Origin of the sequence: Kitasatospora sp. NPDC058478, from assembly GCF_042720345.1 — a bacterium.
GTDB lineage: Bacteria > Actinomycetota > Actinomycetes > Streptomycetales > Streptomycetaceae > Kitasatospora.
In genome coordinates this window covers 1-55358 of record NZ_JBHXML010000021.1, presented here as the reverse complement: position 1 = coordinate 55358, position 55358 = coordinate 1, and the positions used below count along the sequence as shown (strand labels likewise).

Below are 55358 nucleotides of genomic sequence, written 5' to 3'. Positions count from 1 at the left end.
GCCACGTACTCGTCGATCTCGAAGGTGGTGAGGATCAGCACCCGGGTGCCGGCCAGGTCCTCGTCGCCGCAGATGGCGGCCGTCGCACCGAGGCCGTCGGCGCCGGGCATGCGGATGTCCATCAGGACGATGTCGGGGCGGGTGGCGCGGGCGAGTTCGACGGCCTGGTGGCCGTCGGCGGCCTCGCCGACCACCTCCATGTCGTCCTCGGCGTCGATCAGCACCCGGAACGCACCGCGCAGCAGCGCCTGGTCGTCCGCGAGCAGTACCCGGATGGTCATGCGTGGTCCTTGTCTACTCGAACGGCACGGTCTTCCCGGCCGGCACGGTCTACTCGAACGGCACGGTCTTCCCGGCCCGCACGGTCCGCCCGTACGGCGCTGTCACCGCGACCGGCACAGCCACCGCGACCGGCGCTGTCGTCCCGGGCGCCGGTGCGCAGCGGAAGTTCGGCGGTGACCAGGAAGCCGCCGTCGGGCCGGCTGTCGGCGGTGAGGCGGCCGCCGACCGCGCCGGCCCGTTCGCGCATGCCGATCAGTCCGAAGCCGCCCTCGCCGGGGGCCGGATGGGGCAGCAGGGCCTGCCGGGGGCGGGCGCTGGTCGGCGGGCGGCCGTTGGCGACGCTGACGGCGACCCGGCTGCCGCTGTAGGCGAGGGTGATCTCGGCGCCGGCGCCCTGGGCGTGCTTGGCGACGTTGGTCAGGGACTCCTGGACGATCCGGTAGGCGGTGAGGTCCACGCCGGGCGAGAGCGCGCGGGCCTCACCCTCGACGGTGAGCCGCACCGGCAGGCCGGTGCGTTCGAAGGCGTTGATCAGCTCGGGGAGCCGGTCGAGGCCGGGAGCCGGTTCGAGCGGGGCGGGCTCCTCGGCGCGGCGCAGCAGGCCGACGGTGGCGCGCAGTTCCTGGAGCGCGGAGCCGGTGGCGTCGGTGATGTGGCTGAGCACCTCGCGGGCCTGGGTGGGGTGGCGGTCCATGAGGTAGACGGCGATGCCGGCCTGGGCGTTGGCGAGGGCAATGTGGTGGGCGACGACGTCGTGCAGGTCGCGGGCGATCCGGATCCGCTCGTCGGCGACCCGGCGGCGGGCCTCCTCCTCGCGGGTACGTTCGGCGCGTTCGGCGCGTTCCTCGATGGCGGCGAGGTGGGCGCGGCGGTTGCGGATGGAGTCGCCGAGGGCGCCGGGCAGCAGGGCCCAGGCGAGGACGCCGAGCCGTTGGCCGATCGGGCCGCCGCCGTCGCCGATCAGCGAGGTGCCGGTGAGCAGGACGGCGGAGGCGATCGAGGCGCGCAGGGCGGTGGCGCGGTCGGTGCGGACGGCGAGGAAGTAGAGGGCGAGCAGCAGCGGGGTGGCCAGCCCGGGGGTGAGGCGGGGGGTGGTGAGGATGAGGGCCATCGTGCAGATCAGCGTGATGACGACCACGGTCCGCGGGTGCCGGCGGTGGGCGAACACGGTGACGGCGGAGGCCAGCGCGATGGTGGCGCTGAGCGGCCTGAAGGAGATGACGTGGCCGGTCTGGTCGACGGTGACGCCGAGGCCGGTCATCGCGATCAGCACGGCGCCGCCGACGGCGTCGAGCAGCCGGGGGTGGTCGCGGCGCAGCCGCTGCCAGGTGTCGCTCATCGTGGTGCTCTCCGGGTCGGGGGTGCCCTGGCGGCACCCTCGCCGGGTTCTGCCAGTTCGTGCCGAACCGCGCCCTGCCGGGCGGGGTGGGCCGGGTCGGGGGCCGCCGTGTGCGTGGCGGACCCCGACAGCAACGGTAACGGTAGGGATCGAACCATTGTCCGGGCCGGGGCCCGCCCCGTGGATCGGGACGGGCCCCGGCTGGTCCGCAGGGGGGTCGACGGGGGCTTGAAGACACGCCCTAGACGCCGACGGACTCCCGGACCGGGGCCGGTTCGGGGGCGGCGGTCTGCAGCTTGCTGCCCTCGACGTCGATGTCCGGTATCAGCCGGTCCAGCCAGCGCGGCAGCCACCAGGCGCGGCGGCCGAGCAGGGCCAGGACGGCCGGGACGATGGCCATCCGGACCACGAAGGCATCGAAGGCGACGGCCGCGGCGAGGCCCAGGCCCATCATCTTGATCATCGGTTCGCCCATGCCGATGAAGCCCGCGAAGACGGCGATCATGATGAACGCGGCGGCGGTGACCACCCGGGCGTTGTGCCGGAAGCCGGTGACGATGGCCTCGTCGGGCTGCTCGCCGTGGACGAAGCCCTCGCGGATCCGGGTGACCAGGAACACCTCGTAGTCCATGGCGAGGCCGAAGACCACGCCGACCATGAAGATCGGCATCATGCTCATCACCGGGCCGGTCTGTTCGACGCCGATCAGGTTGGCCAGCCAGCCCCACTGGAAGACCGCGACGACCGCGCCGAGCGCGGCGGCCACCGAGAGCAGGAAGCCGAGCGCCGCCTTCAGCGGGACGAGCACCGAGCGGAACACCACCAGCAGCAGGACGACGGCGAGGCCGACGACCACCGCGAGGTAGGGCACCAGCGCGTCGGTGAGCTTCTGCGAGACGTCGATGTTCATCGCCGTCGTGCCGCTGACCAGGACCGTCGCCCCGGTGCTCGTCTTGAGGCCGGCGGCGTGGCCGCGGATCGCCTGGACCAGGTCCTTGGTCTCCGCAGCGCTCGGACCGGTGGACGGGACGGCGTTCAGCAGGGCGGTGTCCCCCGCCTTGTTGAACATCGGCGGGGTGACGGAGACCACGCCGGGCAGCCCGGAGACCGTCTTGGCGACCTCGCTCGCGGCGGCCTTCGGATCGGGCGTGCCCTTGACGTCCACCATGACGGTCAGCGGCCCGTTGAAGCCGGGGCCGAAGCCCTCGGACAGCAGGTCGTAGGCGCGGCGCTGGGTCGTGGAGGTCGGCTTGGACTCGTCCCCGGGCAGGCCGAGCCGCAGGTCGAGCGCGGGGGCGGCGAGCACCCCGAGGCCGATCACGCCGCCGAGCAGCACCGCGAGCGGGCGGCGCAGCACGAACTTGGCCCAGCGGGAGCCGCCGTTCTCCTTCTTCGGCTGGACGGCGCCCTTGCGGGCCTTGCGGGGCAGCACCCGGCGGCCGATGAAGCCGAGCAGCGCGGGGACCAGGGTGAGCGCGACCAGGACGGCGATGACCACCGTGCCGGCCGCGGCCATGCCCATCTTGGCGAGCATCGGGATGCCGACCACCGAGAGCCCGGCCAGGGCGATCACCACGGTGAGCCCGGCGAACACCACGGCGGAGCCTGCTGTGCCGACGGCCCGGCCGGCCGCCTCCTGCGGGGTGTGGCCCTCGGCGAGCTCGGCCCGGAAGCGGGAGACGATGAACACGGCGTAGTCGATGCCGACCGCGAGGCCCAGCATCATCGCGAGCGTGCTGGTGGTGGAGGACAGGCCGAGCGTGCTGCCCAGCCCGGTGATCAGGGCCATGCCTAGGCCGACCCCGATCACGGCGGTGAGCAGCGGCAGGCCCGCGGCCACGAGTGAGCCGAAGGTGATCACCAGGACGACCGCGGACAGCGCCATGCCGATCATCTCGCTGCTGCCGCCGGCCTCGGGCTTGGCCATCAGCGCGTTGCCGCCGACCTCGACCTTGAGCCCGGCGTCCCGCCCGTGCTGGGCGGCCTGTTCGAGGGCGTCGGTGGCGCCCTTGGACAGCTCGCCCGCCTTGACGGAGTAGCTGACGGTCGCGTACGCGGTGGTGCCGTCCTTGGAGACGGTGTTGGCCTTGAACGGGCTGACCGCGCCGGTGACCTCGTCGGCGTGGGCGAGCTCGGCGACCGTCCGCTCCACCGCCTGCTGGTTGGGCTCGGCGGTGATCTTCTGCCCGGACGGGGCGACGAACACCAGGCGGGCCGAGGCGCCGTCGGCGTGGCCGCCGGGGAAGCGCTCGTTCATCAGGTCGAAGGCCTTCTGCGCCTCCGTACCGGGCATCGCGAAGCCGTCGTCGGGTGCGGCGGGCGCCTTGGCCGCCAGGACTCCGCAGACCGCCAGCACGGCGACCCAGAGCAGGGTCACCAACCGGCGTCGGACGAAGGCCCAGCGGCCCAGGCGGTACAGGAACGTGGCCACGGAAGAGTGGACTCCTTCGGATCTCGGTCAGCGTGCGCACCACGGCCGCCCCGGCGCCTTTCGGCGCGGACCGCCCGCAGCATGACCCATCCTTGATCGCCGACCCCTCCTCCGTCGTCGTCCCTGCGCAGGCCGTTTGCGTACTGCGGACGCAGTACGGACTCTCCCCGGACGGCGGAAGCGCATCAGCTGTGGCGGGAGAAGTCGGGCGCACTCCCGGCGACGGCGGGACGGTGACGGGGGCAGTGACAGGGCGGCGACGGGGCCGGGCGCCGTCACCCGGGCGGGCGGCGACGCCGGGCCGCGGCCCGGCGGGCGAAGTAGCGTGATGTGCCAGGCCCGACCCTTTTCCTGTGGTTCGGACCCATCTGACCCGATCGGTGCTGACCCCAGCCCGCCGCCGGAGGTGCCCATGGGCGTTCCAGCCGCCCGCATCGTGTTCGACGAATCCGACCGCGCGGCCGTCGCCGAGGCGGTGATGGAGATGCTCACCACCGGCGCCCTCACCCTGGGCCCGTGGACCGAGCGCTTCGAGCAGGCCTTCGCCGCCGAGCACGGCGCCTCGCACGCCGTCGCGGTGAGCAGCGGCACCGCGGCGCTGGAGGTGATCCTGCGCACGGTCGACGTCCGGGGCCGCGACGTCGTCGTGCCGGCCGTCACCTTCTACGCGACCGCCGGCGCCGTCCTGCACGCCGGCGGGCGTCCGGTGATCGCCGACGTCGACCCGGCCACCCTGGCGCTCTCCCCCGAGACGCTGGAGCCGGCCCTCACCCCCGATACCGCAGCCGTCGTACTCGTCCACATCGGCGGACTGATCACCCCGCGGGTCGAGGAGCTGCGCGCGCTCTGCGACCGGCACGGCGTCCCGCTGGTCGAGGACGCCGCACACGCCCACGGCAGCAGCCTCGACGGGCGCAGCGCCGGGACGTTCGGCCTGGCCGGGGCCTTCTCGTTCTACCCGACCAAGGTCACCACCAGCGGCGAGGGCGGCCTGGTCCTCACCGAGTCGCCCGAGCTGCGCGACGAGGCCCGCACCTACCGCGACCAGGGCAAGGGCTCCTTCACCACCAACCACCACGTCCGGCTCGGCCACGCCTGGCGGATGAGCGAGCTCAGCGCGGCCGTCGGCGCCGTGCACCTGCGCCGGCTCAAGGAGTTCATCGAGACCCGCCGGGCCGTCGCCCGCCGCTACGACGAGGCGCTGGCCGGGCTCGACGGCCTGGAGCCGGTGCTCGAACCGCCCGGCTGCCGCGGCAACTACTACAAGTACGTGGCGCTGCTGCCGCCCGGGGTGGAGCGCGCCGCGTTCAAGCGGGCGGTCGCCGAGGAGTACGGCGTGCGGCTGTCCGGCGAGGTGTACGACCTGCCGCTGCACCTGCAGCCCGTCCTCGCCCCCTACCGGCGCGGGCCGCTGCCGGTCGCCGAGGACGTCTGCGCGCGGCAGGTGTGCCTGCCGGTGCACTCCGACATGACCGGGGACGAGACGGAGCAGGTCATCGAGGCCGTCTCGGCGGTGCACCGGAGACTCGCCGGATAGCCGGGGCGGGGTCGACCCGACCAGGCGGGCGCGCCGAGGCGCTCGACACGGAGTTCGAGAAGGCGCTCGACACGGAGCCCGACAAGGAGAGAGATCGTGCGGATAGCCGTCACCGGGGGATGTGGATTCATCGGGTCACACGTCGTGGACCACCTGCTCGCGGCCGGCCACGACGTCCTCGCGGTGGACACCACCGACAAGTACCTCAACCCCGACGCCGAACACGCCCGGCTCGACATCCTCGACCTCGCGGCCCTCACCTCCGCGCTGGCCGGCAGTGAAGTGGTGTACCACCTCGCCGCGATGGCCGACGTCGAACAGGTCTCCGCCGACCCGGTGCGGGCCGTGCGGACCAACATCGACGGCACCGAGGCCGTCCTGGAGGCCGCCCGGCGCAGCGGGCTGAGCCGCACCGTGCTGGCGAGCACCGTCTGGGTCTACGGCGCCGCTCTCACCGACGATCAACTCGACGGCGGGGAGCAGGAGTTGGACGAACACGTGCCGATCGAGCTGGAACACAGCGGCCACCTCTACGTGGCCACCAAGCTCGCCGCCGAGATGCTGGTGCACAGCTACCGCGAGCTGTACGGGCAGCACTTCACCATCCTGCGCTACGGCATCCCGTACGGGCCCCGGATGCGCGACGAACTGGTCGTCGCCCGGTTCGTCCAGGCCGCGCTCACCGGGCGACCGATCACCATCGCCGGCGACGGGCGGCAGAGCCGCAACTTCGTCTACGTCGAGGACCTCGCCGACGCCCACGTCCGGGCCCTGTCCCCCGCCGCCGAGGACCAGACCTTCGCCCTGGAGGGCTCCACCGCCGTCTCGGTGCGCGACATCGCCGACACCGTCGACGACCTGCTGGGGCCGGTCTCGATCGAGCACATCGACGGCCGCAAGGCCGACTACACCGGGCGGCGGATCTCCTGCGCCCAGGCCAAGCGCCTGCTCGGCTGGTCTCCGCACACCAACTTCGCGGACGGCGTGCGGAGTTACGCCGACTGGTACCGGGCCGCCGCAGCCGCCTCCGCCGCCTCCTGAGCGGGCCGCCCGATGCCGCACGCCCTGCTCGTCTCCGGCTCCCTCGGCCAGGGCCACGACGTGATGGCCCAGGCCTGCGCCGACACCCTGCGGGCCCGCGGCTGGACCACCCACACGGTCGACGCGATGGCCCTGCTCGGGGAGCGCTCCGGCGCCGCCGGGGAGGCCGTGTTCCGGCGGCTGCTCGACCTGCCCGGCGTGTACGACGCCTTCCACTTCTCGGCGTTGCGGCCCGGCGCCCGGCTCGCGCTGCTCGCCGACGCGGCCGCCCGCAGCCGGCTCGTCCCGGCCCTGCGCCAACTGGTCGCAGTGCAAAGGCCGCAGCTGGTGGTCTCCGTGTTCGCCACCGCCACCTCGGCCGTCAACCGGCTGCCGCAACGGGACTTCCGGCACTTCGTGTTCTGCACCGACGTGACACCGCACCGGCTCTGGGTGCAGGAGGGCACCGACCTGTTCCTGGTCACCTCCGAGGTCGCCGCCTGCGCCGTCCGCCGCTACCGGCCGGACGCCGCCGTCACCGTCCTGCCCGCTCCGCTGCGGGAACCGTTCTACCGGCCGCCCGGCCGGGCCGAGGCGCGTGCCGAACTGGGCGTCCCGGCGGGCGGGCGGTGCGTGCTGCTGATGTCCGGCGCCTGGGGGCTCGGACCGCTCGCCCGCACCGCCGCCTCGCTCGCCGCCGCCGGTCCGCACGTGCTCGCCGTCGCCGGGCGCAACCGGGAACTGGAACGGCGGCTGCGGGCCGCCGCCCGCCGGGAGCCGCGCCTGCACCCCTTCGGCTACACCGACCGGATCCCCGCCCTGATGGCCGCCGCCGACCTCGTCGTCACCAGCTCCGGCGACACCTGTAGCGAGGCCCGCGCCCTCGGACGGCGACTGCTGCTGCTCGACGTCGTCCAGGGCCACGGCCGCGACAACCTCCAACACGAGCTGGAACTCGGCCACGCCGACGTCGCCTCCGCGCACCCCGCCGAGGTGGTCCGCAACGCCCTCGCCGCCCTCGCCCGCCCAGCGCCCACCCCCTCCCCCGGCGCCACCCCGGAGCGCTGGCGCACCGGGTTCACCGCGGCCCTGGCACAGGTGGGGCTGGCGTAGCCGAGCGCCGGGGCGAGCCATACGGGAGTCCCGGCCGGGGTGGAGCCGTGCACCCGGGCGGGGGCCGGGGCCGGAGTTCGCTACCTGGCGCATACCTGTTCCATACGAGTCCTTTACACTCTCCGAAGCCTCCGGACGGCCCCGGACAGCGGCCTCGCCCGCCGGCAGCGGCGGCCGTCCAGCCCAGGCCGGAGCACCCACCCCGGGGTGCCGCTCTCCCCGGGGACACACTCCTGCTCGAAGGAACCCCCTCGTGACCCCCGACCCGCACCGGCCGCCCGGGCCCCAGGCCGTACCGCCCCGCACCACGGCCAACCGGCTCGTCCGAGCCGCCACCCTGCTGTTCGTACCGCCGCTCGCCGCGATCTGGCTGTGGCGCTCCCGCCGCCTGCACGTCGCCGCCAAGGTGGCGCTGACCTTCTGCTGCCTGATCGGCTCGCTCTTCTGGTTGGGCGTCATCACGGGGCCGAAGCCGGAGAAGGCGCAGCCGGTCGCGGCCCCGGCGACGACCGCCGCTCCGGCTCCGGCCGCTACGGCTACGGCTACGACGGCGGCCACCCCGGCCGACGCCGGGTCCCCGACGCCGACCCTGAGCGCGACTCCGACTCCGAGCGCGACTCCCACTCCCACTCCGACTCCGAGCGCCGTGTCGGGTGTCATGCCCGACGTCGCCCAGCACACCGCCGGGGAGGCGCGTGCCCTACTGGTGGCGGCCGGTGTCGCAGCCGACCGGATCCAGGAGCACAGCCGCTACCTGGACCTAGCGCTACCCGCCGACCACGACGCCTGGGTGGTGTGCGCGAACGTGCTCCAGCCCGGGAGCAAGCTGTACCCGGCGGCCTCTCCCGCGCTCCAGCTGGTGAAGCCGGGGGCTTCGTGCCCGGCGGACCGGTACGCGGCGCTCTACGCGGACGAACGCAACGACCCGTCCAGCCCGAACCACCAGGGCAACGCCGGCGGCAGTTCCACTGGCGGGTCGTCGGGCGGAACGTCGGGCGGAACGTCAGGCGGAACGTCAGGCGGGGGCTCGGACGCGAACTCGGACGGGGCGTCGGGTGGCGGTTCCCAGGGCGGTGCCGGCGGCAGCGCCTACTACAAGAACTGCGACGCGGTGAAGGCCGCCGGCAAGGCCCCCCTGCACCGGGGCGATCCCGGGTACCGGTCCGGCCTGGACCGCGACAACGACGGCGTCGCCTGCGAACGCTAGAAGACGCCGAGCAACGCCACACGGCGAAGCCCCGCCTCGGTCGAGGCGGGGCTTCGCCGTCCGCCCGGCGCTCGGCGGCGGGCGCGATGCCGTCAGCCGCGGGCGGCCCCCGGGACGGCGTGGTCGCGGAGCGGGCCGAGGGTGAGGGAGTGGGCGCGGCAGTGGGCGGCGATCAGCGGAAGGGCGGCGAGGGTGGCCCGCCAGGAGTCGGGGGCGGAGGTGCAGTCGGAGTCGTGCAGGAGGAGGGTCGCGCCGCCGGTGAGGCCGGGGCGGGCGGCCGCGTAGACGGAGGCCCCGGTCGCCTCCGCCGTCCAGTCCCGGCCCCAGGCCGTCCACAGCACCGGGCGCAGGCCCAGCCGCCGGGCGACCAGGGCCGGGCCCGCCGTCAGCACCCCGTACGGCGGGCGGTACCAGTGCGGGCGCACCCCGCACAGCGCGGTCACCGCCTCGGTCGCGCGGCGCAGTTCGCGCAGGTCACGGGCCGGGGCCGGGTACCACTGCGGCCGGTGGTGCCAGCCGTGGACGGCCACCTCGTGGCCGCGCAGCACCAGCTCCCGGCCGAGGGCGGGGGCGCGCTCCAGCATCGAGCCCAGCAGGAAGAAGGTGGCCCGGACACCGCCCAGCGCGTCCAGCGCGTCCAGGATCTCCGGGGTGCTGCGCGGGTCGGGGCCGTCGTCGAAGGTCAGGGCGACGTGGTGCGGGTCGGCGCCGAGGCCGGCGGTTCGACGGGCCAGCGTGCGGCGCAGCGCCGGGAGGCGCACCGCCGCCGGGGCCAGGTGCGCGAACTCCGCCGCGGCCGCCGCCGCGGCCGCCGTCGCGAGCACCCGGGTCGCGGTGTTCACCGGGCTCACCCGAAGCGGGAGGCCATGCGCCGGAACACGCCCGGCGCCACGCCGTGGATCCGGGCCGGGAAGCCGAGCCAGTGCGGCACGAAGAGCCGGTCACGCCCGGTGGTGATGGTCGCGACCACGGTGTCGGCGACCCGCTCCGCCGGCACGGGCCGTGGCCGCTCCCGCTGGTAGGGCGTGCCGCGCCGGTCGAAGAACGGGGTGTCCACCGGGCCCGGCAGCACCAGGCGCACCCCCACCCCGGTGCCGCGCAGCTCGTACCAGAGGCTCTCCGCGAACATCGCCAGCCCGCCCTTGGTCGCCGCGTACCCCGACTCGTCGCGCACGCCGACCTGGCCGGCCATCGAGCCGAGCAGCACGATCCGGCCCCGGCGGCGCTCCAGCATGCCCGGCAGGAGCAGGCGGACCAGCCGCAGCGGGGCGGCGAAGTTGACCTCGATCATCCGGTCCAGGACGTCCGAGGGGGTGTCCGCGAACGGTCCGCGCCACCCCAGGCCCGCACTGGCGACCAGCGCGTCCACCCGGCCGGCCTCCGCGAGGGCCGCCTCCGCGAGCCGGCTCGGGCCGTCCGGTTTGCTCAGGTCCTCGGGCAGGACGCGGCCACCGGTCCGGGCGGCGACCTCGTCCAGGCGGGCGCCGTCCGTACCGGACAGCAGGGTCCGCCAGCCGGCGTCGGCCAGGCGGACGGCCGTGGCCAGGCCGATGCCGGAGGAGGCGCCGGTGACGAGCACGACCGGAGGGTCGGCGGGCCCCGGCCGTCGGGGGCCGGGCTGGGCTTCGTCCGCCATCGCGCACCTGCCGCTCCGTGGGCGTTCAACCGTCCGATTTGTCCGGCAAGTCACCTTCGCACGGCGGCGCCGCCCGGGCTACCGGGGCGGGACGGCCGGCTCGGACTCCGCCTCCGGACCCGGACCGGGTTCAGGGTCCCGGTCCGCCGCGCCCGGCCGCGCACCGGCCACCTCCGCGGACTGCCCCTCCAACTCCCCGAACCTGGACAGCAGGAAGGTGCCGCCCACCGCCACCGCGAAGCCCGCCAGCGCGCACCACTCGAACCCCGGACGCGCCGCGTCGCCCAGCGCCGCCACGCCCACCAGCGCCGGACCGAACGTCTCGGCGACCGTCCCGGCGGCGGTCGCGGCCGTGACCGTGCCGCGCTGCAGAGCCAGCGCGTACGCCAGGTAGCCGCCGAGGCCGCCCACCGCGAGCGCGTACGCCGCCGGGTCGGTGAGGACGGCGACCAGGCTCGACGCGTCCATCACCCGCACCGCCAGGCTCGTCACCCCGAACCCCACCCCCGCCAGCAGCCCCAGCCCGGCCGCCGCCACGGTGCCGGCCCGGCGCACCAGGACGAGGGTCAGCAGCAGCATCACGGCCGTCGTCGCGAGCAGCGCCCAGTGGAACAGCGGCGGGGCGTGCTCCCGGCCCTCCCGGCCCGACCCCGACGCCAGCAGCGTCAGGCCGACCACCACGGCGACGATTCCCACCGCGTCCCCCCGGCGCAGCCGTGCCCCGAGCAGCCGGACGGCGGCGAGCGCCGTCACGGCCAGGCTCGCATTGGTGACGGCCTGCACGAGGAACAGCGGCAGGCTGCGCAGCGCCACGATGCTCAGCGCGAAACCGACGATGTCCAGCACGGTGCCGAGCAGGAACTCCCACGAGCGCGCCAGCGCGGCCAGCAGCCCCGCCCGCACCCGGTCCGCCTGCGGCGCCGACCGCGCCCCACGCGCCTGGAACACCGCCCCGAACCCGAAGCACACGGTCGCGACCAAGGCGGTGGTGAGTCCCAGCAGCATGCCTCTCCCAGCCTCACGGGCAGCATCGATCCACCACCAGTCTGTCCCCGGGGCGGCGAGGCCGCACGGGTGGGGCGGGTGGGGGCGGCGCGGCCGGCGGGGTCAGGGTTTGAGGGCCACGGCCGCGTAGGCGGCGGCTTCGGGGGCGGTGGCCGGCGGGTCGGTGGGGGTGGGACGCCAGTGGGGGGTGGGGACGATGCCGGGGGCGATGAGGTTCCAGCCGTCGAAGAAGCGGGTGAACTCGGGGAGCGTGCGGGCCTGGGCGGCGGTGCCGGCGGATTCGTAGATCCGGACCAGGCCGGCGATCTCGGCCGGGGCGAAGTCGGGGGTGACGTGGGTCATCACCAGGGCGCTGCCGGGGGCGAGGGCCGCTTTGAGGTGCTCGACGAGCTCGTGGGCGCCGTGGGTGTCGGGGACGAAGTGCAGGAGGGCGTTGAGGGAGAGCGCGACGGGCCTGGTGAGGTCGATGGTGTCGCGCAGGCCGGGCGAGGCGAGGAGCCGGGCGGGGTCGGTGACGTCGGCCTCGACGTAGGCGGTGCGGCCTTCGGGGGTGCCGGTGAGCAGGGCCTGGGCGTGTGAGAGCACGATCGGGTCGTTGTCGGCGTAGACGACGCGGGCGCACGGCTCCACGCTCTGGGCGACCTCGTGGAGGTTGGGCGGGGTGGGGATGCCGGTGCCGATGTCGAGGAACTGGTCGAGGCCGGCCCGGGCGAGGGCACGGGTGGAGCGGTGGACGAAGGACCGGTTGGCGCGGGCGGCGACGCGCAGCCAGGGTCCGAGGGCGAGGGCGTGCCCGGCGGCCTCGCGGTCGGCGGCGAAGTTGGTGAAGCCGCCGAGGTAGTAGTCGTACATCCGGGCCGAGTGCGGCATGTTGAGCCGCAGGTCGACTCCGTCGTAGAGGCTCATCGCGTTCCCCTTGGCGTCGCGGACACCTGTCGATTGGTGCCCACCGTATCCGGAGGTCAGGCGCGGTCCGCCGCATTCCAACCGGTCAGCTGATCCCATGGGATGACAATCCGTATTCGGGATGCGGCCTGGAGTGACGAGCCGGATGGACTGAGGATGGGCGCAGACAGCCCGACCCTCGAGTGGACCGCCGAGCTGCCGGCGGCCACGGAAAGCAGGCTCGATGACGATCGACAGGGGCGCCCCCGTGCGCGGGTACCGGGGAGGGCCCACGCTGGAGCGCGCCGACGGCCCGGAGTCGGACCGGGAGGCCGGTGGCGACCTCGGCCTGCGGCTGGACCTCACCTACGCGTCGTTCTGCGAGACCCATGAACCCGCCTGGCACGCCCTCGCGTTGACCAGGATAGGCGGCCAGGCGGACGCCGCGCTGGTGGTCGAGGCCGTGAAGGCGGACCTGGCCCGCTGCTGGCCGCAGGTGCTGCGGTTCGAGGAGCCGGCCGCGTACGCCTGGCGGTTGGCGAACCGGCACGTCTCGGACTGGATGTCCGCCGAGGAGCCGGTGGCGGTGGAGGCCGTCACCTTCGCCGCGGTGATCGGCGCGTTCAAGCAGGTCGCGAACGGGCTGCTGCACAGCGAGGCTGACGAGGTGCGGCTGTACGCGGCGATCCTCGAACTCCCGGACCGGCAGCGGGATGTGATCATCCTGCGGTACCTGCTGGGCCTGCACGTCAAGGTGATCGCGGCCTACCTGGGGCGGCCGGTGGCGACGGTGCACTCCAACCTCCGGCACGCGCGGGAACGGCTGGCGCGCCGGCTCGGGGTGGGCGAACTGCCGGACAGCTCGGGCGAACCGGCCGACCGCGCGGGTGAACTGCCGGACCGCGCGGGTCAGCTGTGACGCCCGGACCGGAAGCCGACCCGCCCGGCGGGGCGGGCGCGAGCGGTGGGGGGCGTGCGGTGGTTCACGTGCCCCGGCCGGAACGCGCGCACGCCGAGCGCATCGCAGCACTGCGCCAGGCCCGGCTCACGGCCGCGCCGACACACCTGCCGTCGGAGTTCGAGCAGGCCGCCTTCGAACTGGGCCTGGTGGTGGCCCTGGTGCTGGGCGCGCCGGACGCCTCCCGGGGGCTCGACCTCCTGGTGAACGCCCGCCGGATCCAGCCCGAGGGGGCGGAGGTGTTCGCCGCGCTGCTGTACGCGACCGGGCGGGAGGAGGGCGCCGAGTTCTGGTGGCGCTTCGCCGCCGGATCGGGCTGCGGCACAGCGGCGTACTGCCTGCACCTGCACCATCTGAAGCTCGGCGAGAACGACGACGCCGACTACTGGCGGGCCTGGTCGGACCAGCTGGCGGCGGCCGGACGCCCCTCCGGGCCGATGCCGTTGCGGATGACCAGGCCGCTGCTGCCGGACGACGTGCGGCGCGACATCCTGTCCCGGGTCCACCACGGGCTGGCGCCGCAACTGCCGCCGCGGCTGGTCGCGGTGATCGACCGGCTGCCGGTGCAGGGCGACGAGGACGAGGAGGAGGTGCCGAGCCCGTGGGGGCTCACCTCGGGGGCGACCTCGGTGTGTTCGTGGGACGTCCGGTGGGACGGCGAGGACCCGTTGGAGTGAGCCGACCGCGTCTGCCCGTCCTCCCCCCGTTCAGGTGAGCGCCGCCTGCCGGGCGGCGATGTCCGGGTCGCGGCCGCCGCCGGCGGTGACGGCCTCCGCCCCGGAGCCGGTGTGCCGGACGACGTAGTGGTGCGGCGCCATCGCCGTGTCGCGGCCGGGCAGGGCGGCGACCACCGCGTGGTGGGCGACGGCCGGGGTGAGTGCGTGGTCCGCGCTGGTCAGCCTGGCGGTCAGCCTTCCCTCGTCCAGCGCCAGTTCGATGTCCGCCCGCGCGCCGAGGGCGGCCTCCAGCAGGGCGCGGACGGCGGCCAGGTCGACCCAGGAACCGTCGACCAGGTGCCACTCCCCGCTCCGACCGGGGGTCGGCACGCCGCCGACGCCGGGCAGGGCGTCGAGCGGCACGGGCCCGCGGGCGGCGGCGGCGAGGACGGCGAGCAGCGCCCGCGCGAACCGGTCGGTCTCGTCCGGGTCCAGCACCTGCGGGCAGCTGATCAGGGCGAAGTCGAGGCTGCCGCTGATCCGCAGGATGGTGAACATCAGCCGGACCGGCAGCGGCGGGGCGGGCACCCGGGTCAGTTCGGGGTCGGCGGCCGCGGCGGGTTGGGCGTCGGCGACGGCCGCGGGGATGGTCAGGCTCAGGTCGTTGACCACGACATGCCGGGGGAAGCGGCTGCCGCGCAGGTGGGCGCAGTCCTCGATGAGCCGCCAGACCTGTTCGGCGTCCAGGGTGCTGTGCCAGTAGGCGCTCAGCGAGGCCGCCTTGGCCCGGCCGATCAGCTGGTCGAGGTCGGCCGCCCCGGTGTCGAGCCGGATCAGGGCGTCCTGCGCCAGGGTGCCGACGTGGTCGACCAGGGCGGCGCGCTGGCGGTTCGCGGAGAGCGCCGAGAGCGCCAGCTCGGTACGGCCGGACCGGTGCGTGACGAGCGCGGCGAAGGCGGCGAGCAGGACGACGGACGGGCTCGCGCCGGTGCGGCGGCAGACGGCGGCGAGGTCCTCGGCGGCGGTGCGGGAGCGGACCAGGACGGCCGAGTGGTCGCGCGGGGGGCCGGTGATCCGCGCGTCGGCGAACACCACCTGCGGGCCGGTGGCGAGGCTGCGGGCCCAGTACCGCAGGGCGGCGGCCGACTTGCGGCGGCCCTGCGCGCTCCGTTCCGCGTCCGCGATCCGCAGCGGGGTCGGGGCGGTGACCGGCGGGAGGTCCTTGCCGGCGGCGAGGTCCAGCCAGTCCTGGATCAGCAGCACGGTGGCGGCGCCGTCGGCGCCCGCGTGGCAGATCACCGCGACCAGCCGCAGCAGTCGCTCCCCGTCGGCGACGAGGGTGACGCGCAGCCGCGGGGCGGCGGCCAGGTCGAACGGAACGGCGACGTCGGCTCGGCCCAACTCCGCTGCGAACGCGTCCAGTTGGGCGCCGTCGCGATCGCCCGCCTCGATCACGGTGACGGTGAACCGGCCTTCCGGGTGCACCACTTGGCGCTCCGGGAAGCCGTCCGCGCCGGGGCCGGCGGGGAAGGAGGTGCGCAGCGACTCGTGCCGTTCGACGAGCCGGCGCAGGGCGGTCAGCCCGGCCGACACCGAGGTGCCGTCCGGGACGGGCCAGAGCGAATCCTTGTTGATCTGCTCGGGGGCGTCGCGCCCGATGCACCGGATCATGTTGTCCTGGCCGAGCGTGAGCGGCCCCGAACCGCCGGCCGCACCGCCGGCCGAGTCGTCGACCGGGGCCGCGTACCGGACCTCGATCCGCCTACTGCTCTGTGTCTCGCCGTACGGGGTCACGTCGTACGCGCCTTTCGGCTCGCCGGGAAGGGTTCAGCGGGGGTGCGATCGGGACGCTACCAGCGACCTCACATGCTGGTCCAGACCAATCGTCTACCAAACCGATGGTTCATCAATTCCTGTGCGAGGCAGGCGAGTTGGCATGAACCGAACCATGGCTACGGAAGGGTCAACGTGCTCAGCACGCCGAGCCGGCGGTCCAGGTCGGCGACCAGGACGGGGCGCCCCTGCGCCCGCCAGGCGGGCAGCTGCTCGGCGAGCTCCGCCCAGGCCCCGGTGAACGGCTGGGCGGCCGCACCGTCGGCACCGGCCAGCCCGGGGCCGAGCACGAGCGCCGGGTCGGGCCCCAGCTCGGCAGCCCGATCCCGCACCACCGTGTCCGACAGCCCGGCACCAGGTATCTGATGGATCGTCATATCAGGCCCGGGGGCCTCCTCGCAGACCAGCACCACCACACCGTGCCGCTCCGGAAGCGACACCGGCGCGGCCGGCTCGTGGTGCAGCGCGGTCTGCTCGGCGAGCACCACGACCGCCCGACGGCAGGATCCGGTGCGGTGGTAGTCGACCGCGAGGCGCAGCGCGGTGAAGGCCGCGGCGACGCCCTGGTCGCAGACCGCGAAGGCGAGCGGCGTGCCCGGACAGGACCGGCTGAGCGCCAGCGAGGACGGCGCGCCCGGTCGGACGTCCGGGGTGTCGAAGGCCAGGATCAGCAGGTCGACGGGCTCGTCCTCGGCGAGCGCCTCGCGCAGCAGGTCGGCGGCCAGCTCCTCGTAGGAGTGGCCGACGCCCTCGCGCAGCAGGTCCTCGCGCAGCGGCAGGCCGTAGGGGCGGACGAGGTCGGAGACGAACACCCGCAGGTCCGGGTGGAGCGAGGCCTCCGAGCGCCCGTCGAAGCGCCGCGCGAGCACCCGGGTGATCCGCAGGCCGTGGTCGGCCACCTGGTCAGTCCTCGGGGATGACGTGTCCGGCGACGTAGTCGGCCAGCTTGGTGACCGAGCGCAGGTCGTCCTCGGTGATCTGCTCGACGTCCACCTGGATGTCGAGCGACTCCTCCAGCTCCAGGATGAGCTCGATGGTGCCGGCCGAGGTGAGGCCGAGATCGTCGAAGAGGCAGGCGTTCTCGGGGATCTCGGGCAGTTCGCGCTTGAGGACGCGGGGCAGCAGTTCGCCGATGCCGGTGCGGATCCGCTCGCGCAGCTCGGGGTCAGTGGTCTGGACCACAGGTTCTGACATGGGTGTCCCGTCCCGTCGTACGTGGGAGAGTGGTCTGGCATGGGAAGGATGGACGAAGCCGACGCTTCGTCAGCAGCGGACCGCCATTGCGGAGAACGTGGCTCCGACACCGGCGGCGGCGATCAGGTAGTGGTCGCCGCGGCGCAGCAGCCCCCGTGTGGTGGCGGTGTGAAGATTGATGAGGCTGTCCGCAGCGAAACTGTGCCCCACCGACAGCACGTTGTCCAGCACCACCTTGTCGAGCGGATAGCCGATCCGGCGCGCTATCATCCGCCACGACGCCTGGTTGACGTTGTGCGGAAGCACCGCGGCCAGGTCGGAGAGGTCCAGACCTGCCTCGTCCAGGGCGGCCTCGATCGCCTCCACCATCACGTTCGGGTACTCGCGCTGGTAGCGGGCCAGGAGGTCCGCGTCCTCGGCCAGTCGGCCGTCGAACTCCGGGCGCTGGCGCACCGCGAAGGAGAGCACCCGGTGGCGCTCGCCGTCGGCGCTCACCAGACAGGCGGCCGCGCCCTCGGCGAAGATACCGGTCTCGGGCACCACCTGGGCGTCCTTGGTGAAGGTCTTCTCGCCCGCCAGGATGACCGCCAGCGCCCGCGGGTCGGGCTCGGCGGCGAGCAGCCGGCCGGCCAGGTCGATGGCCAGCAGGCCCACCGCGCACGCGTGGTGGGTCACCGTGAAGGCGTTGGCGTGCGCGAGGCCGCGCGGGGCGAGCAGGTCGTGCAGTGGGTTGAGCGGGTAGGGCACCGCCACCGGCATGCTGCGCGCGTGGATCACGAAGCGGACGTCCCGTTCGCGTCCGCGCAGCTCAGGCAGGTTGTCGAGGGCGGAGTCAAGCAGGTCGGGCAGCGTCCCGGACGGGTCCAGACGGAGCTGGTCCAGTCCGTGGAAGCGGCGGAAGAGTCGAAGTTGACGTGGGGTCAGGCCGATCCGCTCACCAACCGCCTCGATGGGCACGGCGTGCGGGGGGAGGTGAACGGCCACTGCCTCCAGTGCTGTCACGCGGGCTAGTATTCCGACGCCCGCCGGGTCGCACAAGTGATCTCGGGCCCCTTCACCGTCGCGTTCGTCTCCGAGGCCGCCGAATCCGCCTCCGGGGCGGGCGCGTTCACCCCCGTGCCGTCGAGCAGGTGGGAGACCCCCTTCGATGTCCGATGCCATTTCTCACACGTCGTCCGACCGTGAACCGCACCACCCCGCCGCGCCGTTGCACCCCGAGCTGGTCGCGCTGCTGGTCGAGGCCGCCGGGGCGCCTCCCGGCTGGGCCGACCGGCTGACCCCGGACGCCCGGCTGGACGGCGACCTGCTGCTCGACGAGGGCGAGCTGGCCGCGCTCGCCGGGCGCCTGCGCGAACGCTTCGGCCCGGCCGCCGACCTGGCCCGGCTGCGCGCCGGGCTGGACCTGGCCGCCTTGGAAGCGCTGACCGTCGCCGACCTGCAGAAACTGATCCCCGAGGAGGGTGCACGATGACCCGGTTCCTGCTGGTGATGCCCCCGTTGACCGGGCACGTCAATCCCGCGGCGGGCATCGCCGCCGAGTTGACCGCGCGCGGACACGACGTCGCATGGACCGGCACCGAGTCGGTGCTGCGCCCGCTGCTCGGCCCCCAGGCCCAGGTGCTCGGCACCGGCACCCGGGCCTTCCGGGTGCAGGGCGGGCACGGGCTCGCCGCGCTGCGTTCGCTCTGGGAGGGCTTCATCGTCCCGTACGCGCGGTTCACCGCGAAGCCGCTGGACGCGATCGTGCGGGAGTTCCGGCCGGACGTCCTGCTCGTCGACCAGCACACCCCGGCGGGCGCGCTGGCCGCCCACCGGCACGGCCTGCCGTGGGCGAGCTTCGCGCCCGGGGCGATGGAACTGGGCCGGCCGTACCGGGCGTTGCCGCAGGTGGAGGCCTGGATGACCGGCCTGCTGCGCGGGTTGTGGGAGCGCGCCCGGCTGCCCGCGCAGGAGTACGTGGACCCGCGCTTCTCGCCCGCCCTGGTGCTGGCGACCACCGGCCCCGCGCTGACCGGTGACGACGCGCCGCCCCCGCACCACGCGCTGGTCGGGCCGGTCCAGTCCGCCCGGCCGGCCGATCCGGACTTCCCGTGGGAGCGGCTGCTGCCCGGGCGCCGACGGGTGCTGGTCACCATGGGCACGCTGGCCGGCGAGCTGGGCGCGGACTTCCACGCACGGGCCGCCCGGGCGTTGGAGCTGTCCGGCGACGACGTGCAGCCGGTGTTCGCCGCCCCGCGCGAGCTGCTGCCCGAACTGCCGCCGCAGGCCGTCGCGGTGGACCGGGCGCCGGTGCTGGAGCTGATGGCGCGCGGCGCGCTGGACGCGGTGCTGTGCCACGGCGGGATGAACACCGTCGGCGAGGCCCTGACGCACGGCCTGCCGCTGGTCACCGCACCGATCCGGCACGACCAGCCGTTCGTCGCGGCGCAGGTGGCGGCGGCCGGGGCGGGGCTGCGGGTGCCGTTCGCCCGGGTGACGCCGGAGGCGCTGGCGCAGGCCCTGCGGGCCGTCCTGGACACGGCCGACTACCGGCACAACGCGGTTCGGGTCGGCGAGGCGCTGCGCTCGGGCGGCGGGGCGGCCGCGGCCGCGGACCGGCTGGAGGCCCTGTCGGCCCGAGCCGGGCGGGACTTCCGGCAGCCGCTACCGGGGGCCCTGTAGCAGACCGGAAGATCAACGTCCATTGGTCTAGGCCATTGTCACCGGGCCGGGGTTCGTCCTAGGGTGGCGCCCAGCACCGCCTTCGCAGGTGCCGAGCACCGCCTTCCCAGGTGCCGTGGCAGCCCATCCCCGCACGGGAGTTCCGGTTGATCGAGACCACGGGACTGCGCAAGTCCTATCGCAAGAAGACCTCCCGCAAGAGCGGCGAGAACCCCACCGTCGACGCTGTGCGCGGCATCGACCTGTCCGTCGACGCGGGCGAGATCTACGGTTTCCTCGGGCCCAACGGTGCCGGGAAGACCACCACCCTGCGCATGCTGGCCACCCTGATCCGCCCGGACGGCGGTCAGGCCAGCATCGCCGGGGCCGACCTCTTCACCGACCCGGCCGGTGTACGCCGCCGGATCGGCTACGTCGCCCAGGGCGGCGGCACCACCGACACCGTCAGCGCCCGCGAGGAGCTGGTGCTCCAGGCCCGGATGTACGGCGCCGCCAAGGCGCAGGCCGTCCAGGCCGCCGAGGGCGCGCTCAAGGCCTTCGACCTGGCCGAATTCGGCGACCGCCCGTGCGCCACCTACTCCGGCGGCCAGCGCCGCCGGGTGGACATCGCGCTCGGCGTCATCCACGAGCCCCGGGTGCTGTTCCTGGACGAGCCCACGGTCGGGCTGGACCCGGCCAGCCGGGCGTACGTGTGGGAGGAGATCCGCCGGCTGCGCACCGAGGGCATGACCGTCGTCGTCACCACGCACTACCTCGACGAGGCCGACGCCCTGTGCGACCGGGTCGCGATCGTCGACCACGGCCAGGTGGTGGCCGAGGGCACGCCCGAGGTGCTCAAGCGCGAGATCTCCGGCGACGTCGTGCTGCTCGGACTGGAGCCCGGAGAGGGCGTCGCCGAGCGGGCCGCCGAGGTGCTGCGCCCGCAGCCCTACCTGCACCGGCTGGAGTTCAGCGGGGAGGACGGACTGCGGCTCTACCTGGAGGACGGCGCGGCGGCCATCCCGCAGCTGCTGCGCGCGCTGGACGGGGCGGGCGTGACGCCCGGCACCGTCCAGCTCCAACGCCCCAGCCTGGACGACGTGTTCCTGGCCCGCACCGGCCGTTCGCTCCAGCAGTCCTGATCCGCCCATTCCTGGGGAGACCATGAAGCTCGCCCGCGACACCTGGCTGGTCTTCCAGCGCCAGGTGCTGCTGATGATCCGCACCCCGATCTGGATCGCCGTCGGGATCATCCAGCCCGTGCTCTACCTGCTGCTGTTCGCCCCGCTGCTGAAGAAGGTGCTCGTCCCCGGCGGTGCCGGCAGCTACGCCGACACCTACCAGATGTACGTGCCGGGCCTGTTGGCGGTGCTGTGCATCTTCGGCGGGCTGTTCACCGGCTTCAGCCTGCTCGGCGAGCTGAAGGCCGGCATCATCGAGCGCGCCCGGGTGACGCCGGTGAGCCGGCTGGCGCTGCTGCTCGGGCGGGCGCTGCGGGAGATGGTGGCGCTGCTGGTGCAGGCCGTCCTGATCACCCTGATCGCGCTGCCGTTCGGGCTGCGGGTGAGCCCGCTGAACCTGCTGCTCGCCTACCTGCTGCTCGGGCTGCTGGCGCTGATGACCTCGGCGATCTCCTACGGCATCGCGCTGATGGTGCCGACGGACGCGGCGATGGCACCGGTGGTGAACACCATCGCGCAGCCGATCGCACTGCTCTCGGGGGTGCTGCTGCCGCTCACCCTGGCGCCGCACTGGCTGCAGCAGACCGCCAAGTGGAACCCCTTCTACTGGGCGGTGGAGGGCATGCGCGCGCTGTTCTCCGGCCACCTCGGGGACAGTGCGGTGTGGCAGGGCCTGCTGGTCGTCGTGGTGATGACCGTGCTGTCGGTGTACTGGTCGGCCCGATTGTTCTCCACCCGGGTGCGCTGAGACACAGCGCACGAGGATGGGACACATGCACGAGGAGGGGCCCGGCTCGCGAGCCGGGCCCCTCCTGCTGTGGCGAGCGTCGCTCAGGAAGCGATCGCTCAGGAGGCGATGAACGCCGCCAACTTGGCCACACCGTCGATGATCTGAGCCTGCGTCAGTGAACTGATCGAGAGCCGTAGGCGGTGCTCCCCGCCGCCCGCCGGGTAGAACGGCGCCATCGGCGTCCACAGCACCCCGTAGCCGCGGGCGCAGCGTTCCATCGCCGCGTCGTCGGCGGCGAACGGGACGGTCAGCACGGCGAAGAAGCCGCCCTCGGGCCGGTTCCAGGACACGCCCAGACGGCGCCGCTCGGAGGCCGGGAAGTGCCGGTCCAGCTCCCGCAGCAGGGTGTCCATGCCGGCCGCGTAGTGGGCCGTGGCGGCGGCGTTGGCGGCGCGCAGCCGGCAGTCGTGGCGCAGCAGCATGCCGCCGATGACGGCCTGGCTGAGCGCGGGCGTGTTGACCGTCGTCATGCTCTTCAGCTTGGCCAGTTCGTCCGCCAGCAGGGTGCGCCGCCCGCCGGGGCCGGCCACCTCCTGGTCGGCCACGACGTAGCCGAGGCGGGCGCCGGGGAAGCAGGTCTTGGCGAAGGAGCCCAGGTAGACCACCTGGCGGCGGCGGTCGAGCGCCTTGAGCGTCGGCCGCTCCCCCGGGTCGCGGGCGAAGAAGCCGTACGGGTTGTCCTCGATGACGAGCAGGCCCTCCTCGGCGGCCGTCTCCAGCAGCCGGGTGCGGGCCGCGACGGGCATGCTGGTGCCCGAGGGGTTGGCGAAGTCCGGGACGACGTAGAGGGCGCGCGGGCGGCGGCCCTCGGCCCGCGCCGCCCGGGCGGCGGCGCGCACGGCCTCCGGGTCGGGGCCGCCAGCCGGGCCCTCGGGGACGGGCAGGGTGGTCAGGTCGAGCAGCCGGGCGGCGCCGGTGACGCCGACGTAGCAGGGCGAGCTGACCAGCAGGACGTCGTCCGGGCCGGCGCACAGGGCGCGCAGGGTGAGCAGCATGCCCTCCTGGGCGCCGACCGTCAGCACCAGGGCCTCGGGGGCCACCGCCAGGCCCTCGTCGTTGGCGAGGGTGCGGGCGACCAGGTCGGCGATGATCCCCTTGGTGGGGCCGTACTGGAACAGCGCGGTGCGCACGGCGTCCCGGTCGAGGCCGCGGGCCGCCAGGTGGGCGAGGTAGGTGTCCAGGTAGGCGGGGACGTCCTCGGGTTCGAAGAAGCCCTCGTAGGGGCGGCCGGGGGCGAAGGAGACGGCGTCGGGGTAGCGGGTGGTGACCTCGTTGAGGAAGGTCATCGCGTCCAGCAGCGGGTCGGCCAGGCTGGCGTGCAGGTCGGCCAGGGGCAGGGGCTCGGGCGCGCTCACCGCAGGGCCTCGCGCAGCCGCTCGGCGGCGTAGCGCTGGGCGTCGGCGGCCGCGTCCAGGGTGCCGGTCATGGCGAAGAAACCGTGCGGCATGCCGTCGTAGCGGCGGCTCTCCACCGGTACCCCGGCCGCGCGCAGCGCCTCGGCGTACTGCTCGCCCTCGTCGCGCAGCGGGTCGTACTCGGCGGTGATGACGGTCGCGGGCGGCAGTCCGGCCAGGCCGGGGGCGCGCAGCGGGGAGGCGTGCGGGTGGGCGCCGTCGGCGGGGTCGGCCAGGTAGTGGCCCCAGTACCAGTCCACCGAGCGGCGGTTGAAGAGCATCGGGTCGTCGTGCTCGCGCAGCGAGGGGGTGTCGGCGGCGTGGTCGGTGTTGGGGTAGACGAGCAGCTGGTGGCGCAGGGCCGGGCCGTTCTCGTCGCGGGCGATCAGGGTGAGGGCGGCGGTGAGGTTGCCGCCGGCGCTGTCGCCGCCGACGGCGAGCCGGCCCGGGTCGACGCCGAGTTCGCCGGCGTGTGCGGCGAGCCAGTACAGCGCGGCGCGGCAGTCCTGGACGGCCGCGGGGAAGGGGTGTTCGGGGGCGAGCCGGTAGCCGACGGAGACGGTGACGCAGCCGGCCGCGTTGGTCAGCCGGCGGCAGATCGCGTCGCTGGTGTCGGGCGAGCCGAGGGCCCACCCACCGCCGAACAGATAGAGCAGGGCAGGAAGTTGACGGCCTGGCGGCTCGGGACGGTAGAGCCGTAGGGCGAGTTCGCCGCCCGGTCCGGGGATGCGGTGCTCCTCGACGGCGGCGACCGGCTCGGGGCTCCCGGCCGCGGCGCGGATGTCGGCGAGGTCGGCGGCGCGGGCCTCGGCCAGCGTGAGGGTGTAGAGCGGCGGCGCACCGCTGCTCGCGCGCCGGGCGCGCAGCGCCTCGGCCTGGGGGTGCAGGGGCATGGGGTGGTCCCGTTCGGTACAGATCCGGTGCGGAGGCGTCGGCGGGGGCCCAGGGTCCAGGGGGCTATGAGCCCAAGGACCCGAGGGCCTGGCGAGCCTATGGGTCTACGGGCCTAACGGTCGGCTTCGACGTAGACGGTCTCGTCGGTGCGGAACGCGGTGTCGAGGTCGGCGACGTCGGGGCGGGCACCCTGGCGGTAGGCGCAGTGGCGGATCCGCTCCGGTTCGAAGCCGGCGAGGGCGAGGACGTGGCGCAGCTCGTCCAGGTCGTAGATCCACTGGTGCCCGTAGTAACGGAAGATCTGGTTGACCAGGAAGGCCGGGCGGGCGGGCATCGGCGGGCCGAAGCCGAGGGTGGTGAGGCGGCGGCGGTGCTTGGCGAGGAAGCCGTCCCCGTTGGCGTAGCCGGCCAGGTAGCGGGCGAGGTCCGGGGTGGTGAGGCGCAGCACGCCGCCGGGGCGCAGGACGCGGCGGGCCTCGCGCAGCCAGCCGACCGCGACCGGCATGGTGACGTGCTCGATCAGGTGCTCGGCGTAGACCCAGTCGACGCTGGCGTCGGCGAACGGCAGCGGCCGGCCGATGTCGAGCTGGGTGAACCAGCGGTCGCCGTCGATCCGGTAGAGGGTGCCGGGTTCGGTGGCGGCGCCGGGGCTGCGCAGGGCGGTGAGGTCGCTGCCGAGCCCTTCCGGGTGGGCGGTCCGGAAGGCGGCGAACTCGATCCCGGTGAGTCCGAGTTCGCGGAATCCGGCGTGGTCGCGGGGCAGCCCGCCGGGGTGCGCTTCGAGCGTGTCGCAGGTGGCGACCTGCTCGCTGAAGGCGTCCAGGCGGGTGGCGAGGCCGTCGGGGTCGTCCCAGTCCCAGCCGGGGAAGGGGTCGTTGCGTTCGGTCTCGGGGGTCGGTTCGGTCATCTGCTGTTCTCCATCCAGTAAGGACAACGTGGTGCGGGCGGTGCGCGGTTCAGCGGGCCGGGCAGGGCCAGGGGGCGAGGGCCGTGCGGTCCAGGTCGGCGAGCCGGGGGCGGCCCAACAGGGCCATGGTGTGCTCCAGTTCCTCGCGCAGCAGGTCGAGGACGCGGTGCACGCCGGCCTCCCCCTCGGTGGCGAGGCCCCAGAGCACCGGACGGCCGACCAGGACGGCGCGGGCGCCGAGGGCGAGCGCGACGGCGATGTCGGCGCCGGTGCGCACCCCGCCGTCGAGCAGCACCGGCAGGTCGGCGGGTACGGCGTCGACGACCTCGGGCAGTGCGGCCAGGGAGGGCAGTGCGCCGTCGAGTTGCCGCCCGCCGTGGTTGGAGACCACGACGGCGTCGGCGCCGTGCTCGGCGGCGAGCCGGGCGTCCTCGGCGGTCAGGATGCCCTTGAGGACCAGCGGCAGCCGGGTGCGGGCGCGCAGCCAGTCGAGGTCGGCCCAGGTCAGGGTGGGGTCGAACTGTTCGCGGGCGTGCTCGGCGATGCCCGAACCGCCGTCCGTCACGCGGTGGCTGGCGGACATCAGGTCCTGGTCCAGGTTGACGGCGCGGACGGCGGGCGGGATCGCGAAGCCGTTGCGCAGGTCGCGCAGGCGGCGGCCGATCCTGGGGGCGTCCACGGTCAGGACGAGCGCGGAGTAGCCGGCCGCCTCGGCGCGTTCGACCAGGGCGGCGAGCGCGGCGCGTTCGCGCAGCCAGTACAGCTGGAGCCAGAGCGGGCCGGTGGCGGCGGCCGCGATCTCCTCCAGGGTGCGGCTGGCGAACATGCCGGCGACCAGCAGGGCCCCGGCGCGGCCGGCGGCGCGCGCGGTGGCGGTCTCGCCCTCCGGGTCGACCAGCCGGTGGTAGGCCATCGGGGCGATGCCGACCGGCAGGCCGAGCGGCGCGCCGAGCAGCGTGCGCCCGGGCGAGCAGTCGGAGACGTCGACCATCGTGCGCGGGCGCAGTGCATAGCGCGCGAACATTTCCCGGTTCGCCGCCACGGTGCGTTCCGTGCCGCTGCCACCCTCGATGAAGTCCCATATTTCCGGGGAAAGTTGCGCGCGCGCGGCGTGCTCCATCCCGGCCAGCGTGAGTTCTCCCACGGGCGTCCTCGATTCCGGGCGGCCACGCGTGGACCAGCCCCGGTTCGGCAGCGTAGGAGCAACAACCGCATTGGTATAGACCTTGATTTGACCAAACGTCTGTGCAATCGTCTGGCAACGGAATTGACCGTTTTGGTTGTGAACGGCGTTCATGTCAAATCCCCTCACTTGTGTGGAGCGGTGTTGACCGGCATTTCCCCCTCTTCACTTCCGCCTTCCTCGCCGCCGCACGCCGACGCCCCGGACGCCTGGGTCGACCGGCTGTTGCTGGCCGGTCCCGGAGGCGAGGAGTGCCTGCATCTCGGCGGACCACTCGACCGGGACGCCCTGCGCGCCCTGGTCGACGAACAGGCCGCGCACCTCGCCGCGGCCGGACTCGGCCCCGGCGGCACCGCCGCGCTACGACTGCCGCCCTCGGTGGCGTTCGTCACGGTGCTGCTGGCGTGCTGGCGGCTCGGTGCCCAAGTGGCCCTGCTCGACCACCGCTTGACCGACCACGAGGTCGACGCGGCGGTGGCGCGGCTGGCCCCGCAGGTCCTGGTAGGCTCCGCCCACCGGCCCGCGGCCGCTCTGCGCGGCTTCTCCGAGGTCGAGCCGGTGGCCGTCCGACTGCCGGACGGGCTCCCGGCCCGCACCGGGCACGCGCTGATCCAGCTCAGCTCCGGATCCACCGGCCCGGCCAAGGTCATCGCCCGCACGGCCGCCGACCTGCTCCGCGAACTCGACTGCTACCACAGGCTGGTGGAGTTCCCCGGCGAGGGCGAGCGGGTCGTCCTGCTGTCCTCCGTGGTGCACGTGCTCGGCCTGGTCGGCGGACTGCTCAACAGTCTGCACGCGCGGGTCGCGCTCGCCGTGCCCGAGCGGATGACGGCGGCGGGCATCCTCGCCGCGGTCGCCGCCGGCGACCGGCCGACCACCGTCATCGGGGTGCCCTTCCACGCCGAACTGCTGGCCGGCGCCGTCAATCCCCCGGCGCTGCCGGGGCTGCGGCGGATGATCGTGGCCGGCGAACTGGTCCGCCCGGGCCTGCCCGCGCTGTTCGCCGACCGCTACGGCGTCCCGCTCGGCACCATGTACGGGATGACCGAGACCGGGGTCATCGCCACCGACCTGTCCGGCGCGCTCCACCCGGCCAAGCAGCCCGTCCACGGGATGCGGCTGCGGCTGGTCGCGGGCGAGCTGCGGATCGGCACGGAGGCCTCGCCCTACCCGGGGCTGGACGACCCGACCCGCTGGTCGGACGGCTGGCTGCACACCCGCGACGCGGCCGAACTCGACCCGGCCACCGGCCTGGTCACCGTCCTCGGCCGGCTGGACTCACAGGTCTCGATCGGCGGCCTCAAGGTCGACCTCACCGAGATCGAGCAGACGCTCACCGCGCTGCCCGAGGTCCGCGAGGCCGTCGTGGTCTTCGAGGACGGCGCGATCGAGGCCTACCTCGCCACCGAACCCGACGCCGACCTCGCCCTCGTCCAGGACGGGCTGGCCCGCCGGCTCGCCGCCTACAAGCGGCCGCGACGGCTCGCCCTGCTGCCCCGACTCCCCCGTACCGCCACCGGAAAACTCCTGCGCGACCCGGCCGCCCTGCGCAGCACCGCCACGGCCGCCGCGCTCTGATCCACCGCACGCACCCCGACAAGGAGCCACACCATGCAGGACCGCGTCCGCGAGTTCGTCCTCGCCTCGCTCACCGAGATGCAGTACGACGTCTCCGAGGTCACCGGGGACACCGACCTCGGCCCGGCCGGGCTGGACCTCGAATCGCTCGCGCTGGCCGAGCTGTCGGTGCAGGTCGAGGACGAGTTCGGGATCAAGTTCGACCTCGACGAGATGGAGACCACCGCGCTGATGACGCTCGACGAGTTCACCGCCGACGTCGTCAAGCGGATCGACGCCAGCGCAGCCACTGCCACCGCCACCGCCGGCAGCCCGGCGTGAGCGGCTCCGCCCTCCCCGACCGGGCCGAGGTCCGCGCGATGCTGGCGGCGTTCGGGCAGCGCGCCGCCGACACCGTGCCCGATGACCTCGGATCGCTCGAACTCACGTGGCTCATAGCCGAGTTCGAACAGCGCTACGACATCCAGGTGGACCTCGACGACGACCGCTTCGGCGCCGTCCGGACGGTCGACGACGCCACCGAACTGCTGCGCGCGGCCGTCCTGGCCGAACGTGTGGGCGCCCGGCCATGACCACCGGCGCGCCCTCCGCGCACCGGCCGCGCGGCCGGCCGGTGGTCACCGGGCTCGGCGTGCTCAGCGCCGCCGGGCGCGGACTCGGCCCGCTGACCGAGGCCGCCGCCCACGGCAAGACCGCCTTCGGCCCGGTCACCCGCTTCGACGTGAGCGCCCGCCGCACCACCCGGGCCGCCCTGCTACCCGACGACGTGCCGCTCGCGCACACCTTCCCGCTGGCCCGCGCGGTGCTCGACGCCGTCGGCCAGGCCTGCCGCCAGGCCGGACTGACCGCCGCCGACGGCGCGGACACGCCCGTCCTGCTCGCCCTGCACAGCGACGAACGGACCAGGGGCACCGCCGACGCGGTGGCCGCCGGCGTCCGCGCCGCCTGGGGCACCGCGGGCGTCACCCGGGTGTACACCGGCGCCTGCGTGGCAGCCGCGACCGCCGTCGCGGACGCCGCGGCGCTGGTCGCCACCGGGCGGCACGAGCGGGTCCTGGTCGCGGCCGGGCACCTGGTCGAGCCGGGCGTCTTCGCCGTCTTCGACGCCGGCCGCGCGCTGGCCCGGGACGGCGAGCTGCGCCCGTTCAGCACCGGCCGCACGGGCACCCTGCTCGGCGACGCGGCCGCCGCCGTGCTGGTCGAGGCCGCCCCGGCCGCCGAACGGCGCGGCGCCGCCGCCCTCGCCCGGCTGGCCGGCTGGGGCCGGGCCGGGGACGCCCACCACGTGTGCCGCCCCGAACCGGACGGCGCCGGAGTCGCCCGGGCCGTCGAGGCCGCGCTCACCCGCGCCGACGTCGCCCCGGCCGAGGTCGGCTACGTCAACGCCAACGGCACCGGCTCCACCCTCGCCGACCAGGCCGAGGCGAGCGCGCTGCGCCGGGTCTTCGGCGCGCACACCGCCGAACTCCCGGTCAGCTCCAGCAAATCCGTCCACGGGCACGCCCTGGAAGCCTCCGCCCTGCTCGAACTCGCCGTCACCATCGGCGCGTTGGGCACCGGACTGCTCCCGGTCAACGCCGGCTGGCTCGGCCCGGACCCGGACGTCGGCCTGGACCTCGTCCTGGACGGCCCCCGCGCCGCCCGCCCCCGCTACGCGCTCAGCCTCAACTCCGCCTTCGGCGGCGCCAACACCGCCCTGCTGGTGGCCCCCGCATGACCGGCCACCGGCCCCCGCCCGCCGTCCGCCGCCCGACGGCGCCGACCCCGTACCCCGGCACCCACACCATGACCAGCGACGCCACAGACTTCGACGCCACAGAGCCCGACGCCACGAACGTCGGCGCCGCACCCGCCCCGGCCGCCGCCCGGCTGCGGGTCCTCGCCGAGGCCCGCCGACCCGACCCCGGCTCGGCCGACCCCGACCTGGCCGGCCCGCCGCCACCGCTGCCCGGCTTCGCCGCCTCCGGCTTCAACCCGCTGGTCGCCGACACCGCCGACCGCTGCCTGCGCGCCCACCACGGCGCCCCGCCCGCCCCCGGGCGGACCGCACTGCTGCTGGCCAGCGCCGGCGGCGACCGCGCTACCGCGCGGGCCATCGACCGGAGCGCCGAACCCGGACGGCGCCCCGCACCCCTGCTGTTCTTCCAGTCCAACCCCAACGCCGTCCTCGGGCACATCGCCGCCCGCTGGGGCCTGACCGGCCCCGTCGTGGCGATCAGCCCGGCCCACGCCGTCCCCGGGCAGGTGCCCGCGGACGCGCTCGACCTCGCGGCGCTGCTCCTCGCGGACGGCGACGCCGACCGGGTGCTGGTCATCGCCGCCGAACCGGGCGACGACGAACCGGGCGAGGCCGCCGGACACGCGGTGGCCGTCCTGGTCACCGGCTGACGTCCCGGTCACCGTCTCAGTCACCTCCTCAGTCACCGGCTGAACCGTCCGGCCAGCGCCGGCCGTACCCACGGACGAGGCCCGACGACTGAAGCAGCCGCACCCGGCAGACCAGCACCCGGCCCCGTCACCCACCCAGGCCCCGTCGCACCCGCCGACAGCCCACCGAGCACTCGCCGACACCCGTCGCCGCCCGCGCGGCCGTCCGACCCACGCCAACCGATCAGCCGCCCGGGCCGTCTCCGGCCCCGAGGGAGGGATCCACCCCGTGACCATCCGCAGTGTCCGCAGCCTGATCGCGGACGACCCCGACGTGGGCGCCGGCAACGTCCTGACCGCCCGGCTCGCACTCGGCCTCGGCCTCGACGAACCGCTGCTGACCTTCGACACCCCGGTGGACGACCACCCCGCCTGGCAGCCGCTCACCCTGCGCGAGCTCGACCGCGCCGTCCGGGCCCGCGCCGCCGCCCTGCACGCCCTCGGCATCACCCGGCGCGACCCGGTGGTGGTCTTCGCCAGCGACGCCGCCGACCACGTGCTCGCCTTCCTCGCCCTGACCCGGCTCGGCGCCATCCCCGCGCTGCTCAACCCCAACGTGGACGGCGAGCGGGCCGCCCGCTACATCGCCCGCCTCGGCGCCGTCGGCGTCCTCGCCGACCCGGCCCACCTGGCCGCGCTGGCCGGCCACGACCCCGGCGCGCCGCTGCTGCCCGAGATCTCCACCCTCGGCACAGGCGACCCGGATGCCGCCCCCGAGCCGTACCGGCACTGGTCCGGCGACCCGGTGGCGATCACCCACTCCTCCGGCACCACCGGAATGCCCAAGGCCGTCGTCCACTCGCACGCGAGCCTGTACGCGGCGATCCGCCACCGGCTGCGGCTGCCCCGCCCGCAGGGCCAGGACCGGATGCTCAGCGCACTGCCCGCGCCGCACGCCGCCACCCTGATCGCGCTCAACCTGGCGCTCAGCTCGCACACCGAACTCGCCGTGCTGTCACGGCAGTCCGGCGCCGGGGTGCTGGACGCGATCGAGCAGTGGCGGCCCACCGGGGTGATCGGCTTCGCCGCCACCTGGGCCGAACTCGCCCACCACGACCTCGCCGCCCGGGACCTCGCCACCGTCGCCCTGTGGTGGAACACCGGCGACTGCGCGCACGAGGTGCACATCCGCCGCCTGATCGCCGTCGGCAGCCGGGAGTCCGTCACCCGCGCGGGCCGCACCCGGACGCCGGGCTCGCTGTTCGTCGACGGCCTGGGCTCCACCGAGATGGGCCACTCGCACTTCTTCATCACCCACGGCCCCGGCACCGAGCGCTACGGGCGCTGCGTCGGGCGCCCGCACGCCTTCGTCGACTGCGAGGTGGTCGGCCCGGACGGCGAGCCGCTCGGCCCCGGCGAGGTCGGCGAACTCGCCACCTCCTCACCGACCCTGGCACTCGGCTACTGGAACGACTCGGCCACCACCTTCCGCACCCGGATCCGCGGCCGCTTCCTCACCGGCGACCTGATGTACCGGGACGAGGAGGGCTACTACTACCACGTCGACCGGGCCGTCGACTCGGTCGAACTCGGCGACGGCAAGCGGCTGTTCACCGCCATGTCGGAGGAGCGGGTGCTGGCCGCCCGCCCGGACGTGGCGGACTGCACGGTGGTCGCCGTGCGGGACGGCGAGCGCGTGGTCACCGACGTGCTGCTGATCCTCACCGCCGACGCCGACCCGACCGCCGACCGGACCAAGGACGTCATCGCCGCCCTGGACGAGGCCGCCGCCGCGACCGTGCGCCAGGTGCTGGTCGTCTCCGGGGACGACATCCCGCTCGGCCCCACCGGCAAGGTCCGCAAGGTGCTGCTGCGCCAGCGCTACCTCGACGCCGCGGCCGGTGCCCGATGACCCGCCGCGAGGGCGCCGTCGTCACCGGCCTCGGCCTGGTCTCGCCGCTCGGCCGCAAGCCCGCCGAGGTGTTCGACGCGCTCAACGCCGGGCGCTCCGGACTGACCGCCGTCCCCGAGGGCCACGCCGCGCACGGCTGGCTGCCCGCCGCCGGGATCGCCCCCGCCGTGGACGGCCGCGAGGTGCTGCCGCCCACCGAGACCCGCTGCGTGGACCGATTCGTGCTGCTCGCCCTGGCCGCCGCCGACGACGCGCTCGCCGACGCCGGCCTGGTCGTCGGCCGGGACGCCGACCCGCACCGCACCGCCGTGGTGCTGGCCACCGGCGGCGGTGGACTGGAGACCTTCGAGCAGCAGTCGCACCGCCGGCTGGAACGCGGCCGCCCCGGCGTCAGCCCGTACCTGCTGCCGGGCATGCTCTCCAACATGGCCACCGCCCGGATCGCCATCAAACACGGGATCCGCGGCTACAGTTCGGCCGTGGTGACGGCCTGCGCGGCCGGCGCCCAGGCCGTCGCCGAGGGGCTGCGGCTGATCCGCTCCGGCGACGCGGACGTGGTGGTGTGCGGCGGCACCGAGTCCTCGCTGCACCCGACCATCGCCGCCGCCTTCACCAACGCCCGTGCGCTCGCCCAGGGTTGGGACGATCCGGAGCAGGCCAGCAGGCCCTTCGACACCCGCCGCAACGGCTTCGTGCTCGGCGAGGGCAGCGCCGTCCTCGTCCTGGAACGTGCCGACCACGCCGACGCCCGCGGCGCCGCCGGGTACGCGGACGTCATCGGCTGGGGCGCCTCCACCGACGCCCACCACCCGACCATGCCCCGCCCCGACGGCTCCGGCGCCGCCGACGCGATGCGCTCCGCGCTCGCCAACGCGGGCCTGGCACCGGGCGACATCGACTACGTGAACGCCCACGGCACCGGCACCAAGCTCGGCGACGTGGCCGAGACCGCCGCCCTGCATGCCGTCTTCGGCGCGCACCCGCCCGCGGTCAGCTCCACCAAGGGCGCCACCGGCCATCTCCTCGGCGCCGCAGGCGCGTTGGAGGCGGTGGTGACCGCCCTGGCGGTGGCGAGGGGGACGCTGCCGCCGACACTCAACCTGACCGACCCCGACCCGGCCTGCGACCTGGACCACATCCGGGGCGGGGCCCGGTCCGCACCGGTGCGCGCCGCGCTGAGCAACGCCTTCGCCTTCGGCGGCCACAACCTCAGCCTGATCCTCGGCCCGGCGTCCACCCGGGCCGCCAAGTAGCGCGCCGATCCACGCCCTTCCATCCCTCCGGGGGAGATCCCGTTGTCCATCCAGTCCATCACCCACGTCGAGTTCCACTGCGCGGACGCCGACAAGACCGCGGCCGGGCTCTGCGCCGACTTCGACTTCACCGCCGACGCCCCGGCGACCGCACCGGACGGCGCCCGCACCATCCGGCTGCGCCAGGGCTCGATCCGGATGCACCTGGCCTCCGCCGCCGACCCCGACCACCCGGTGGCCGGCTTCGTCGCCCGGCACGGGGACGGCGTCGCCGCCCTCGCCCTCGCCTGCACCGACCCGCAGGCCGCGCTGGAGCGCGCCGAGCGGCACGGCGCCCGCGTGCTGGACCGGGCCGGCGGGCTGATCGCCGGCTTCGGCGACACCGCCCTGCGGTTCGTGCCGCTGCCCACGGCCGAACCCGCCGACGAGCCGGGCCTGCTGGACGCCCTGGACCACGTCGCGATCTGCGTCCCGGCCGGCGAACTCGCCGACGCCGTACGGTTCTGCGAGGCCGCGCTCGGCTTCCACCGGATCTTCGGCGAGTACATCGAGGTCGGCCAGCAGGCCATGGACTCCAGCGTGGTGCAGAGCGCCTCCGGCGAGGTCACCTTCACCCTGATCGAGCCGGACACCACCCGGCGGCCCGGCCAGATCGACGAGTTCCTGGCCTCCCACGACGGCGCCGGAGTGCAGCACCTGGCCTTCCGCACCGGCGACATCGCCACTGCCGTCCGGACCGCCCGGGCCAACGGCGTGGAGTTCCTGAGCACCCCGGGCGCCTACTTCGACGCCCTGGCCGAGCGGTTCGGCGAGACGGCCATCCCGGTGGAGACCCTGCGCGACCTGCACGTGCTCGTCGACCAGGACCACGGCGGCCAGCTGTTCCAGATCTTCGTCCGCTCCACCCACCCGCGGCGGACGTACTTCCTGGAGCTGATCGAGCGCCAGGGCGCCGGCACCTTCGGCACCGCGAACATCAAGGCCCTGTACGAGGCCGTCGAGCGGCAGAGCTCCGACGCCGCCGTCTGACCGCCGCCCACACCTCAAGAAGGGGCACACCCCATGACCACCGCCGTCGAGTTCCGCCTCAGCGAGGCCGAACACGCCCTGCTGCCCACGCCCGAGGAGGTGGCCCACTACCGCGAGCACGGCTGGTACCTGTCCCGGAAGCTGTTCAGCGACGAGGAACTGGACACCCTCCAGGCCGCCACCGAGCTCTACTACGGCGGCCACCGCGACCGCGAACTGCCCGCCCGCCCGCCGCGCCTGGCCGCCTGGGAGCCCTCGCAGGGCCCGATCCAGCGGCACAACGACTACGTGCACTACGAGAGCGACGCCATCGGCGCGATCCTGCGCAAGCCGCTGATCGGCGCGGTCGCCGCCCTGCTGGCCGGCGCCGAGGAGATCCGGGTGTTCCAGGCCACCCTGATCTACAAGCCGCCGGTGCCCGGGGAGCCGAGCAACCAGGTGCCCTGGCACTTCGACAAGCACTACTGGCAGACCTCCACCTCGGAGGAGATGCTCACCGCGTTCATCCCGTTCCACGACTGCCGCGAGGAGAACGGCACCATCACCATGGTGGACGGCAGCCACCGCTGGCGGGAGCTGGACTCCGGCGAGGACTCCACCCGCCACTTCGCCGACCGCAACCGCACCGAACTCGACGACATCCTGGCCGCCAACGCCGCCCACAACGGGCAGCAGGTGCGCACCGTCCCGATGCACATCCCGCGCGGCCACATGTCCTTCCACCACTGCCGCACCTACCACGGCAGCGGCCCCAACCTGGCCTCCTTCCCGCGCCGGGCCGTCTCGCTGCACCTTCAGGACGGCGCGAACGAGTACCGCCACCACACCCGGGCGGACGGCGGCCCGGTGGTGTACAACCACGACGTGCTGGTGCGCCGTACCGCCGACGGCCGGCCCGACTACGCCGACCCGCAGTTCTGCCCGACCATCTGGCGGGGGGCCCGGTGACGGCTCCCCCGGCGACCGTGCCCCCCGGCACCGCGGCTCCCGACGCCGCGGTTCCCGGTGCCGCTGCTCCCGGCACCGCGCCGCTGGACACGCCGGCCGAGCGCTACCGGATGCTGCGGCTGATCCGCGGCTTCGAGGAGCTGGCGCTCGGCCTGGTGAAGGCCGGCGCGATCCCCGGCGGCATCCACCCGTACATCGGGCAGGAGGCCGTCGCGGTCGGCGTCTGCTCGGCGCTCGGCCCCGCCGACCGGCTCACCAGCACCCACCGCGGCCACGGCCACGTACTCGCCCGGGGCGCCGCACCGCACCGGCTGCTCGCCGAACTCGCCGGCCGCGTCGACGGGTTGAACGGCGGCCGGGGCGGCTCGATGCACGCCGCCGACCTCTCGCTGGGCATCCTCGGCGCCAACGGCATCGTCGGCGCCGGCGCCCCGATCGCGGTCGGCGCCGCCTGGGCCGCCCGGCAGGCCGGGGACGGCCGGGTGGCAGTGGCCTTCTTCGGCGACGGCGCGCTCAACCAGGGCGTGCTGCTGGAGTCGTTCAACCTCGCCGCGATGTGGCAGCTTCCGGTGGTGTTCGTCTGCGAGAACAACGGCTACGCCACCACCCTGCCCGCCGCCACCGCGGTCGCGGGCAGCGCGACCGGGCGGGCGGCCGCCTTCGGCATCCCCGCCGAGGAGGTGGACGGCATGGACACCGAGGCCGTCCGCGCCGCCGCCCTGCGCGCGGTGGAGCGGGCCCGGTCCGGCGGCGGCCCCGGCTTCCTGGAATGCCGCACCTACCGCTACGAGGGCCACCACACCATGGAACGCCGGATGAAACTGCACTACCGCACCCCCGAGGAGGTCGAGGCCTGGCGCGCCCGCGACCCGCTCCCCCGGGCCGCCGCCCAGCTGGAGCAGCCGGCCGTCGCCGAACTCGACGACGCGGTGGCCCGCCAGCTCGCCGCCGCCGAGGAGTTCGCTCTCGCCTCCGAACACCCCGACCCGGCCGGCGCGTCGGACCACCTGTACGCCGACGGCCTGCGGCCCCGAGCCGGGGCGGTGGCATGACCAGGCTCTCGTACACCAAGGCCCTCAACCGGGCGATCGCCGACGAACTCGCCGCCGACCCGGCGGTCTGCGTCTTCGGCGAGGACATCGGCGCCGGGATGGCCGGCCCGACGCTCGGTCTGCTGGACCGCTTCGGGCCCGAGCGGATCGTCGACACCCCGCTGTCCGAGCAGGCCTTCACCGCCATGGCGATCGGCGCGGCGCTCGCCGGGCGGCGCCCGGTGCTGGAGTTCCAGATCCCCTCGCTGCTGTTCCTGGTCTTCGAGCAACTCGTCAACCAGGCGCACAAGTTCTCGCTGATGACCGGGGGGCAGGCGAGCGTCCCGCTGACCTGCCTGGTGCCCGGATCGGGCTCCCGGGACGGCTGGGCCGGGCAGCACTCCGACCACCCGTACAGCCTGTTCGCGCACACCGGGGTGAAGACCGTGGTGCCCGCCACCCCGACCGACGCCTACGGGCTGCTGCGCTCGGCGATCCGCGACCCGGACCCGGTCGTGGTGTTCGCGCCCGCCGCCGCCCTCCCGGTGCGCGAGACCGTCACCTGGGACCTCGCGCCGATCCCGCTCGGCCGGGCCCGGATCCACCGCCCCGGCACCGACGTCACCGTGGTCGCCGTCGGACACCTGGTGCACGACGCGCTCGCCGTGGCAGACGAGGTCGCCGAGGACATCTCGGTCGAAGTCCTCGACCCCCGCACGCTGTACCCCCTAGATTGGGCCGCGCTCGCCGCCTCGCTGGAACGCACCGGCCGGCTGGTCGTCTTCGACGACTCCAACCGCAGCTGCGGCTTCGCCGCGGAGGTGCTGGCCACCGCCTCCGAGGAGATGCGCCTGATCGCCCCGCCCCGCCGGGTCACCCGCCCCGACGGCACCGTCCTGCCGTTCGCCCCCGCCCTCGACCGCGCCCTGCAGCCCGGCCGCGAGCAACTGCGCCACGCCCTGCACGCCGTCCTCAAGCACCCCTGAGACCCCCGAGACCCCCGAGCAGAAGGAGCCGCCTTGTCCACCAACCGCTACCACTGGGACCGTTCGCACCCCGGCCTGACCAGCCTCCAGCAGGCCATCGACCCGCTGCGCCGCGAGGTGGTCGGCCACGGCGTGTACGGCGGGCTGACCAGCATCGGGCGCGTCCGCACCTTCCTGGACAGCCACGTCTTCGCGGTCTGGGACTTCATGTCGCTGCTGAAGAGCCTGCAGCGCGACCTCACCAGCGTCGAGGTCCCGTGGGTCCCGAGCGGGCCGACCGCCAGCCGCCGGCTGATCAACGAGATCGTGCTGGTCGAGGAGAGCGACGAACTCGGGGAGGGCTACACCAGCCACTTCGAGCTGTACGTCGAGGGCATGCGGCAGGCCGGCGCCGACCCGGGCCCGGTGGAGGAGTTCCTGGGGCTGCTGGGCACCGGCACCGCCGTCCCGGAGGCGCTGAAGGCCGCCGCGGTGCCGCAGGCCGCCGTCGACTTCACCGGCACCACCTGGTCGATCATCGAGAACGCGCCGGTGCACTGCCGGGCCGCCGCCTTCGCCTTCGGCCGCGAGGACCTGATCCCGGACATGTTCGCCCAGGTGGTCGGCATCGACGACCCGGACGGCGTGCTCACCGTCTTCAAGGACTACCTGGCCCGGCACATCGAGGTGGACGGCGAGCAGCACACCCCGATGGCGATGCAGATGCTGATCGACCTGTGCGGCGACGACCAGGCCAAGTGGGACGAGTGCGCCGAGACCGTCCGCACCGCGCTGCGCGCCCGGGTGCAGCTGTGGACGGCGATCGAGGCCGCCTTCGTGTAGCGCGGCCGGGGCGCGGCTCACCCCGCGCGTCGTGCCTCGCACTACGCGGTGCGGCTCAGACCACCTTCGGGACGGCGGCGGCCGACACGGGCAGTTCGTCCGCCGCCGTCCGGAAGCGGTGCAGCGCGGCCCGGCCCTCCGCCCCCCGCACCCGGGCGGCGAGCCGGGCCGGCAGCACCACGGTGGTCAGGTAGCCGGCGCCGCCGAACCCCTCGACCGTCCAACTCACCCAGGGAAGAGGGTAGTTGGCGGCCGGGCTGAAGAACACCGGCCGGTGCCCCTGGAAGCTCACCCGATAGGCCCCGAACCGGCTCCAGTTCGAGAAGCTGAACCGGCGCTCCTGCGGGTCGAAGCCCAGCGGCACGCAGTCCCGCAGCCGGGAGCGGCCGAGCGAGGCCAGGAAGCCCAGGTTGGAACGCAGGTTGAGGTGGGCGGCCGGGAACTCCTCGACCGCCGCCCGCAGCGCGCCCGCGAGCACCGCCGGGCCGTCCTCGGGCCGGTGCGACACGTGGACGTCGCCCAGCAGGTTGCCCACCAGGGCGGGTGAGAGTCCGAGCCAGCGCCGGGCGTTGACCGGTACGGTCAGCCAGCGCTCCGCCCCGTCGCCGTCCAACTCCCGTATGGTGCTGACGACATGGGCGCAGAGCACGTCACCGGAGGAGAGCCGCCGGCCGGCCGTCGCACTGAACTCCGCGCGCATCCGCTCGACTTCGGCGTCCCCGAAGTAGATCTGGACGGTCCGATTGGCCCGCGGACCGACCGCCACCTCGCGGGCCAGCAGCTGCGCCTGCGCCGTCGAGGGCACCCGGAAGCCGGGCCGTCCGCAGTCCTCGGCCGGGAGCACCCGGTCCAGCAACTCGTCCTGGTCCTCGACCAGTTCGGCCTCCGGCAGCTCCTCGTCCTCGACCGCCGCCGACCAGATCCGCAGCAGCAGCATGAAGCTGTGCAGATCGCCGATCGCGTGGTGCCAGGAGCATCCCAGCACCGTCCCGCCGTCGCCGGTGCGGGTGACCCGGACGGTGAGCAGCGGGACGCCGCCGCCGCGCGCGGCCGGGGCGTCCACCGGATCGACCAGTTCGGAGCCGGCGGCCGTCACCCGGCCCATCGCCTCGGCGAGCGTGCCGGCCACGGTGTAGACGTCCAGCGGGACGCCGGAGTCGTCGCAGACCGCTTCGAGGGCGCCTCCCCCGCCGGTGCGCAGCCGCCCGGCGAACACCGGCACCCGGTCCAGTGCGCGGGCCAGTCCGGCGGCCAGCCGGTCCTCGTCCAGCGCCTGGTCGAAGTAGAGCACGACCGAGACGGCGAGGTCCGCCAGCATGGTGTCCATCAGGCCGCAGTGCAGCACCGTTCCGGGGGCGCGGCCGGCCCTGACAGTCCGGGATCTTCGCAACACCGGCCAACTGTTCATGCGTTCCGTCCCCGGTTGTTCTGCGGGTGGCGTGCGGGCACGCCGAACGATAGTGCCGCGCCGTCACAGTGGTCCAGTCCAATCCCGGGATCCGGAAAGGCCGCTGGACTGCTGCGGCGATAGAATGCCCAGCATGGGAGAGCGCCCGGGCGCACCCACCGCGCCGCCCCTCGTCCTGGTCACCGACACCGGGTCGCTGCTGATCGACCCGGCCCTGGCCTACCACCTCGGCCGCGACCCGACCAGCGAGATCGTCCTGGACGACCCCCGGGTCTCCTGGCACCACGCCGTGCTGCGGGCCACCGACGGGCACTGGCTGCTGGAGGACGTCGGCAGCACCAACGGCACCTACGACCAGGGCCACCGGGTCGACCGCGAGGACATCGGCCCCGGCACCCGGCTGCGCTTCGGCGACCCGGCCGACGGCCCGTCCGCGACCTTCGCCGGCCTGCCCCGCCCCGACCCCGGCGAGCGGCCCTCCCTGCTCGCCCCGCAGGCCTCCGGCACCTTCCGCAGCCCCAGCTCGGTGCTCCAGCTGCCCGGCCGCACGGTCCGGATCGGCCGCTCGCACGACAACGACCTGGTCCTGGACGACCTGGTGGTCTCCCGCCACCACGCCGAACTGCGCGAACTGCCCGGCGGCGGCTACGAGATCGTCGACCTGGACAGCCACAACGGCACCTACCACAACGGCCGCCCGGTGCAGCGGGCGCCGGTCGGCCCGGCCGACATCGTCGGCATCGGCCACTCCGCGCTCTGCCTCTCCGACGACCACCTGGTCGAGTACACCGACACCGGCGAGATCTCCCTGGACGTACGGCACCTGGTGGTCCGGGTCGGCTCCGACCACCGGGTGCTGCTGGACGACGTGAGCTTCCCGCTCGCCGAGAAGGCCCTGCTGGCGGTGGCCGGCCCGAGCGGCGCCGGCAAGTCCACCCTGCTCAACGCCCTGACCGGGCTGCGCCCCGCCGACGAGGGCACCGTGCTGTACGACGGGCGCGACCTCTACCGCGACTACGCCGAACTGCGCCGCCGGATCGGCCTGGTGCCGCAGGACGACATCCTGCACACCCAGCTCACCGTCCGCCGCGCGCTCGGCTACGCCGCCGAACTGCGCTTCCCCGGCGACACCGCGAAGCACGAGCGGGAGGCCCGGGTCGTCGAGGTGGTCCACGAGCTGGGCCTGGCCGGCCGGGCCGACCAGGTGATCGGCAGCCTCTCCGGCGGCCAGCGCAAGCGGGTCAGCGTCGCGTTGGAGCTGCTCACCAAGCCCTCGCTGCTGTTCCTCGACGAGCCGACCTCCGGTCTGGACCCGGGCATGGAGCGCTCGGTGATGCACATGCTGCGCGGGCTGGCCGACGACGGCCGGACGGTGGTCGTGGTGACGCACAGCGTGCTGAGCCTGAACGTGTGCGACCGCCTGCTGGTGCTCGCCCCCGGCGGCCGGACGGCCTACTACGGCCCGCCGGGCGAGGCGCTGGCGTTCTTCGGCTTCGCGGAGTGGCCGGAGGCCTTCGAGGCCTTCGAGAGCGAGGACCACGAGGCCTGGCAGCGCCGTTTCCGCAGCTCCCCGCAGTACGAGCGGTACGTCGCCGCCGAGGCGGTGTCCCTGACGCCGGCCGCCGTGCCGGGAGCGCCGGCCGCGGCATCGGGAGCGCCGGAGGCGGCGGGGCCGGCGCAGGCACCGGCGGCCGGGCGGGACCCGATCGGCTGGGAGAAGCCGCAGGGCTGGTTCTCCCAGCTGGGCACCCTGGTGCGCCGGTACACCGCGGTGCTCGCCGCCGACCGGCTGTTCCTGACCATCATGGTGGTGCTGCCCTTCGTGATCGGCCTGATGTGCCGGGTGATGGCCGGCTCCCGGCTCACCCCCGACAACGCCGTGAACTGCCTGCTCACGCTGTGCATCGGCGGCCTGCTGACCGGCGCCGCCAACTCGGTGCGCGAGGTGGTCAAGGAGCGGGCGATCTACCGCCGCGAGCGCGTGGTCGGACTGTCCAGATCGGCGTACCTGGTCTCCAAGGTGGTGGTGCTCGGCACGGTCACGGTCGCCCAGGCCGCCGTGCTGACCGTGGTCGGCCTGGCCGGGGTGGACCTCTCCTGGGCGGTGCCGACCGGGGTGGTGATGCCGCAGCTGCCCGAACTGATCATCGCGGTCGCGCTGCTGGCGTTCTCGGCGATGATGCTCGGCCTGGTGGTCTCGGCGATCGTGGACAAGGAGGAGGCCACCATGCCGCTGCTGGTGCTCCTCTCGGTGGTGCAGATCGTCTTCAGCGGCCTGATGCTCAAGCTGCACGGCGTGCCCGGGCTGGAGCAGTTCGCCTGGCTGATCCCGTCCCGTTGGGGCATGGCCGCGATGGCCCGCACCGTCGAGCTGCACGGCATCTTCCCGACCGCGATCACCGCCGACCCGATGTTCCGCCACGAGCGCGCCGGCTGGCTGTTCGACATCGCGGTGCTGCCCGGCCTCGCGGTCGCGTACGGGCTGCTGGTGCTGGCCCTGCTGCGGCGGCACGAGCCCGCGATCATGCGGCGCTGAGCCTCGAAGGGCGACCCCGGGCCCCGGCCGACCACCGCCGGTACAGTGGGAAGCGACCTGTGGTGCGAGTCCCATCGCTATGACCGCGCGCAGCCGCGGGCTCGCGCGGCGGAGGAAATGTAGCCGCCCATGGACGAGTTCGCGTTCCGCCCCACCCACGTCGCCCCGCCGGCCGGGATGGCCACCTGGGCGGCCCCGGACCCGGCCCGGCCCGCCACCCGGCTGGACGCGCTGCTGCCGGTGCGGGTGGTCGCCCGGCAGGGCGACTGGGCGCAGATCCTCTGCTCCAACGGTTGGACGGCCTGGGTCGACGGCCGGCTGCTGGTCGCCCTCCCGGAGCCGCCGCCCACCGCCGGGGGCCCGCCCGCCCGGACGGCGGACCCGCGCCCGGCGCTCGTGGAGGCCGAGGCCGCGGTGGCCCGCTACCGGGCCCTGCTGGAGGACCTCGCGGCGGGCGCCCTGGACCTGGAGGCCTTCCGGGAGCGGACCCGTGGCCTGCGGATCGGCCTGGTCGTGGACGCCGAGGCGCTCTGGGTGTTCGACCCGGTGCGCGACCGCTGGTGCTACTGCGACGGGCTCCAGCTCCAGACGTACGCGGCCACCGACCGGCCGGTGCCCGGGTCGTCGCCCACGCCGTCCCCCACGCCGTCGCCCGCCCCCGCCGTCCCGCCGGGGCCCGCGCCCGCTCCGTACGCCCCCACCCGGCCGGGCGCGCCGTGACCCCGGCCGAACGGGTGCCCGAAGACCACCCTGGCCATGCCGATAAGTCCGACCACCCCGGCCGTGCCGACGATCCCGACCAGCTCGACCACCCCGACCGGCCGTCCGCACCCGGCCTGCCGGCCGGCATGGTCGGGCGCCGGATCGCCGGCTACCGGCTGGAGCGCGAGATCGGCCGCGGCGGCATGGCCGTGGTGTACCGGGCCAAGGACCTGAGGCTCGGCCGGACCGTCGCGGTCAAACTGCTCGCCCCCGAACTGGCCCGCAACGAGGTGTTCCGGCAGCGCTTCATGCACGAGTCCGAGGCCGCCGCCGCGATCGACCACCCGCACATCATCCCGGTGTTCGAGGCCGGCGAGCACGACGGCATCCTGTTCATCGCGATGCGCTACGTCGAGGGCGGCGACCTGCGCGGGCTGATGAACCGGGGCGGCCCCTTCTCGGCCGAGCGGACCGCCCAGCTGGCCCTGCAGATCGCCTCCGCGCTCGACGCCGCGCACGACCACGACCTGGTCCACCGGGACGTCAAGCCCGGCAACGTGCTGGTCGCCGCCGGGACGGACAGCGAGCACCCCGAGCACCTGTACCTGGCGGACTTCGGCCTCACCAAGAAGTCCCTCTCGCTGAGCGGCCTGACCAGCGTCGGCCAGATCGTCGGAACGCTGGACTACGCCGCGCCCGAGCAGATCTCCGGCAAGCCGCTGGACGGGCGCTGCGACCAGTACGGCCTCGGCTGCGTGGTCTTCGAGATGCTCGCGGGCGCCCCGCCGTTCCGCCGGGAGAGCGACGTGGCGCTGCTCTGGGCGCACCTCAACGACCCGCCGCCCGCGTTGCGCGACCACCGCCCCGACCTGCCCGCCGCCGTCGGGGCGGCGGTGGCCCGGGCGCTCGCCAAGGCCCCCCAGGACCGCTACGCCAGCTGCCTGCAGTTCGTCGCCGAGCTGCGCGCGGCCACCGCCGTCGTGCCCGGCCTCGGCGCCGCGCCGAGAGCGTGGAGCGGGAGCGGGAACGGGCCGCCGACCCAGGTCGTCCAGGCGGTCGTCCCCGGGCTCGCCGCGGCGGCCGTCGTGCCCGAGCCGCCCGCGTGGGCCGCCCCGGTCGTCCACCCGCCGCCGTGGTGAGCGCCGTACCGTCCACCGCCCCCCAGGAAACCGACCCGCCAGGAAACCGACCCCTCAGGAAGCCGACCGCCATGAACGCCGTGAGCCAGGTCTTCGCCGTGATCGCCGCCGCGGTCCACCTCCTCGCGTGGCCGCTGGAGAGCTTCCTGTACGGCCACCCGCGGGTGCGCTTCCTGCTCACCGGCAGCACGGCGGACGCGCCGGAGGTCCGGCTGTGGCGCTTCAACGTCGGCTTCTACAACCTGTTCCTGGCGCTCGGCCTGGTCGCCGGACTGGTCCTGCTGCACACCGGGCACGCCGCCTCCGGCCGCGCCGTGATCAGCTACGTCGCCGCGTTCATGGCCGCCGGCGGGATCACCCTCTTCGCCTCGGAGCCGAAGGTCTGGCGCGGCGCCCTCGCCCAGGCGCTGCCGGCGGCGGCGATCCTCATCGCCGAGGCGTTCTGAGCGCGCGCCGCCCGGCAGCCGTCACCCCGCCCCGGGCACCTCGCCACCTGGGACCTCACCACCGGGGACGTCGCCACCGGGGACGTCCCCGCTGGAGACCTCGCCCCGGCGGCCGGTGCGGGCGGCCAGCAGGGCGCCCAGCGCGCCGGCCAGCAGGCCCCAGCCCGCCGCCAGCGGGACGGCCGTCCACAGCACCGGGCGCAGGGTGAGGCTGCCGCTGCCGAAGCCGGCCAGCGGGTTGGCGCCGCCGAGGAGCGAGCCGATCAGGTCGCCGAGGCCGCCCTGGCCGAGGCCGACGCCGAGCGCCGACAGCCCGTAGTCGGCGTCCGCCCTGGTCCAGAGCCCGACCAGCAGCACCGTCACCGCGCTGGCCAGGGCGAACCGGACGGCGTGCTGCCAGAGCCGGACGGTACGCGGCGAGCGGTACGCGGCGAGGAAACCGGCCGCGAGCAACAGCACGGCGGCCAGCGGCAGCAGCCACCAACTGCGCGCGTCCTGGTCGGCGAGGGTGCCCAGGCTGATGGTGGCCTGCTGCCCGTCCGGCGCCCGCAGCACCTCGGCGAGCGGCCTGGGCACCGGCAGGCCGAGCGCGCCGCTGAGCCGCCCGTGCCACTGCGCGCCGAGCCCGACGCCGAAGGCCAGCCAGACCAGGTCGGGCAGGGCGAGCAGCAGCACGGCCAGGGTCTGCCGGGCGTTGCCGTGCACGATCGCGGTCAGCACCCCGGCCGCCAGCCCGATCACCAGGTACGCCAGCAGGACCAGCCAGAGCGCGAACGCGGCTGGGCGGACGGCCAGTTGGTAGGGCAGCAGGGCGCGCGGCAGCGGCGCCCGCCGGGACACCGCGAAGGTGCCCGCGAGGACGACGAGCAGCCAGGCCAGCCCGATGCCGATCGTGCTCGGGGCGTCCGCGTGGAAGCCGACCTCCGGGGTGAGCCCGAGCGCGCCGCCGATGGTCTGTGCCAGGTCGCCGCCGAGCGGGACGACGAAGGTGTGCCGGGCGCCGAGGGTGAGCAGCGCGAGGGCGACCAGCCAGAGCACCACCGTGCGGGCGATCCGGCCGAGCAGTTCGCCGCCGCCGGCCACCGCGCGAAAACGCAGCTGACGCAGGAACACCTCGGCCATCACCACCGCACCGGCCAGCGAGACGGACAGCGGCATGGCACTGATCCCGGCATCCACTGCGGCGAACTGCCCTGCTCCGCCGTCGAGTTGGATGGCGCCGCCGACGGCCAGTACCACCGCCCCGGCCAGCACGGCCGGGAAGCCGCCCCCCGGGAGGTCGTCGGCGCCGGCCAGCCAGAGGCCGAGCGCGGCCACCGCCGCCATGGCGGCGAACCCGGCCAGCACCACGGCGAGCGCGTCCAGCCAGCCGCGCAGGGCGCCGGGCGGGCCCGCGACCCGGGTGGTGGGCTGCTGCATGGCGCCTCCTCGGTGCGTCGGGCTTCGCGTTCCAGGGTGGCCGACACCCGGCGGGCACGCTCGGCGACGGCTCCCGCACCTGCTGTTGCGGCGGGTGGGGAGCCAGGGGGAAATGGAGGCCAGTGGCAGGAGCTTCCCGGGTCGGCGCATCCGCCGGCCGCCTGCGAAACGGAGCCTCGATGAGTTCCCAACCGCCCCCGTCCGGCCCGCCGAGCGAGCCGCCCCACGGCCCCCCGTCCGGCCCGCTGGCCGGTCCCCCGTCGGGCGGCGGCCAGTTCGGGCCGCCGCCCGGGTCATCCGGCGCTTCCGGGCCTTCCGGGCCTTCCGGGCCGTCTGGTCCATCTGGTCCGTCAGGGCCGTCCGGTCCGTCAGGGCCGTCCGGTCCGTCAGGGCCGTCCTCCGGCGGCGGTCGGGGGCCGCACACGCCGTGGTGGCGCTCCGGGCGGGGGCTCGCATTGGCCGCCGGCACGCTGGCGGTGGCCGTGGTGGCCACCGTACTGATCGTGAACAGCCAGGGCGGCGGTCACCACGACACCCTGCCGGCCGCCAACGAGGTGGCCCTCCAGGCCCCGGCCGACCCGGGGCCGGACCCGTTCACCCCATCGGTGGAAACCCAGGGGGTGAGCGCCCCCGCCCCCGCCCAGGAGCCGCAGTCCGGGCAGGCACCGCAGTCCGGGCCGGCGCCGCAGTCTGCCCAGGCTCCGCAGTCCGGGCCGGGCGGCCGGTCCACGGCCGCCTCCCCGGCGGTGATCCACAGCGTCGAGGGCAGCTCCGCCGGGCTGTACGGCGGGACGATGACCAAGCCCAGCTGCGACACCGAGCGCCTGATCGGGATGGTCTCCAGCGGGGACTCCGGCCGCGCCTGGGCCTCCGCCGCGGGCGTCCAGCAGTCCGAGATCCCGTCCTACCTGCGCTCGCTGACCTCGGCCTACCTGCGGGTGGACACCCGGGTCACCAACCACAACTACAAGAGCGGCGCCGTCGCCGAGTACCAGTCCGCGCTCCAGGCCGGCACCGCCGTCCTGGTGGACTCCCAGGGCGTGCCCCGGGTGCGCTGCTCCTGCGGCAACCCGCTGAAGCCGCCGGTGCTGGTGAGCGACGCCAAGTACACCGGGAAGGCATGGGCCGGCTTCCACCCGACCACGCTGGTCGTCGTGGTGCCCGCGCCGCAGCCGGTGACCGAGATCATCCTGGTGAACATCGAGACGGGCGGCTGGTTCTCCCGGCTGACCGGGCGGATCGACGTGGTCGACCGGAACGTCGGACCGCCCAAGGGGCCGCTGGCGCCGGGCGTCCCGCCGCCGGGGAAGATGACGCCCACCACGCCGGCGGGCACGGCCTCGACGTCGCACTCGACCTCCGCCTCGTCCTCCGAGGCCACCTCCGGGTCCGGCTCGGCGACGACCTCGGGTTCGACCTCGTCCGGGGCGACGTCCTCGGGCGCCTCGACCGGGACGGGCTCCGCCTCGGCAACGTCGTCCACCTCCTCGGGCACCCCGACCGGGACGACCAGGACGACCGGCACCTCGTCCGCGTCCACCGGCTCCTCGACCGGGTCCTCGACCGGCTCGTCCACGGGGTCGTCCGCAGGCTCCTCGACGGGGTCGTCCACGGGTTCGTCCACCACCAAGACGCCGACCCAGACCCCGACCCAGACGCCGAGCACCAAGGCCCCGGCAACCACGACCGGTTCCACCGCGACGAACACCACCAACGGCACCACCAACGGCACGGCCCCCGGCACCACCGCGACGGCCACCGAACCCCCGAAGACCGCGACGGCCGGGAGCGCCACCCCCAGCTGATCCGCCCGACTCCCCCACACCACCCGCACCACCCGCCGCCACCGGCCGCCCGTCCGCCGGTGGCGGCGGCGGCGCGTCTCAGGGCAGCAGCACCTCGGCGTCCTCGGGCCCCAGCACCCGGCCGCCGGCCGCGCGGACCTCCATCGCCTCGATCGGCGCGCCCGTCCCGCGTTCCACCAGCCGGGCGCGCGGCTCGCCCTCCGCGAAGAACCACTGGTCGCCCCACTGCCGCAGCGCGGTGATCACGGGGAAGAGGGCGCGCCCCTTCTCGGTCAGCACGTACTCCTGGTACGGGCTGCCGTCGGCGGCCGGCGCGAGCTCGAACACCCCGTTGGCGACCAGGTTGGTGAGGCGGGCCGAGAGGATGTTCCTGGCGAGGCCCAGGTTCTTCTGGAAATGCCCGAAGCGGCGCAGCCCGTCGAAGGCGTCGCGGACGATCAGCAGCGTCCAGCCGTCGCCGACGACGTCGAGCGGGCGGGCGACCGGGCAGGTCGACTCCTCGTGCGTGGTGCGCTTCGGCACTTCTCCCACCTTCCACCGGTCGGCGCCCAGCCTAGCGGCGAGTCGCGTGGTTGCTTATTGAAACCACAGTATGCCAGGGTGGCTCGGTAGCACTTTGAAACCAGTCTGGCCGCGCCCGCCACCAGGAAGTCCCGCCCATGACCTCGCCCACCCGCGCCACCGCCGCCGAAGCGCCCCCACGCGGCCTGCCACCCGCCGCCGCCTGGCTCCTCTCCGTCGCCTGCGGCCTCGCCGTCGCCAACGTCTACTACTCACAGCCCCTGCTCGACCTCATCGCCGCGGACTACGGCATCGACCCGGCCACCATCGGGCTTGTCGGCACCCTCACCCAGACGGGCTACGCGCTCGGCCTGCTGCTGCTCGTCCCGCTCGGCGACCACGTCAACCGCCGCACCCTCACCACCGCCCAGCTCGGGCTCTCCGTGCTCGCCCTCGCCGCCGTCGCGCTCGCCCTCGCCGCCGTCGCGCTCGCCCCCTCCGCGCCGCTGATGCTCGCCGCGATGGCCGCCGTCGGAGTCCTCGCGGTGGTCGCCCAGGTCGTCGTCGCGTACGCGGCCTCGCTCGCCGCGCCAGCCGACCGGGGCCGGGTGGTCGGTACCGTCACCAGCGGCATCGTGGTCGGCATCCTGCTCGCCCGCACCGTCGCCGGCACCATCGGCGACCTGGCCGGCTGGCGCGCCGTCTACGTGGTGTCCGCCGTCGCCACCGGCGCGATGGCCCTCGCCGTCGCGGTCGTCCTCCCGGCCGAACGTCACCGCCCGTCGGCACCGACCTCGCAGACCTCGCAGACCTCGCAGACCTCGCAGACCAGGCAGACCGCACGGATCAGCTACCCCCGGCTGATCGGCTCGGTGTTCACCCTCTTCGCCGAGGAGCCCGTGCTCCGCGCCCGGGCGGTCCTCGCGCTGCTCACCTTCACCTCCATCACCGTCCTGCTCACCCCGATGGTGCTCCCGCTCGCCGCCCCGCCGTTCAGTCTCAGCCACACCCAGATCGGGCTGTTCGGCCTGGCCGGCGCCGCCGGAGCCCTGGGTGCCGGCCGCGCGGGCCGGCAGGCCGACCGCGGCCGGGCCGAACGCACCGCCGGCATCGGCCTGTTGGCCATGCTCGCCGCCTGGATCCCGGCGGCCCTGCTGCCGCACTCGGTGTGGTGGCTGGTGCTCGCCATGGTGGTGATCGACTACGGCCTTCAGTCCGTGCACGTGGTCAACCAGCACCTGCTGTACCAGGTCCGCCCCGAGGCGCAGAGCCGGCTCACCGCCGGGTACATGCTCCTCTACTCCGCCGGCTGCGCGGCGGGCGCGATCGGCTCCACCCTCGTCTACGAGCACTGGGGCTGGACGGCCGTCTGCCTCCTCGGCGCGGCCACCAGTCTGGCCGCACTGCTCTACTGGCTTGCCAGGAAGCAGAATTGACGAAGCCTCGGAACGGCTCCTCCCCCTGATCCGGCGGCGCCCGCACCAGGCCGTCGGCGAAGTCCACCGCCGTGTCGTTCTCGAAGGGGGCGGCGCCCCGGCCACCGACGGCCCGTCACGGGGCGGGTATCGTCCGGGCCATGAAGGCAGTGTTACGCCGGGTGTGGTCCCTTCCGTTGGCGGGCGCGGTGGTCTCGCTGCTGGTGCTCTGCTGGAGCCTGTTCGCCGCGTCCGCGCAGTGGCGGGCCGCGAGCCGGATAGACGCCGCGCCGCTGCGGGTCGACGGGACGGTCAGCGCCGCGGCCCTGCGCAAGGGCGGCTGGCTCTACACCGTCACCTACCGGGTGGGGGATCGCGACTACCGCACGTCGGCGCTCGGCCTCAAACGGGTCGAGAAGCCGCACGTCGGGATGACCGTCCCCCTGGAGGCGGCGGCGGACGACCCGGCCACCGTGCGCGTGGCCGGCGACCACTACCCCAACGACGACATGCCCGCGACCTACGTGCTGGCCGCGGTGGGCGCCACGGCGGTCCTGCTGTGGCTGGTCGGCCTGCTCGTCCAGCGCGCCCGGGGCCGGACTCCCCTCCCGTGACGGCCGGTTCGGCCGCCGGGCCGGTTCGCCCACCGCCTCGTGGGTGCGGCCGCGCGGCGCCCGCCGCCCCCGTCAGTCCACGCAGGGGATGCCGCCGGCCTTGACGGCCGGGCCCTGCATGGGGAGGCCGGCGGCGGGGTCGGTGGCCGCGTCGCCCGGCCCGGTGGTGGCGGCGGCGGAGGGGCTGGGGGTGCGGGTGACGGCGAGGGTGACGACGATGTGGCCGGGGGCGACGACGGCGGCCGCGGTGGCGGTGACGCCGTAGCGGGTGGCGAGCTGCTGGGCGTCGGCCTTGGCGCCGCTGCCGTAGGCGACGGTGGTGGCCCTGGTCCTGGCGGCGGCGTCGCCGATCCTCCCCGGCTGGTAGCCGAGTTCGGTGAGGGCCTTGGACTCGGTGGCGGCCGTGCCGGCGCCCGCGACGGCGTTGACGTCCACGACGGCCCTGGTCGCGGTCGGGGAGGCGGCGGACGGCGAGGGGGTGGCGGTCTCGGCGGCCGTCTCGGTGGGTGCGGGGACGGCCTGGACGGGGGCCGGCTCGCGGTTGAACAGCTGCCGGACGATCTTCTTGATCAGCTCCGGGTTGACGGTGTTGACCTCCTGGCCGCCGACGGTCTTGAACCCGGTGATCGGCAGGGTGTTGAACTCGACGTTCCCGCCGGTGAGGTTGGGCGCCTGCTGGGCGAAGTCGAGGATGTTCCACTCGTTGTCGATGACGACGTCCTTCTTCACCACTCCGAACAGCTTCTGCATCTGCCCGAAGTCGTTGAGGATGCCCTGCTGCTTGAGCCGGTACTCGACGGAGGAGATGAACGCCTGCTGCCGGTGGGTGCGGTCGAGGTCGCCGTTGGCGAGGTGGTGGCGCTGGCGGACGAAGGAGAGGGCCTGGGCGGCGTTGAGGGAGCTGATGCCGGCGGGGAGCTTGAGGCCGGTGCCGCCGCCCTCGTGGGCGGCGGTGCGGGCGGTGATCGGATCGTCGACGGGGTGGTTGAGGCAGACCTGGATCGGCTCGACGGCCTTGGCGATGTCGTAGAAGCCGATCAGGTTGACCTCGGCGAAGTGGTCGATCGGGACGTCGAGGAAGCCCTGCACGGTCTGGATGGTGGCGGAGCGTCCGGCTTCGCGGCTCTGCCGTTCCAGGTCGGCCTTGGAGAGCCCCTTGCCGGCGAGTTTCTGCTCGGCGGCCACCTTGGCGATGCCGTAGGCCTCCTTGATCTTGTGCATCTTGCCGTCGGCGCCGAGGGTCTGCACGTAGTCGTCGCGCGGGACGGACAGCGCGGTGACCTTGCCGCCGTTGGCCGGGATGTGCAGGACGATCAGGGCGTTGGTGTTGTAGCCGCCGATCTCGCTCGACCCGGCGTGCAGTTCGTCCTCGACGAACTGCTTGGGCAGGTCGTTGCCGTCCATGTCCTTGCGGCTGTCGAGGCCGATCAGCAGCAGGTTGACGGACTTGTCGAGGTGGGGCGGGGCGTTCTTCTTGGCCTCGCTCAGCGCGGTGGACTTGGTCATGCCGTCGTCGAGGCTGCGGTACTCGTACCAGGTGAAGCCGCTGGCGCCGAGGACGGCGATGGAGACGGTGCAGGCGAGCGTGCGCCCGGCGACGGTCAGCGGGGCGGGGCCGCGGCGCGGGGCGCGGCCGCGCGGGCGGAGGCGGGCGGCGCGTTCAGCCACGACGGCTCCTTCCGGCCGGGGTGCCCGCCCTGCGGAGCCGTCGGCGGTCGAGCGCGATGCGGACCGCGACGACCAGCAGCGCGACCCCCACCGCCGCCGCCATCACCGGGAACGCCCCCACCACCCACCGCAGCGCGCCGGTGCCGAGCTGCTTGCCCTGGTACGCGTCCCGGTTCGCCAGGTACTCGATGCCGGCGGCGCCGAGCAGCACCACGAGCGGGGCCGCGGTGACGACCCACCAGCGGCCGGCCCGGCTGCACAGCGCCGCCGCGGCACCCGTCCCGCCGACCGCACCGACCGCGAAGAGCACGCCGACCCCGGGGCCGCCGAGTTCGTCCGCGACACCGCCGAGGACGGGCAGGCCGACGGCGGTGAGCAGCACCGGCAGCCGGCCGCCCCGGCGGGCCTGCGGCCGGCGGCGGGAGGCCGCGGGCCGTGGCGGGCGGGCGGCGGGCTCCGCCGGGGCGGCCGCGCGCGAGCGCTGCGCGGGCAGGGCGGGGTCCTCGGTGCGCGGTCCCGCGTCCTGGTACGGCGTTCTCGCCCGCTGGCCGGCCATGCGCACTTCCCTCGCTCGTTTCGGCTGCCGCGGCGCGTGCGCGCCGCTGTGCGTGCCGGGACGCGTTCCGTCCTGGTGGCGGTTCCCAACTTCTACATGGCTGTAGAAGTTGGGCTGGAGCATACAAACCCATTCCAGCAAAGTCACCCGCCGTCCTTCGGCAGCGGCCGAGCGCCTGGTGGGCCGTCGTTAGGATGGTCATGATCCCCCGCCACGTCGGCACACCATCAGGAACGCGTCAGAGGAGCAGAGCGTCACCATGTTTGAGAGTCTGAAGAACCTCGCGGACAAGGCCACCGACCTCGCCCGCGAGCACAGCGGCGTGCTCGGGCAGGGCCTGGACAAGGTCGGCGACGTGATCGACGACCGCACGGACGGCAAGTACAGCGGCCAGATCGACACCGGCGTCGAGAAGGCCAAGGGCTTCCTGCGCAACCTCGACGGCGAGCAGAAGCCGGCCGAGTAGCCTGCCACCGGGCACGGTCGCCGGCACGATCGGCAGTACGACGGTCGAACAAGGGCACGGGCACCCGGGGAGGGGTCGGCAGCGATGAGCGAGGGGCAACAGGGGTCGCGCTGGGGGCGCTGGCTGGTCGTCGGCGTACTCGTCGCGGCCGGGTGGGGCATCGTCCACGGCGGTGACCACCCCACCACGGCGTCGTCCGGCGCCTCCCCGTCGGCGACCCCCTCCCCGGACGGTGCCGGGCCTTCCGCGTCCGCCCCGTCCGCGTCCGCCTCGACCGCGCCGTCGAAGCCGTCGAAGCCGTCCGGCCGCTACGACCCCGCCGACTACGCGGCCCCGGTACGCCGGTACGCCGCCGAGGCCGGGGTCAACCCGCAGCTGCTGATGGCGATCCTCTACAACGAGTCGTACAAGCCGCACGACCCGGAGCTCGAACGGGCCTGGCAGCGCGGCAAGCCCGAAGCCTCGTTCGGCATCGCCAACATGCACCGCGCCGCCTTCGACGACACCAAACCCGGCCGCCCCTTCGCCGACCGCCAGTGGGAGGAGCTGCCGGACGACCGCGACCTGGCCGTCCAGGCGGCCGCCTGGCACCTGCACGACCTGGCCGGGCAGCTCCCGGCACGGCCGAGCGCGCCGCTGAACCACGACGAGCTCCTCGCCCTCGGCTACAACGCCGGCGCGGGCAACATGCTGGCCTTCGCCCGGGGGGTCAAGGTGGGCTCCCAGGCGCAGTCCTACCTCGACCGGCTGCACGACAACTGGGCCAAGTCCGGCACGGCCGTCCAGTAGCGCGGTCTCCCCGGGCCCGGGGAGACCGCGCTGGGTATCAGCTGGCGTCGAGGCGGGCGGCCCACTGCGCGCGCCAGGCCAGCGCGTCGGCGACGCCCTCGGCGATGCCCCGCCGCGGCTGCCAGCCGAGCAGTTCGCGGGCGGTGTCGACGGCCGCGTAGCAGCCGATCACGTCGCCCGGCCGGGGGCCCGCCTCGCGGACGTCGAGCGTCGCGCCGACGGCCTGCTCGAAGGCGGCGATCAGCTCGCGGACGGTGGTGCCGTCGCCCGTGCCGACGTTGATGACCCGGTAGCGGTCCTCGGCGCCCTCGGCGATCACCTCGTCGAAGCGGAGCAGCGCCGCGACGTGCGCCTCGGCGAGGTCCCGCACGTGGACGTAGTCGCGGATGCCGGAGCCGTCCCTGGTCGCCCAGTCGACGCCGGTGACGGTGAACGGGGTGCCGTTGGTGTGCGCCTCGATCAACTTGCCCAGGGCGTGGGTGGGATTGAGGTCCTGGAGCCCGCTGCGCAGCCGCGGGTCGGCGCCGATCGGGTTGAAGTAGCGCAGGGAGATGACCCGCTGCCGCTCGGCGCCCTCCCCCCTGGTCCAGTCCTGGAGCACCTGCTCCATCATCAGCTTGGTGCGCGCGTAGGGGCTGTTGGCCTCGACCGGGCTGCTCTCGTCGACCCGCGCGTCCGGGGTGGGCGCGTAGATGGAGGCGGAGCTGCTGAAGACGACGCGGGTGCAGCCGTGGCGCTGGAGGGCGTCGAGCAGTTCGATGGTCTTGCCGACGTTCTCCCGGTAGTAGTACAGCGGCCTGGCCACCGAGTCCGGGACGACGATCCTGGCCGCGCAGTGCACGGCGGCGTCGATGTCCGGGTGCTCGGCGAAGATCCGGTCGAGCAGGGCCACATCGGCGACGTCGCCCTGGTAGAACACCTTGCCCTCGACGAACTCGGCCCGGCCCTTGGACAGGTCGTCCAGGATGACCGGGGTGATGCCCTGGTCGAGGAGGGCGAACACCACCGAACTGCCGATGAATCCCGCGCCGCCGGTGATCAGGACCTTCTTCATGCGCGGACGCTCCCTTGCGGTCGGCCGGGCGCCCGGTGGCGCCCGGTGACCTTTGGGACGGTGGTTCGCGCTCGATGGTTCCGCCGCCGGGCTCAGCGGTGGGCTCAGCGGTGGGGGCGGCGGCGGAGCCAGAAGCCGGTGGCGACCAGCACGACGGCCGCGACGGCGGTGCCGATCGCGGCCCAGGTGGCGGCGTCGGGCGTGGTGTCGGAGGGGGTGTCGCGGGCGGCGGAGCGGGCCCGGGCGGCGCTGTCGGCGGCCGGCGGGGCGGTCGGGGCGGTGGGTGTGGGAGTGGGTGTGGGCGCGGGAGTGGGTGTGGGCGCGGGAGTGGGTGTGGGCGCGGGAGTGGGTGTGGGCGCGGGTATCGGGGCCGGGGCGCCGGTCGTCGCGCCCGTCGCCCCCGGCAGCGGAGGGTCGCCGATCACCGCGGCCTCGACGTCGAGTTCACCCTCGCCGTGCCCCGGCGAGGGAAACGCGCAGTCGACGCTCACCCGCCAGTGCCCGGCCGGGAGGATCTCCCGGGTGGTGTACGTCCCCGGCTCGCCCGGGACGGCGACCAGGCGCCAGGGGCCGACCGTGCGACCGTCGGTGGCCGTCGCGGCCAGCGTGCCGGTGAACTCCCCGGTGACCGGGTCGTGGTCGTTCTCCCAGGTGGCGACGGTGCTGACGCGGCCGTTCCGCTGGCCGGAGACGTCCAGGTGGACGGTGTCGCCGTGGGCGGCGACCGGCACGGCGGCGGGCAGCACGGCCGCACCGGCGAGGGCGAGGGCGGCGACGAAGGGTCGGGTTCGCATGGCGGGCAATCCTCGTGAGGGGTGAGGGGCAGGGA

53 protein-coding genes (1 of these 53 running past the window's edge) are annotated in these 55358 nt (G+C 74.6%); 31 read left to right on the top strand and 22 right to left on the bottom strand.

All coding sequences use genetic code 11. The features are described from left to right. The 3 genes from ACFWPT_RS14030 to ACFWPT_RS14020 form a co-directional block, all read right to left on the bottom strand. Positions 1-281, bottom strand: the 5' portion of a protein-coding gene (locus ACFWPT_RS14030) for a response regulator transcription factor (protein WP_063350685.1). 394 nt of this gene lie to the left of the window's left edge; 281 of the gene's 675 nt are visible here — the first part of the coding sequence; it begins with the start codon at positions 279-281; the stop codon falls past the left edge of the window. After that, complete coding sequence (locus ACFWPT_RS14025) at positions 278-1621, bottom strand: sensor histidine kinase (RefSeq protein WP_063350684.1); 1344 nt, start codon at positions 1619-1621, stop codon at positions 278-280. Before ACFWPT_RS14025 ends, ACFWPT_RS14030 begins: the two co-directional genes overlap by 4 nt. A 241-nt stretch (positions 1622-1862) precedes the next feature. Further along, complete coding sequence (locus ACFWPT_RS14020; RefSeq protein WP_380481923.1) at positions 1863-4052, bottom strand: MMPL family transporter; 2190 nt, start codon at positions 4050-4052, stop codon at positions 1863-1865. A gap of 412 nt (positions 4053-4464) precedes the next feature. Between ACFWPT_RS14020 and ACFWPT_RS14015 the strand changes: the two genes are divergently transcribed. From ACFWPT_RS14015 to ACFWPT_RS14000, 4 genes are all read left to right on the top strand, one after another. Further along, on the top strand, positions 4465-5589 hold the full coding sequence (locus ACFWPT_RS14015) for a DegT/DnrJ/EryC1/StrS family aminotransferase (protein WP_380481921.1): 1125 nt from the start codon (positions 4465-4467) through the stop codon (positions 5587-5589). Positions 5590-5685: 96 nt separating this feature from the next. Then, complete coding sequence (locus ACFWPT_RS14010; RefSeq protein WP_063350681.1) at positions 5686-6630, top strand: NAD(P)-dependent oxidoreductase; 945 nt, start codon at positions 5686-5688, stop codon at positions 6628-6630. A gap of 12 nt (positions 6631-6642) precedes the next feature. Continuing rightward, positions 6643-7722, top strand: coding sequence for a hypothetical protein (locus ACFWPT_RS14005; protein ID WP_380481919.1), 1080 nt, complete (start codon positions 6643-6645; stop codon positions 7720-7722). Between the two features lie 253 nt (positions 7723-7975). Then, positions 7976-8929 (top strand): excalibur calcium-binding domain-containing protein, encoded by a 954-nt coding sequence (locus ACFWPT_RS14000; RefSeq protein WP_380481917.1) that lies wholly within the window; start codon positions 7976-7978, stop codon positions 8927-8929. Positions 8930-9021: 92 nt separating this feature from the next. Here the strand turns inward: ACFWPT_RS14000 and ACFWPT_RS13995 are convergent, their stop codons facing one another. From ACFWPT_RS13995 to ACFWPT_RS13980, 4 genes are all read right to left on the bottom strand, one after another. Continuing rightward, positions 9022-9771 carry a polysaccharide deacetylase family protein gene (locus tag ACFWPT_RS13995; RefSeq protein ID WP_380481915.1) on the bottom strand — a complete coding sequence of 250 codons (750 nt, stop codon included), beginning with the start codon at positions 9769-9771 and terminating at the stop codon, positions 9022-9024. A 5-nt stretch (positions 9772-9776) separates the two neighbouring features. Beyond that, entirely contained in the window at positions 9777-10565 is a 789-nt protein-coding gene (locus ACFWPT_RS13990; protein WP_063350678.1) for an SDR family NAD(P)-dependent oxidoreductase, read from the bottom strand. A 78-nt stretch (positions 10566-10643) separates the two neighbouring features. After that, a complete protein-coding gene (locus ACFWPT_RS13985) occupies positions 10644-11570 on the bottom strand; it encodes a hypothetical protein (protein WP_380481913.1) in 927 nt (308 codons plus the stop codon). A gap of 102 nt (positions 11571-11672) precedes the next feature. Continuing rightward, positions 11673-12476 carry an SAM-dependent methyltransferase gene (locus tag ACFWPT_RS13980; RefSeq protein ID WP_380481911.1) on the bottom strand — a complete coding sequence of 268 codons (804 nt, stop codon included), beginning with the start codon at positions 12474-12476 and terminating at the stop codon, positions 11673-11675. Positions 12477-12699: 223 nt separating this feature from the next. Here ACFWPT_RS13980 and ACFWPT_RS13975 point away from each other — a divergent pair, with 223 nt between their 5' ends. Continuing rightward, the gene (locus ACFWPT_RS13975) at positions 12700-13374 is read left to right on the top strand and encodes an RNA polymerase sigma factor (protein WP_063350675.1); all 675 of its coding nucleotides are present in this window, start codon (positions 12700-12702) and stop codon (positions 13372-13374) included. 68 nt (positions 13375-13442) lie between these two features. Next, positions 13443-14090, top strand: a complete 648-nt coding sequence (locus ACFWPT_RS13970) for a hypothetical protein (protein WP_363374696.1) — start codon at positions 13443-13445, stop codon at positions 14088-14090. Between the two features lie 30 nt (positions 14091-14120). Here ACFWPT_RS13970 and ACFWPT_RS13965 read toward each other — a convergent pair whose 3' ends face one another. The 4 genes from ACFWPT_RS13965 to ACFWPT_RS13950 form a co-directional block, all read right to left on the bottom strand. Next, on the bottom strand, positions 14121-15863 hold the full coding sequence (locus ACFWPT_RS13965; RefSeq protein ID WP_380481909.1) for a condensation domain-containing protein: 1743 nt from the start codon (positions 15861-15863) through the stop codon (positions 14121-14123). A gap of 158 nt (positions 15864-16021) precedes the next feature. Then, on the bottom strand, positions 16022-16801 hold the full coding sequence (locus ACFWPT_RS13960) for a hypothetical protein (RefSeq protein WP_380481907.1): 780 nt from the start codon (positions 16799-16801) through the stop codon (positions 16022-16024). Positions 16802-16805: 4 nt separating this feature from the next. Then, on the bottom strand, positions 16806-17096 hold the full coding sequence (locus tag ACFWPT_RS13955) for a phosphopantetheine-binding protein (RefSeq protein WP_079136143.1): 291 nt from the start codon (positions 17094-17096) through the stop codon (positions 16806-16808). A gap of 69 nt (positions 17097-17165) precedes the next feature. Continuing rightward, complete coding sequence (locus ACFWPT_RS13950; RefSeq protein WP_380377438.1) at positions 17166-18098, bottom strand: 3-oxoacyl-[acyl-carrier-protein] synthase III C-terminal domain-containing protein; 933 nt, start codon at positions 18096-18098, stop codon at positions 17166-17168. A gap of 145 nt (positions 18099-18243) precedes the next feature. Between ACFWPT_RS13950 and ACFWPT_RS13945 the strand changes: the two genes are divergently transcribed. From ACFWPT_RS13945 to ACFWPT_RS13930, 4 genes are all read left to right on the top strand, one after another. Continuing rightward, positions 18244-18567 carry a hypothetical protein gene (locus ACFWPT_RS13945; RefSeq protein ID WP_159398581.1) on the top strand — a complete coding sequence of 108 codons (324 nt, stop codon included), beginning with the start codon at positions 18244-18246 and terminating at the stop codon, positions 18565-18567. After that, positions 18564-19757, top strand: coding sequence for a glycosyltransferase (locus tag ACFWPT_RS13940; RefSeq protein ID WP_380481905.1), 1194 nt, complete (start codon positions 18564-18566; stop codon positions 19755-19757). Before ACFWPT_RS13945 ends, ACFWPT_RS13940 begins: the two co-directional genes overlap by 4 nt. 146 nt (positions 19758-19903) lie before the next feature. Beyond that, positions 19904-20878 carry an ATP-binding cassette domain-containing protein gene (locus ACFWPT_RS13935; protein WP_063350668.1) on the top strand — a complete coding sequence of 325 codons (975 nt, stop codon included), beginning with the start codon at positions 19904-19906 and terminating at the stop codon, positions 20876-20878. 22 nt (positions 20879-20900) lie between these two features. After that, positions 20901-21665, top strand: coding sequence for an ABC transporter permease (locus ACFWPT_RS13930; RefSeq protein ID WP_380481903.1), 765 nt, complete (start codon positions 20901-20903; stop codon positions 21663-21665). Positions 21666-21763: 98 nt separating this feature from the next. Here the strand turns inward: ACFWPT_RS13930 and ACFWPT_RS13925 are convergent, their stop codons facing one another. The 4 genes from ACFWPT_RS13925 to ACFWPT_RS13910 form a co-directional block, all read right to left on the bottom strand. Continuing rightward, a complete protein-coding gene (locus ACFWPT_RS13925; protein ID WP_380481901.1) occupies positions 21764-23062 on the bottom strand; it encodes a PLP-dependent aminotransferase family protein in 1299 nt (432 codons plus the stop codon). Then, positions 23059-23994 (bottom strand): alpha/beta hydrolase, encoded by a 936-nt coding sequence (locus ACFWPT_RS13920; protein ID WP_380481899.1) that lies wholly within the window; start codon positions 23992-23994, stop codon positions 23059-23061. The genes ACFWPT_RS13925 and ACFWPT_RS13920 overlap by 4 nt, the downstream gene beginning before the upstream one ends. Positions 23995-24107: 113 nt before the next feature. Next, a complete protein-coding gene (locus ACFWPT_RS13915) occupies positions 24108-24902 on the bottom strand; it encodes a class I SAM-dependent methyltransferase (protein WP_380481897.1) in 795 nt (264 codons plus the stop codon). A gap of 49 nt (positions 24903-24951) precedes the next feature. After that, positions 24952-26046, bottom strand: a complete 1095-nt coding sequence (locus ACFWPT_RS13910) for an alpha-hydroxy acid oxidase (protein WP_380377449.1) — start codon at positions 26044-26046, stop codon at positions 24952-24954. Positions 26047-26226: 180 nt separating this feature from the next. Here ACFWPT_RS13910 and ACFWPT_RS13905 point away from each other — a divergent pair, with 180 nt between their 5' ends. The 12 genes from ACFWPT_RS13905 to ACFWPT_RS13850 all read left to right on the top strand — a co-directional run bounded on the left by ACFWPT_RS13905 (position 26227) and on the right by ACFWPT_RS13850 (position 38011). Beyond that, complete coding sequence (locus ACFWPT_RS13905; protein ID WP_380481895.1) at positions 26227-27663, top strand: class I adenylate-forming enzyme family protein; 1437 nt, start codon at positions 26227-26229, stop codon at positions 27661-27663. 33 nt (positions 27664-27696) lie between these two features. After that, positions 27697-27984, top strand: a complete 288-nt coding sequence (locus tag ACFWPT_RS13900; protein WP_380377453.1) for a phosphopantetheine-binding protein — start codon at positions 27697-27699, stop codon at positions 27982-27984. Further along, positions 27981-28235 (top strand): acyl carrier protein, encoded by a 255-nt coding sequence (locus ACFWPT_RS13895; RefSeq protein ID WP_380481893.1) that lies wholly within the window; start codon positions 27981-27983, stop codon positions 28233-28235. Before ACFWPT_RS13900 ends, ACFWPT_RS13895 begins: the two co-directional genes overlap by 4 nt. Continuing rightward, positions 28232-29380, top strand: coding sequence for a beta-ketoacyl synthase N-terminal-like domain-containing protein (locus ACFWPT_RS13890; protein WP_380481891.1), 1149 nt, complete (start codon positions 28232-28234; stop codon positions 29378-29380). The genes ACFWPT_RS13895 and ACFWPT_RS13890 overlap by 4 nt, the downstream gene beginning before the upstream one ends. After that, complete coding sequence (locus ACFWPT_RS13885) at positions 29377-30051, top strand: hypothetical protein (protein ID WP_380481889.1); 675 nt, start codon at positions 29377-29379, stop codon at positions 30049-30051. The genes ACFWPT_RS13890 and ACFWPT_RS13885 overlap by 4 nt, the downstream gene beginning before the upstream one ends. 268 nt (positions 30052-30319) lie before the next feature. Further along, positions 30320-31942 carry a class I adenylate-forming enzyme family protein gene (locus ACFWPT_RS13880; protein ID WP_380481887.1) on the top strand — a complete coding sequence of 541 codons (1623 nt, stop codon included), beginning with the start codon at positions 30320-30322 and terminating at the stop codon, positions 31940-31942. Next, the gene (locus tag ACFWPT_RS13875; RefSeq protein ID WP_380424651.1) at positions 31939-33195 is read left to right on the top strand and encodes a beta-ketoacyl-[acyl-carrier-protein] synthase family protein; all 1257 of its coding nucleotides are present in this window, start codon (positions 31939-31941) and stop codon (positions 33193-33195) included. The genes ACFWPT_RS13880 and ACFWPT_RS13875 overlap by 4 nt, the downstream gene beginning before the upstream one ends. 42 nt (positions 33196-33237) lie before the next feature. Continuing rightward, positions 33238-34224 carry a 4-hydroxyphenylpyruvate dioxygenase gene (gene hppD / locus ACFWPT_RS13870; RefSeq protein ID WP_380377462.1) on the top strand — a complete coding sequence of 329 codons (987 nt, stop codon included), beginning with the start codon at positions 33238-33240 and terminating at the stop codon, positions 34222-34224. Positions 34225-34257: 33 nt separating this feature from the next. Beyond that, positions 34258-35172 (top strand): phytanoyl-CoA dioxygenase family protein, encoded by a 915-nt coding sequence (locus ACFWPT_RS13865; protein WP_380481884.1) that lies wholly within the window; start codon positions 34258-34260, stop codon positions 35170-35172. Beyond that, positions 35169-36224 (top strand): thiamine pyrophosphate-dependent dehydrogenase E1 component subunit alpha, encoded by a 1056-nt coding sequence (locus tag ACFWPT_RS13860; protein WP_380481882.1) that lies wholly within the window; start codon positions 35169-35171, stop codon positions 36222-36224. Before ACFWPT_RS13865 ends, ACFWPT_RS13860 begins: the two co-directional genes overlap by 4 nt. Beyond that, positions 36221-37189 carry an alpha-ketoacid dehydrogenase subunit beta gene (locus ACFWPT_RS13855; RefSeq protein ID WP_380481880.1) on the top strand — a complete coding sequence of 323 codons (969 nt, stop codon included), beginning with the start codon at positions 36221-36223 and terminating at the stop codon, positions 37187-37189. Before ACFWPT_RS13860 ends, ACFWPT_RS13855 begins: the two co-directional genes overlap by 4 nt. 33 nt (positions 37190-37222) lie before the next feature. Next, positions 37223-38011 carry a DUF3050 domain-containing protein gene (locus tag ACFWPT_RS13850; protein ID WP_380481878.1) on the top strand — a complete coding sequence of 263 codons (789 nt, stop codon included), beginning with the start codon at positions 37223-37225 and terminating at the stop codon, positions 38009-38011. A gap of 55 nt (positions 38012-38066) precedes the next feature. Here the strand turns inward: ACFWPT_RS13850 and ACFWPT_RS13845 are convergent, their stop codons facing one another. Next, positions 38067-39338, bottom strand: a complete 1272-nt coding sequence (locus ACFWPT_RS13845; protein ID WP_380481876.1) for an acyltransferase — start codon at positions 39336-39338, stop codon at positions 38067-38069. A 214-nt stretch (positions 39339-39552) separates the two neighbouring features. Here ACFWPT_RS13845 and ACFWPT_RS13840 point away from each other — a divergent pair, with 214 nt between their 5' ends. From ACFWPT_RS13840 to ACFWPT_RS13825, 4 genes are all read left to right on the top strand, one after another. Next, positions 39553-41955: an FHA domain-containing protein gene (locus ACFWPT_RS13840; RefSeq protein ID WP_380481874.1), complete on the top strand. Its 2403-nt coding sequence runs from the start codon at positions 39553-39555 to the stop codon at positions 41953-41955. A gap of 129 nt (positions 41956-42084) precedes the next feature. Then, positions 42085-42675, top strand: a complete 591-nt coding sequence (locus tag ACFWPT_RS13835) for a hypothetical protein (protein WP_380481872.1) — start codon at positions 42085-42087, stop codon at positions 42673-42675. Between the two features lie 128 nt (positions 42676-42803). Next, positions 42804-43796: a serine/threonine-protein kinase gene (locus ACFWPT_RS13830; RefSeq protein WP_380481985.1), complete on the top strand. Its 993-nt coding sequence runs from the start codon at positions 42804-42806 to the stop codon at positions 43794-43796. Between the two features lie 71 nt (positions 43797-43867). Then, a complete protein-coding gene (locus ACFWPT_RS13825) occupies positions 43868-44242 on the top strand; it encodes a DUF1304 family protein (RefSeq protein WP_063350652.1) in 375 nt (124 codons plus the stop codon). Between the two features lie 21 nt (positions 44243-44263). Here the strand turns inward: ACFWPT_RS13825 and ACFWPT_RS13820 are convergent, their stop codons facing one another. Beyond that, entirely contained in the window at positions 44264-45661 is a 1398-nt protein-coding gene (locus ACFWPT_RS13820; protein ID WP_380481870.1) for a streptophobe family protein, read from the bottom strand. 455 nt (positions 45662-46116) lie between these two features. Here ACFWPT_RS13820 and ACFWPT_RS13815 point away from each other — a divergent pair, with 455 nt between their 5' ends. Then, complete coding sequence (locus ACFWPT_RS13815; RefSeq protein WP_380481868.1) at positions 46117-47466, top strand: DUF6777 domain-containing protein; 1350 nt, start codon at positions 46117-46119, stop codon at positions 47464-47466. A 78-nt stretch (positions 47467-47544) separates the two neighbouring features. Here ACFWPT_RS13815 and ACFWPT_RS13810 read toward each other — a convergent pair whose 3' ends face one another. Continuing rightward, positions 47545-47988: a winged helix-turn-helix transcriptional regulator gene (locus ACFWPT_RS13810; protein WP_380377481.1), complete on the bottom strand. Its 444-nt coding sequence runs from the start codon at positions 47986-47988 to the stop codon at positions 47545-47547. A gap of 137 nt (positions 47989-48125) precedes the next feature. On the opposite strand from ACFWPT_RS13810, the gene ACFWPT_RS13805 reads away from it, so the two are divergent. Further along, entirely contained in the window at positions 48126-49403 is a 1278-nt protein-coding gene (locus ACFWPT_RS13805) for an MFS transporter (RefSeq protein ID WP_380481866.1), read from the top strand. A 140-nt stretch (positions 49404-49543) separates the two neighbouring features. Beyond that, on the top strand, positions 49544-49996 hold the full coding sequence (locus tag ACFWPT_RS13800) for a hypothetical protein (RefSeq protein WP_380481864.1): 453 nt from the start codon (positions 49544-49546) through the stop codon (positions 49994-49996). Positions 49997-50068: 72 nt separating this feature from the next. Here ACFWPT_RS13800 and ACFWPT_RS13795 read toward each other — a convergent pair whose 3' ends face one another. Beyond that, positions 50069-51664: an LCP family protein gene (locus ACFWPT_RS13795; protein ID WP_380481862.1), complete on the bottom strand. Its 1596-nt coding sequence runs from the start codon at positions 51662-51664 to the stop codon at positions 50069-50071. Then, positions 51657-52220 carry a DUF6542 domain-containing protein gene (locus tag ACFWPT_RS13790; RefSeq protein WP_380481860.1) on the bottom strand — a complete coding sequence of 188 codons (564 nt, stop codon included), beginning with the start codon at positions 52218-52220 and terminating at the stop codon, positions 51657-51659. Before ACFWPT_RS13790 ends, ACFWPT_RS13795 begins: the two co-directional genes overlap by 8 nt. 259 nt (positions 52221-52479) lie before the next feature. Between ACFWPT_RS13790 and ACFWPT_RS13785 the strand changes: the two genes are divergently transcribed. Both ACFWPT_RS13785 and ACFWPT_RS13780 read left to right on the top strand, forming a co-directional pair. After that, complete coding sequence (locus ACFWPT_RS13785; protein ID WP_063350645.1) at positions 52480-52686, top strand: antitoxin; 207 nt, start codon at positions 52480-52482, stop codon at positions 52684-52686. Positions 52687-52770: 84 nt separating this feature from the next. After that, complete coding sequence (locus tag ACFWPT_RS13780) at positions 52771-53475, top strand: lytic transglycosylase domain-containing protein (RefSeq protein WP_380381120.1); 705 nt, start codon at positions 52771-52773, stop codon at positions 53473-53475. 37 nt (positions 53476-53512) lie between these two features. Here ACFWPT_RS13780 and galE read toward each other — a convergent pair whose 3' ends face one another. Together galE and ACFWPT_RS13770 are read right to left on the bottom strand one after the other, a co-directional pair. Next, entirely contained in the window at positions 53513-54529 is a 1017-nt protein-coding gene (gene galE, locus ACFWPT_RS13775; protein ID WP_380481858.1) for a UDP-glucose 4-epimerase GalE, read from the bottom strand. A 104-nt stretch (positions 54530-54633) separates the two neighbouring features. Next, complete coding sequence (locus tag ACFWPT_RS13770; RefSeq protein ID WP_380481856.1) at positions 54634-55323, bottom strand: hypothetical protein; 690 nt, start codon at positions 55321-55323, stop codon at positions 54634-54636. Positions 55324-55358: the final 35 nt, after the last annotated feature.

Bases quoted from the DNA above. Each gene is read 5' to 3' on its own strand.
- ACFWPT_RS14025 (WP_063350684.1), bottom strand. From the start codon at position 1,621: ATGAGCGACACCTGGCAGCGGCTGCGCCGCGACCACCCCCGGCTGCTC.
- ACFWPT_RS14015 (WP_380481921.1), top strand. From the start codon at position 4,465: ATGGGCGTTCCAGCCGCCCGCATCGTGTTCGACGAATCCGACCGCGCG.
- ACFWPT_RS14005 (WP_380481919.1), top strand. From the start codon at position 6,643: ATGCCGCACGCCCTGCTCGTCTCCGGCTCCCTCGGCCAGGGCCACGAC.
- ACFWPT_RS13990 (WP_063350678.1), bottom strand. From the start codon at position 10,565: ATGGCGGACGAAGCCCAGCCCGGCCCCCGACGGCCGGGGCCCGCCGAC.
- ACFWPT_RS13985 (WP_380481913.1), bottom strand. From the start codon at position 11,570: ATGCTGCTGGGACTCACCACCGCCTTGGTCGCGACCGTGTGCTTCGGG.
- ACFWPT_RS13980 (WP_380481911.1), bottom strand. From the start codon at position 12,476: ATGAGCCTCTACGACGGAGTCGACCTGCGGCTCAACATGCCGCACTCG.
- ACFWPT_RS13975 (WP_063350675.1), top strand. From the start codon at position 12,700: ATGACGATCGACAGGGGCGCCCCCGTGCGCGGGTACCGGGGAGGGCCC.
- ACFWPT_RS13955 (WP_079136143.1), bottom strand. From the start codon at position 17,096: ATGTCAGAACCTGTGGTCCAGACCACTGACCCCGAGCTGCGCGAGCGG.
- ACFWPT_RS13945 (WP_159398581.1), top strand. From the start codon at position 18,244: ATGTCCGATGCCATTTCTCACACGTCGTCCGACCGTGAACCGCACCAC.
- ACFWPT_RS13940 (WP_380481905.1), top strand. From the start codon at position 18,564: ATGACCCGGTTCCTGCTGGTGATGCCCCCGTTGACCGGGCACGTCAAT.
- ACFWPT_RS13930 (WP_380481903.1), top strand. From the start codon at position 20,901: ATGAAGCTCGCCCGCGACACCTGGCTGGTCTTCCAGCGCCAGGTGCTG.
- ACFWPT_RS13920 (WP_380481899.1), bottom strand. From the start codon at position 23,994: ATGCCCCTGCACCCCCAGGCCGAGGCGCTGCGCGCCCGGCGCGCGAGC.
- ACFWPT_RS13915 (WP_380481897.1), bottom strand. From the start codon at position 24,902: ATGACCGAACCGACCCCCGAGACCGAACGCAACGACCCCTTCCCCGGC.
- ACFWPT_RS13900 (WP_380377453.1), top strand. From the start codon at position 27,697: ATGCAGGACCGCGTCCGCGAGTTCGTCCTCGCCTCGCTCACCGAGATG.
- ACFWPT_RS13890 (WP_380481891.1), top strand. From the start codon at position 28,232: ATGACCACCGGCGCGCCCTCCGCGCACCGGCCGCGCGGCCGGCCGGTG.
- ACFWPT_RS13885 (WP_380481889.1), top strand. From the start codon at position 29,377: ATGACCGGCCACCGGCCCCCGCCCGCCGTCCGCCGCCCGACGGCGCCG.
- ACFWPT_RS13875 (WP_380424651.1), top strand. From the start codon at position 31,939: ATGACCCGCCGCGAGGGCGCCGTCGTCACCGGCCTCGGCCTGGTCTCG.
- ACFWPT_RS13865 (WP_380481884.1), top strand. From the start codon at position 34,258: ATGACCACCGCCGTCGAGTTCCGCCTCAGCGAGGCCGAACACGCCCTG.
- ACFWPT_RS13855 (WP_380481880.1), top strand. From the start codon at position 36,221: ATGACCAGGCTCTCGTACACCAAGGCCCTCAACCGGGCGATCGCCGAC.
- ACFWPT_RS13845 (WP_380481876.1), bottom strand. From the start codon at position 39,338: ATGGACACCATGCTGGCGGACCTCGCCGTCTCGGTCGTGCTCTACTTC.
- ACFWPT_RS13840 (WP_380481874.1), top strand. From the start codon at position 39,553: ATGGGAGAGCGCCCGGGCGCACCCACCGCGCCGCCCCTCGTCCTGGTC.
- ACFWPT_RS13835 (WP_380481872.1), top strand. From the start codon at position 42,085: ATGGACGAGTTCGCGTTCCGCCCCACCCACGTCGCCCCGCCGGCCGGG.
- ACFWPT_RS13830 (WP_380481985.1), top strand. From the start codon at position 42,804: ATGGTCGGGCGCCGGATCGCCGGCTACCGGCTGGAGCGCGAGATCGGC.
- ACFWPT_RS13825 (WP_063350652.1), top strand. From the start codon at position 43,868: ATGAACGCCGTGAGCCAGGTCTTCGCCGTGATCGCCGCCGCGGTCCAC.
- ACFWPT_RS13820 (WP_380481870.1), bottom strand. From the start codon at position 45,661: ATGCAGCAGCCCACCACCCGGGTCGCGGGCCCGCCCGGCGCCCTGCGC.
- ACFWPT_RS13805 (WP_380481866.1), top strand. From the start codon at position 48,126: ATGACCTCGCCCACCCGCGCCACCGCCGCCGAAGCGCCCCCACGCGGC.
- ACFWPT_RS13800 (WP_380481864.1), top strand. From the start codon at position 49,544: ATGAAGGCAGTGTTACGCCGGGTGTGGTCCCTTCCGTTGGCGGGCGCG.
- ACFWPT_RS13790 (WP_380481860.1), bottom strand. From the start codon at position 52,220: ATGGCCGGCCAGCGGGCGAGAACGCCGTACCAGGACGCGGGACCGCGC.
- ACFWPT_RS13785 (WP_063350645.1), top strand. From the start codon at position 52,480: ATGTTTGAGAGTCTGAAGAACCTCGCGGACAAGGCCACCGACCTCGCC.
- ACFWPT_RS13780 (WP_380381120.1), top strand. From the start codon at position 52,771: ATGAGCGAGGGGCAACAGGGGTCGCGCTGGGGGCGCTGGCTGGTCGTC.
- galE (WP_380481858.1), bottom strand. From the start codon at position 54,529: ATGAAGAAGGTCCTGATCACCGGCGGCGCGGGATTCATCGGCAGTTCG.
- ACFWPT_RS13770 (WP_380481856.1), bottom strand. From the start codon at position 55,323: ATGCGAACCCGACCCTTCGTCGCCGCCCTCGCCCTCGCCGGTGCGGCC.